This is a genomic window from Lysobacter claricitrinus, assembly GCF_045866565.1.
Classification (GTDB): domain Bacteria; phylum Pseudomonadota; class Gammaproteobacteria; order Xanthomonadales; family Xanthomonadaceae; genus Cognatilysobacter; species Cognatilysobacter claricitrinus.
Genome location: NZ_BAAFZV010000001.1, coordinates 513,712 through 571,382 on the forward strand (window position 1 = coordinate 513,712; position 57,671 = coordinate 571,382).

General features: G+C 68.6%; 45 protein-coding genes and 1 pseudogene (2 of these 46 only partly in view). 25 read left to right on the forward strand and 21 right to left on the reverse strand.

The annotated features are described in order from the left end of the window. From ACKTTN_RS02260 to ACKTTN_RS02290, 7 genes are all read left to right on the forward strand, one after another. On the forward strand, nt 1-394 hold the 3' portion of the coding sequence (locus ACKTTN_RS02260; RefSeq protein WP_407908247.1) for a GYF domain-containing protein. Its footprint begins 371 nt before the window's first position; only the last 394 of its 765 coding nucleotides appear in the window; its start codon lies beyond the left edge, outside the window; it ends in the stop codon at nt 392-394. Further along, a complete protein-coding gene (locus ACKTTN_RS02265) occupies nt 391-1,335 on the forward strand; it encodes an RDD family protein (RefSeq protein ID WP_407908248.1) in 945 nt (314 codons plus the stop codon). The genes ACKTTN_RS02260 and ACKTTN_RS02265 overlap by 4 nt, the downstream gene beginning before the upstream one ends. A 189-nt stretch (nt 1,336-1,524) precedes the next feature. Beyond that, a complete protein-coding gene (locus tag ACKTTN_RS02270; protein ID WP_407908249.1) occupies nt 1,525-4,071 on the forward strand; it encodes a DNA topoisomerase I in 2,547 nt (848 codons plus the stop codon). 28 nt (nt 4,072-4,099) lie between these two features. Further along, on the forward strand, nt 4,100-4,549 hold the full coding sequence (locus ACKTTN_RS02275) for a hypothetical protein (RefSeq protein WP_407908250.1): 450 nt from the start codon (nt 4,100-4,102) through the stop codon (nt 4,547-4,549). Next, a complete protein-coding gene (locus ACKTTN_RS02280; RefSeq protein WP_407908251.1) occupies nt 4,546-5,112 on the forward strand; it encodes a Sua5/YciO/YrdC/YwlC family protein in 567 nt (188 codons plus the stop codon). Before ACKTTN_RS02275 ends, ACKTTN_RS02280 begins: the two co-directional genes overlap by 4 nt. 87 nt (nt 5,113-5,199) lie before the next feature. Then, entirely contained in the window at nt 5,200-5,910 is a 711-nt protein-coding gene (locus ACKTTN_RS02285; protein ID WP_407908252.1) for a DUF4124 domain-containing protein, read from the forward strand. Further along, nucleotides 5,907-6,533, forward strand: a complete 627-nt coding sequence (locus tag ACKTTN_RS02290) for a hypothetical protein (protein ID WP_407908253.1) — start codon at nt 5,907-5,909, stop codon at nt 6,531-6,533. The genes ACKTTN_RS02285 and ACKTTN_RS02290 overlap by 4 nt, the downstream gene beginning before the upstream one ends. Before the next feature lie 65 nt (nt 6,534-6,598). Here ACKTTN_RS02290 and ACKTTN_RS02295 read toward each other — a convergent pair whose 3' ends face one another. After that, on the reverse strand, nt 6,599-8,557 hold the full coding sequence (locus tag ACKTTN_RS02295; RefSeq protein WP_407908254.1) for a transglycosylase domain-containing protein: 1,959 nt from the start codon (nt 8,555-8,557) through the stop codon (nt 6,599-6,601). A gap of 368 nt (nt 8,558-8,925) precedes the next feature. Here ACKTTN_RS02295 and ACKTTN_RS02300 point away from each other — a divergent pair. Then, nucleotides 8,926-9,102: pseudogene (locus tag ACKTTN_RS02300) on the forward strand (KGG domain-containing protein); the annotation flags it as partial. 218 nt (nt 9,103-9,320) lie between these two features. Here ACKTTN_RS02300 and ACKTTN_RS02305 read toward each other — a convergent pair. After that, nucleotides 9,321-10,100 (reverse strand): SDR family oxidoreductase, encoded by a 780-nt coding sequence (locus ACKTTN_RS02305; protein ID WP_407908255.1) that lies wholly within the window; start codon nt 10,098-10,100, stop codon nt 9,321-9,323. A gap of 67 nt (nt 10,101-10,167) precedes the next feature. Here ACKTTN_RS02305 and ACKTTN_RS02310 point away from each other — a divergent pair, with 67 nt between their 5' ends. Beyond that, complete coding sequence (locus tag ACKTTN_RS02310) at nt 10,168-10,398, forward strand: hypothetical protein (protein WP_407908256.1); 231 nt, start codon at nt 10,168-10,170, stop codon at nt 10,396-10,398. A 9-nt stretch (nt 10,399-10,407) separates the two neighbouring features. Here ACKTTN_RS02310 and ACKTTN_RS02315 read toward each other — a convergent pair whose 3' ends face one another. The 4 genes from ACKTTN_RS02315 to ACKTTN_RS02330 form a co-directional block, all read right to left on the reverse strand. Beyond that, a complete protein-coding gene (locus tag ACKTTN_RS02315; protein WP_407908257.1) occupies nt 10,408-10,818 on the reverse strand; it encodes a response regulator in 411 nt (136 codons plus the stop codon). A gap of 137 nt (nt 10,819-10,955) precedes the next feature. Continuing rightward, on the reverse strand, nt 10,956-13,949 hold the full coding sequence (locus ACKTTN_RS02320) for an ATP-binding protein (protein WP_407908258.1): 2,994 nt from the start codon (nt 13,947-13,949) through the stop codon (nt 10,956-10,958). Between the two features lie 127 nt (nt 13,950-14,076). After that, the gene (sppA, locus tag ACKTTN_RS02325; RefSeq protein ID WP_407908259.1) at nt 14,077-15,966 is read right to left on the reverse strand and encodes a signal peptide peptidase SppA; all 1,890 of its coding nucleotides are present in this window, start codon (nt 15,964-15,966) and stop codon (nt 14,077-14,079) included. A gap of 70 nt (nt 15,967-16,036) precedes the next feature. Continuing rightward, nucleotides 16,037-17,422, reverse strand: a complete 1,386-nt coding sequence (locus tag ACKTTN_RS02330) for an MATE family efflux transporter (protein ID WP_407908260.1) — start codon at nt 17,420-17,422, stop codon at nt 16,037-16,039. A gap of 137 nt (nt 17,423-17,559) precedes the next feature. Between ACKTTN_RS02330 and ACKTTN_RS02335 the strand changes: the two genes are divergently transcribed. Together ACKTTN_RS02335 and ACKTTN_RS02340 are read left to right on the forward strand one after the other, a co-directional pair. After that, entirely contained in the window at nt 17,560-18,849 is a 1,290-nt protein-coding gene (locus ACKTTN_RS02335; protein ID WP_407908261.1) for a DUF3667 domain-containing protein, read from the forward strand. A 1-nt stretch (nt 18,850) separates the two neighbouring features. Next, nucleotides 18,851-19,162: a DUF4286 family protein gene (locus tag ACKTTN_RS02340; protein ID WP_407908262.1), complete on the forward strand. Its 312-nt coding sequence runs from the start codon at nt 18,851-18,853 to the stop codon at nt 19,160-19,162. Between the two features lie 7 nt (nt 19,163-19,169). Here ACKTTN_RS02340 and ACKTTN_RS02345 read toward each other — a convergent pair whose 3' ends face one another. Together ACKTTN_RS02345 and ACKTTN_RS02350 are read right to left on the reverse strand one after the other, a co-directional pair. Beyond that, complete coding sequence (locus ACKTTN_RS02345; RefSeq protein WP_407908263.1) at nt 19,170-19,802, reverse strand: DUF3106 domain-containing protein; 633 nt, start codon at nt 19,800-19,802, stop codon at nt 19,170-19,172. Further along, complete coding sequence (locus ACKTTN_RS02350; RefSeq protein ID WP_407908264.1) at nt 19,792-20,691, reverse strand: hypothetical protein; 900 nt, start codon at nt 20,689-20,691, stop codon at nt 19,792-19,794. Before ACKTTN_RS02350 ends, ACKTTN_RS02345 begins: the two co-directional genes overlap by 11 nt. A 444-nt stretch (nt 20,692-21,135) precedes the next feature. Here ACKTTN_RS02350 and ACKTTN_RS02355 point away from each other — a divergent pair, with 444 nt between their 5' ends. The 4 genes from ACKTTN_RS02355 (at nt 21,136) to ACKTTN_RS02370 (ending at nt 26,476) form a co-directional block, all read left to right on the forward strand. Then, nucleotides 21,136-23,343 carry a primosomal protein N' gene (locus tag ACKTTN_RS02355; protein ID WP_407908265.1) on the forward strand — a complete coding sequence of 736 codons (2,208 nt, stop codon included), beginning with the start codon at nt 21,136-21,138 and terminating at the stop codon, nt 23,341-23,343. A gap of 70 nt (nt 23,344-23,413) precedes the next feature. Beyond that, on the forward strand, nt 23,414-24,364 hold the full coding sequence (tal, locus tag ACKTTN_RS02360) for a transaldolase (protein ID WP_407908266.1): 951 nt from the start codon (nt 23,414-23,416) through the stop codon (nt 24,362-24,364). A gap of 239 nt (nt 24,365-24,603) precedes the next feature. Further along, a complete protein-coding gene (locus ACKTTN_RS02365) occupies nt 24,604-25,116 on the forward strand; it encodes a hypothetical protein (protein ID WP_407908267.1) in 513 nt (170 codons plus the stop codon). Between the two features lie 226 nt (nt 25,117-25,342). Then, complete coding sequence (locus ACKTTN_RS02370; protein ID WP_407908268.1) at nt 25,343-26,476, forward strand: XVIPCD domain-containing protein; 1,134 nt, start codon at nt 25,343-25,345, stop codon at nt 26,474-26,476. A 72-nt stretch (nt 26,477-26,548) separates the two neighbouring features. Here ACKTTN_RS02370 and rpoH read toward each other — a convergent pair whose 3' ends face one another. Continuing rightward, nucleotides 26,549-27,433, reverse strand: a complete 885-nt coding sequence (rpoH, locus tag ACKTTN_RS02375) for an RNA polymerase sigma factor RpoH (RefSeq protein ID WP_407908269.1) — start codon at nt 27,431-27,433, stop codon at nt 26,549-26,551. Nucleotides 27,434-27,668: 235 nt separating this feature from the next. On the opposite strand from rpoH, the gene ACKTTN_RS02380 reads away from it, so the two are divergent. Next, nucleotides 27,669-28,703, forward strand: coding sequence for a LacI family DNA-binding transcriptional regulator (locus tag ACKTTN_RS02380; RefSeq protein ID WP_407908270.1), 1,035 nt, complete (start codon nt 27,669-27,671; stop codon nt 28,701-28,703). A 12-nt stretch (nt 28,704-28,715) separates the two neighbouring features. On the opposite strand, the gene ACKTTN_RS02385 is transcribed toward ACKTTN_RS02380, so the two are convergent. Continuing rightward, nucleotides 28,716-30,404 (reverse strand): alpha-amylase family glycosyl hydrolase, encoded by a 1,689-nt coding sequence (locus ACKTTN_RS02385; protein WP_407908271.1) that lies wholly within the window; start codon nt 30,402-30,404, stop codon nt 28,716-28,718. Further along, on the reverse strand, nt 30,401-31,906 hold the full coding sequence (locus ACKTTN_RS02390) for an MFS transporter (protein ID WP_407908272.1): 1,506 nt from the start codon (nt 31,904-31,906) through the stop codon (nt 30,401-30,403). Before ACKTTN_RS02390 ends, ACKTTN_RS02385 begins: the two co-directional genes overlap by 4 nt. A gap of 304 nt (nt 31,907-32,210) precedes the next feature. Here ACKTTN_RS02390 and ACKTTN_RS02395 point away from each other — a divergent pair, with 304 nt between their 5' ends. The 7 genes from ACKTTN_RS02395 to ACKTTN_RS02425 all read left to right on the forward strand — a co-directional run bounded on the left by ACKTTN_RS02395 (nt 32,211) and on the right by ACKTTN_RS02425 (nt 44,481). Next, nucleotides 32,211-33,824, forward strand: coding sequence for an alpha-glucosidase family protein (locus ACKTTN_RS02395; RefSeq protein WP_407908273.1), 1,614 nt, complete (start codon nt 32,211-32,213; stop codon nt 33,822-33,824). A 106-nt stretch (nt 33,825-33,930) separates the two neighbouring features. After that, nucleotides 33,931-36,627, forward strand: coding sequence for an alpha-1,6-glucosidase domain-containing protein (locus ACKTTN_RS02400; protein ID WP_407908274.1), 2,697 nt, complete (start codon nt 33,931-33,933; stop codon nt 36,625-36,627). A 4-nt stretch (nt 36,628-36,631) separates the two neighbouring features. Beyond that, nucleotides 36,632-38,668, forward strand: a complete 2,037-nt coding sequence (locus ACKTTN_RS02405) for a glycoside hydrolase family 97 protein (protein WP_407908275.1) — start codon at nt 36,632-36,634, stop codon at nt 38,666-38,668. Beyond that, entirely contained in the window at nt 38,665-39,642 is a 978-nt protein-coding gene (locus ACKTTN_RS02410) for an alpha/beta hydrolase (RefSeq protein WP_407908276.1), read from the forward strand. The genes ACKTTN_RS02405 and ACKTTN_RS02410 overlap by 4 nt, the downstream gene beginning before the upstream one ends. A 281-nt stretch (nt 39,643-39,923) precedes the next feature. Then, nucleotides 39,924-42,704 carry a TonB-dependent receptor gene (locus ACKTTN_RS02415; protein ID WP_407908277.1) on the forward strand — a complete coding sequence of 927 codons (2,781 nt, stop codon included), beginning with the start codon at nt 39,924-39,926 and terminating at the stop codon, nt 42,702-42,704. 99 nt (nt 42,705-42,803) lie between these two features. Beyond that, nucleotides 42,804-44,255: a solute:sodium symporter family transporter gene (locus ACKTTN_RS02420; protein ID WP_407908278.1), complete on the forward strand. Its 1,452-nt coding sequence runs from the start codon at nt 42,804-42,806 to the stop codon at nt 44,253-44,255. 97 nt (nt 44,256-44,352) lie between these two features. Further along, the gene (locus ACKTTN_RS02425) at nt 44,353-44,481 is read left to right on the forward strand and encodes a hypothetical protein (RefSeq protein ID WP_407908279.1); all 129 of its coding nucleotides are present in this window, start codon (nt 44,353-44,355) and stop codon (nt 44,479-44,481) included. A 10-nt stretch (nt 44,482-44,491) separates the two neighbouring features. On the opposite strand, the gene eda is transcribed toward ACKTTN_RS02425, so the two are convergent. From eda to rhlB, 10 genes are all read right to left on the reverse strand, one after another. Continuing rightward, on the reverse strand, nt 44,492-45,142 hold the full coding sequence (eda, locus tag ACKTTN_RS02430; RefSeq protein WP_407908280.1) for a bifunctional 4-hydroxy-2-oxoglutarate aldolase/2-dehydro-3-deoxy-phosphogluconate aldolase: 651 nt from the start codon (nt 45,140-45,142) through the stop codon (nt 44,492-44,494). Beyond that, nucleotides 45,139-46,122, reverse strand: coding sequence for a glucokinase (gene glk, locus ACKTTN_RS02435; protein ID WP_407908281.1), 984 nt, complete (start codon nt 46,120-46,122; stop codon nt 45,139-45,141). The genes eda and glk overlap by 4 nt, the downstream gene beginning before the upstream one ends. Then, nucleotides 46,119-47,957: a phosphogluconate dehydratase gene (gene edd, locus ACKTTN_RS02440; RefSeq protein WP_407908282.1), complete on the reverse strand. Its 1,839-nt coding sequence runs from the start codon at nt 47,955-47,957 to the stop codon at nt 46,119-46,121. The genes glk and edd overlap by 4 nt, the downstream gene beginning before the upstream one ends. Continuing rightward, nucleotides 47,957-48,667 (reverse strand): 6-phosphogluconolactonase, encoded by a 711-nt coding sequence (gene pgl, locus ACKTTN_RS02445; protein WP_407908283.1) that lies wholly within the window; start codon nt 48,665-48,667, stop codon nt 47,957-47,959. The genes edd and pgl overlap by 1 nt, the downstream gene beginning before the upstream one ends. Continuing rightward, nucleotides 48,667-50,127, reverse strand: a complete 1,461-nt coding sequence (gene zwf, locus ACKTTN_RS02450) for a glucose-6-phosphate dehydrogenase (protein WP_407908284.1) — start codon at nt 50,125-50,127, stop codon at nt 48,667-48,669. The genes pgl and zwf overlap by 1 nt, the downstream gene beginning before the upstream one ends. 124 nt (nt 50,128-50,251) lie before the next feature. Next, nucleotides 50,252-50,980, reverse strand: coding sequence for a uracil-DNA glycosylase (gene ung / locus ACKTTN_RS02455; protein ID WP_407908285.1), 729 nt, complete (start codon nt 50,978-50,980; stop codon nt 50,252-50,254). A 46-nt stretch (nt 50,981-51,026) separates the two neighbouring features. Beyond that, nucleotides 51,027-51,815 (reverse strand): response regulator, encoded by a 789-nt coding sequence (locus ACKTTN_RS02460; protein WP_407908701.1) that lies wholly within the window; start codon nt 51,813-51,815, stop codon nt 51,027-51,029. A gap of 58 nt (nt 51,816-51,873) precedes the next feature. Next, complete coding sequence (ftsX, locus tag ACKTTN_RS02465; protein ID WP_407908286.1) at nt 51,874-52,833, reverse strand: permease-like cell division protein FtsX; 960 nt, start codon at nt 52,831-52,833, stop codon at nt 51,874-51,876. After that, complete coding sequence (ftsE, locus tag ACKTTN_RS02470; RefSeq protein WP_407908287.1) at nt 52,830-53,516, reverse strand: cell division ATP-binding protein FtsE; 687 nt, start codon at nt 53,514-53,516, stop codon at nt 52,830-52,832. The genes ftsX and ftsE overlap by 4 nt, the downstream gene beginning before the upstream one ends. 118 nt (nt 53,517-53,634) lie before the next feature. Next, nucleotides 53,635-55,380: an ATP-dependent RNA helicase RhlB gene (gene rhlB / locus ACKTTN_RS02475; RefSeq protein WP_407908288.1), complete on the reverse strand. Its 1,746-nt coding sequence runs from the start codon at nt 55,378-55,380 to the stop codon at nt 53,635-53,637. A gap of 239 nt (nt 55,381-55,619) precedes the next feature. Between rhlB and trxA the strand changes: the two genes are divergently transcribed. Beyond that, the gene (gene trxA / locus ACKTTN_RS02480; RefSeq protein WP_407908289.1) at nt 55,620-55,946 is read left to right on the forward strand and encodes a thioredoxin; all 327 of its coding nucleotides are present in this window, start codon (nt 55,620-55,622) and stop codon (nt 55,944-55,946) included. Nucleotides 55,947-56,258: 312 nt separating this feature from the next. Continuing rightward, on the forward strand, nt 56,259-57,671 hold the 5' portion of the coding sequence (rho, locus tag ACKTTN_RS02485; protein ID WP_407908290.1) for a transcription termination factor Rho. It continues 300 nt past the right edge of the window; only the first 1,413 of its 1,713 coding nucleotides appear in the window; it begins with the start codon at nt 56,259-56,261; the stop codon falls past the right edge of the window.

A 57,671-nucleotide genomic window follows, 5' to 3' on the forward strand; every position in this document is an offset into this window, starting at 1 on the left:
GCTGGCTGTCCCGATGCTCGGCATCATCGCCGCCATCGCGATCCCGCAGTACAACAACTACGTGGTCCGCGCGAAGGTCGCGGCGCAAGTGGATGCACGCGCAACGGAGATCGAGGCACGCGTTGCGGAAGCGCATCAACGACTCGGCCGTTGCCCGAACGACGCGCAGGAAGCCCGGGTCGAACAGATAGCCAACGTGCACTTCGGACACATGCCGGACGGCCGCTGCGGATTCGTGATCGCCTTCCGTGACCCCAAGCCGCAGCTGGACGGCAAGACCATCGTGTTCGCCGAGCCCGTTCCGCCGGCGACGCAGTGGGACTGCAGCGGCGGGGACCTGCCCGCACGCTACCGGCGCGCAGCCTGCAGGCCCGCGACGGACCCCGCGCCATGAGCAGGTGGTACTACAGCGACCCCCAGCGCAACCGCCTTGGCCCGGTCAGCGACGATGACCTCTCCCAGCTCCACGCGCACGGGCAGTTGCCGCCCGGCACGCTGGTATGGCGCGAGGGCATGTCCGATTGGCGGGCTTGGAGCGACGTGATGCACGAGGTCGTCGGTATCGCGCCGACGCCCCAGCCGGTCCGCTTCGCCACGCCGGCGATGGAGCCCGCGCTGGCTGCACAGGCCGGTTACAACCCCTATGAGGTCGTCGAACGACCTCTCGCCTCGCCCTACTCGCCGCCCGCCGCCGCAGTAACGGCTTACGCACGGGCTGTGCACGAAGGCGACGTCGTGTACGCGCGTTTTCTCAAGCGCGTCGCCAGCAACGCCGTCGACGGTCTGCTCGCGCTGCTGATGGTCTACGCGCTGCTGATTCCGCTGCTGCTGGCCATGGGTGCCGGGCTGAGCAGCGTGACCCGCGGTGCCGGGGCCATGGCTGCGGGACTTGGCGTGGGAGTGATCGTCCTGGTCTACGCCATCCAGTTCTGCATCCCGGCGACCTACCAGGGCGCGATGCTGTCGTCGGGTTGGCGGGCCACGCTGGGCAAGCGCCTGACGGGTACCAAGGTCGTGCGCTCGGACGGGTCGCCGATCGGCTTCTGGCGCGGCTTTCTTCGCAACGTCTTCTTCGCCGTGACGAGCGCCATGTGCGGCCTGGGTGCGATCGCGTCGGCCATCATGACCGTGGCACTCGACCGACGTCAGGGGCTCCATGACCTGGTGTGCGACACGGTGGTCGTGGACGAGCATGCCTTTACCGGCCGCCCCGAGCTGCAGGACGAAAGCCTGAATACGGCGACGAAAATCGTCCTGGGCATCTACCTGTTGCTGATCATCGGCGTGCTCACGGCGTTCTTCATGATGGGTGTGTTCGCCGCCCGCGGCAGCTGACCGCCGCCGACGGAGCTTGACAGCCCCGGCCGGTGCGTGATGACACTAGATATAGAGAATCAGCACGCCCGCGGACCTTCCGCGGGCGTCGCCGCTTCCACGCCCCGGTTTTTTACGCAGTACTCTCGCGGCCGCGCGGACCCTCGCGCGACGGGAGCCCCGGGCCGCCCGCCCCCACGGAGCGCCGCCATGGCCAAGAACCTCCTCATCGTCGAGTCGCCTGCCAAGGCCAAGACGATCAACAAATACCTCGGCAAGGACTTCACCGTCCTGGCCTCCTACGGCCATGTCCGCGACCTGGTGCCCAAGGAAGGCGCGGTCGATCCCGACCATGGCTTCGCGATGCGCTACGAGCTGATCGACAAGAACGAGAAGCACGTCGACGCGATCGCCAAGGCCGCGAAGTCCGCCGAGCACCTGTTCCTCGCGACCGACCCGGACCGCGAGGGCGAGGCGATCAGCTGGCACATCGCGGAGATCCTGAAAGAGCGTGGCCTGATCGGGAACCGCTCGCTCGAACGCGTGGTGTTCACCGAAATCACGCCGCGCGCGATCAAGGAAGCAATGACCCGGCCGCGCGCGATCGCCGCGCCGCTGGTCGACGCGCAGCAGGCGCGTCGCGCGCTGGACTACCTCGTCGGCTTCAACCTGTCGCCGGTGTTGTGGCGCAAGGTGCAGCGCGGGTTGTCCGCGGGCCGCGTGCAGTCGCCCGCGCTGCGCATGATCGTCGAGCGCGAGGAGGAGATCGAAGCCTTCATCGCGCGCGAGTACTGGTCGATCGAAGCCGAGGCGACGCATCCATCGCAGCCGTTCGTTGCCAAGCTGACCAAGCTGGATGGCAAGAAGGTCGAGCAGTTCACGCTGACCAACGAGGCCGACGCGCACGGCGCCCGTGACCGCATTTCGCGCGATGCGCAGGGGATGCTGCAGGTCACCGACGTCACCAGCAAGGAGCGCAAGCGTCGTCCGGCTCCGCCGTTCATCACCTCGACGCTGCAGCAGGAAGCCGCGCGCAAGCTCGGGTTCTCCACGCGCCGCACCATGCAGGTCGCGCAGAAGCTGTACGAAGGCATGGCGATCGGTGACGAAGGCACGGTCGGCCTGATCACCTACATGCGTACCGACTCGGTGACGCTGTCGCAGGACGCGATCGTCGAGATCCGCGACGTGATCGCACGCGATTTCGGCACGCGGGCCGTTCCGGACAAGCCGAACGTCTACACGACCAAGTCGAAGAACGCGCAGGAAGCGCACGAAGCGATCCGACCGAGCTCCGCGCTGCGCACGCCGGCGTCGGTCGCGAAGTATCTGGAAGACGATGCGCGTCGCCTGTACGAGCTGATCTGGAAGCGCGCGGTGGCGTCGCAGATGGTGCCGGCGACGTTGAACACGGTGAGCGTCGATCTGGCTGCAGGCAGCGAGCACAGCTTCCGCGTGTCGGGGACGACGGTGGTCGATCCGGGCTTTCTCGCCGTCTACGAGGAAGGCAAGGACGTCAAGACCAGCGAGGACGACGAGGAAGGCCGCAAGTTGCCGGCGATGAAGACCGGCGACCGCATTCCGCTCGCCGCCGTCAACGCCGACCAGCACTTCACCGAGCCGCCGCCGCGCTTCTCCGAAGCGTCGCTGGTGAAAGCGCTCGAGGAATACGGCATCGGCCGGCCGTCGACGTACGCGTCGATCATCGGCACGTTGCTGGCGCGCAAGTACGTCGAGCTCGACAACCGCCGTTTCCGCCCGACCGACGTCGGCCGCGCGGTGAGCAAGTTCCTGTCCGCGCACTTCACGCGTTACGTCGATTACGACTTCACCGCCAAACTCGAAGACGAACTCGATGCGGTGAGCCGCGGCGAGGAAGACTGGGTGCCGCTGATGGAGCGGTTCTGGAAGTCGTTCAAGGAACTGGTCGACGACAAGCGCGAGAACATCGATCGCACAGACGCGGGCTCCGTGCGCGTGCTCGGCTCCGATCCCAAGACCGGTCGCCAGGTCAGCGCGCGCATCGGTAAGTTCGGCCCGCTGGTGCAGATCGGCACCAGCGAGGAAGACGAGAAGCCGCAGTTCGCGTCGCTCAAGCCCGGCCAGAGCATCTACTCGATCTCGCTCGAGCACGCGCTCGAGCTGTTCGGCCTGCCGCGCGACCTGGGCGAGAGCAACGGCGAGAAGGTCAGTGTCGGCATCGGCCGCTTCGGCGCGTTCGCCAAGCGCGGTAGCACGTATGCGTCGCTGGCGAAGGAAGACGATCCGTACGTGATCACGTTCGAACGCGCGGTGGAACTCATCGAGCAGAAGGAAGAGATCGCGCGCAACCGCATCATCAAGCAGTGGGACGGCTACGACGTGCAGGTGCTCAACGGGCGCTTCGGTCCCTACCTGTCGGATGGCAAGTTGAATGGGCGCATCCCGAAGGATCGTGAGCCTGCGTCGCTGAGCCTGGTCGAAGCGCAGCAGATGCTCGAAGCCACCGGCAAGCCGATGCGCGCGCGCTTCGCGAAAAAGGCGACGAAGAAGGTCGCGGCGAAGAAGGCGGCGAAGACGGCGAGCGCGGATGCGCCGGCGAAGAAGGCGACGACGAAGAAGACCGCGACCAAGAAGGCGGCCGGCAAGAAGTCGGCGACCAAGAAGGTCGCGAAGAAGGCGGCGACCAAGAAGACCGCGGCCAAGAAGACCGCGGCCAAGAAGATCGTCAAGAAGGCCGCGGCGCTGGACGGCGGCGCGGACGACGCGCCGTTCTGATGGCATGCGCGGTGATGCTCGCCCGTTGATGCACGACGTGGCGGCCTCGGACGAGGTCGCCGCGATCGATGCGGTGGCCGCCGCGTTCTATGCGCTGTTCGACAATCGCGACGGCCTGTCGGCGTTGCTCGATGCGCCAGACCATATTTTCCTGCGCGACGCGACCATTGCGCGTCGCGACCAGGACGCGACGTCGCTGATGTCGCTCGATGCATTCCTCGCACCGCGTCGCGCCTGGCTCGCCGACGGCACGCTCGTGGATTTCCACGAATGGGAAACGCAGTCGCGCACGTTCATCGCCGGTGACATCGCGACGCGACTGTCGGGTTATCGCAAGAGTGGGTGGCGCAGTGGCGTCGCGATCGATGGCGTCGGCATGAAATCGCTGCAGTTCGTGCGCACGCCGGCCGGCTGGCGCATCGCGTCGGTGCTTTGGCAGGACGGCGGCGACATCGCGTGGCACGAGGCGTCGCGATGAGCGCGCACGACCTCAACATCGCGAGCGCCATCGCCGTGCTGATCCGCGGTGGCGTCATCGCGTATCCCACCGAAGGCGTGTGGGGGCTGGGCTGCATTCCGTTCGATGGCGAAGCGGTGCATCGCCTGCTCGCGATCAAGCGCCGGCCAGTGGACAAAGGATTGATCGTGGTCGGCGCCGACGCCGCGCAGTTCGATGCGCTGGTCGACTGGACGGCGCTCGACGCCGATTCGCGTGACCGTGCGCTGGCAAGCTGGCCGGGGCCGCACACGTGGGTGGTGCCGGCCTCGACCGCGGCGCCCGCGTGGATCACCGGCGGGCGCGACTCGATCGCGGTGCGCGCGAGCGCGCATCCGGTTGTGGTCGAGTTGTGCACTCGGCTTGGGGGGCCTCTGGTGTCGACCAGCGCCAACCTCACCGGCGAGCCGCCCGCGCGCGATCGCGCCGGGCTGTCCGGCGCCCTGCTCGCGCTGCTCGACGGCGTCTGCTCCGGCGAGACCGGCGGACGCAACGCACCCACGCCGATCCGCGACGCTCGCACCGGCGAGGCGATCCGCGAGTGACCGCCGCGCCGCGCCGGGCTGAATCGGCGCGAACGCAGTCCGTCGGGCGGCGAGCGGCCCTCACGCCGGCGGGTGCAAGATTCGCGCATGTCGCGACCGGCCGCGCTCGTGCTGTTGATGATCGTCACCACCGCGAACGCGGCGCCGCCGGCCGCGTCCGGCGCGGTCACGATCTATCGCTGCACCGATGCACGCGGCCAGCTCGCGTTGCGTGATTCGCCCTGCCATGCAGGCGAACGCCAGCAGGTGCGGACGATGGCGCGCCCGACCGATCCGCCGCCGCGCGTGAGCGTCGCCACCGTGCATCCGCCGGCCGCGCCCGCGTACGCCGCACCGCGTGACGTCGTCTACCGCACCGAGCCGCGCCCGCTGTACGAATGCACGACGCCGGACGGCGAGACCTACACCAGCGAAAACCCGGAAGGAAATCCGCGCTGGGTGCCGTTGTGGACGCTGGGCTATCCGATCGTGGTCGGCGTCCCCGTGTTTCCGCGGCCGACGCCACACGGCGGGGGCGGCGGCATGGTCGTGCAGCGGCCCGGCAGCACCATGATCGGTACCGGCGTCGGCAGCGGCATCCGCCATCGCCCGCCGCCGGTCGAACTCGCGACCGTGCCCGGCGGCAGCTGGATCCGCGACGTCTGCTATTCGCTGCCGGCGTCCGAAGTGTGTTCGCAGATGCGCGACCGCCGCGAGGCGCTCGATCGTCGCTGGTTCAGCGCGTTGCAGGGCGATCGCGACGCGATCGAACGCGAGCAGCGCAGTCTCGACGCCCGTCTCGTGGAGGAATGCGGATGAAGTCGCTTCTAGCGCTCGCCCTTGCATCGCTGGTCGGCAGCGCCGTTGGCGCGCCGACGGTGGTGATCTATCGCTGCGTCGGCGCCGACGGGCAGGTGACGATCCAGAACGGCGCGAAGTGCCCGAAAGGCAGCCACGAGCAGAAGCGCGTTGTGGAGACGCCGACATCGACGCCCGCGCGCGCCGTCGTCGCACCGCCGCCGGCGCCGGTGACACCCGTGGTGCCGGTGGCGCCGCAACCGGTGGTGGACGCCACCAACGCCACCGTCGCGTCGTCGACCCCGCCGGCCGCAGCGCCGGCCGCGGCACTGCCCGCACCGGCGATCTACGTCTGCCTCACCCCCGACGCCCAGCGCTACTACAGCGAGGCGGAGGCGAGTTCGCGGTGCGCACCGCTCAACACGGTCGGGCTGGACGGCTACAGCGCGACCAATGCCGACTCCTGCGAGATGGTCGAGGACCACTGCGAGGCGGTGCCCGACGCGGGCCGCTGCGCCGCATGGGCGGAGCGCCGACAGCGCGCGGTGCAGGCGCTGACCTTCTCGCCCGAGGAGATCGACCAGGCGCGCGCCGAACTCGCGCACGTCGACGCGATGATCGCGAAGACGACCTGCGCGCAGTGATCGCGTCGCACGGCACGCGGCACCGACACGCGACCTCGCCTATCGACGCCGAGTAAGCCGCACGACTACTGCCCGTTGTCGTCGGTCGGCGGAGGCGGTGGCGGTTCCGGGGCGGGCGCCGGCTCGGTCGCGTCCGCCGGCGGTTCGGTCGCGGGCACGGGCTCCGGCGCGGGCTCGTCGGCGGGCGGCGCTTCCGGGGCGGTGACGTCCTCGGGCGCGTCCTCGTCCACCGGTTCGGGCAGCACCTCGCCCTCGCCGCCGTACATGGTCTCGTCATCTGGCTCGGCCACCTGCACGACCGGCGGCAGCGCGACCGCCGGACGCTGCAGCGCCGCGCCGCCGGGCGCCAGCCGCACCGCGCTGGTCATGAAGTCGCGCCACATGCGCGCCGGAAGTGCGCCGCCGGTGACGCCACGCATGGGCGTGCCGTCGTCGTTGCCGACCCAGACGCCGACCACCAGGTCGCCGGCCATGCCGACGAACAGGGCGTCGCGGTGCTCCTGGGTGGTGCCGGTCTTGCCGAAGGTCGGGATGCCCAAACGCGCGGCGCGGCCGGTGCCGCGGTCGACCACCTGCCACAGCATGTCCAGCATTTCAGTCCGCAATACCGGATCGATGGACGACGATGGCGGCAGGTTGGCGTCCGGAAGCCCATGCGGCGTGACCGGCGCGGCGCCCTGCGCGAACGCGGCGTAGGCGGCGGTCAGCTCGAGCAGCGTGACTTCGTAGGTGCCCAGCGCGATCGACGGATCGGTACCGAGCGGGCTGGCGACGCCGAGGTCGCGCGCGGCCTGCACCACCGCGCCGGGGCCGACCCGCTGGACCAGCCGCACCGCGGCGACGTTGCTCGATTTCGCCAGCGCGTCGCGCAGCGGGATCGGCCCGGAGTAGTGCCCGTCGTAGTTCGAGGGTGACCACTTGCCGAGCGTGATCGGTGCATCGTCGACCAGCGTGTCCGGCGTCGCCCCGCTGCGCAGCGCGGCGTAATAGGTGAACAGCTTGAACGCCGAGCCGGGCTGGCGACGCGCCTGCGTGGCGCGGTCGAACTGGCTCTGCGTGTAGTCGCGGCCGCCGACCAGCGCCATCACCTCGCCGTTCGGCCGCATCGCGACCAGGGCCGCCTGCGTCGCGCCCACGCGCCGGCCCTCGCCGGCCAGCCAGTGCTGCACCACGCGCTGGGCGAGCTTCTGCATGCGCGCATCCAGCGTCGTCTGCACGCGGATCTCGCCGTAGTCGGCATCGAACGCCTCGCGCGCCTGCGACGCCACCCAGTCGGCGAACCAGGTGCCGCCGGTGAGCCGTTCGGTCGACGGCAGAACGCGTGGATCGCGCACCGCGCGGGCCTGCGCCTTGGTGATGACGCCGGCGTCGACCATCGCCTGCAGCACCACGCGCATGCGCTTCAGCGCGGCCTTGCGGTCGTGGGTGGGCGACAGCGCGCTCGGCGCCTTCACCAACCCGGCCAGCATCGCGGCCTCGCCGATCGAGAGGTTTTCCGGCTCCTTGCCGAAATAGTGGTGCGCCGCGCCGCGCAGGCCGTAGACGCCGTCGCCGAAATAGATCGAGCTCAGATAGCGCGACAGGATCTCCGGCTTGGAGAGCCGCGCCTCCAGGTAGACCGCGATCAGCGCCTCGCGCACCTTGCGGCGGATCGTGCGGTCGGGCTCGAGGAACGCGGTCTTGGCCAGCTGCTGGGTGATCGTGCTGCCACCCTGGCGCACGCCGCCCGCATGCCAGTTGCTGAGCAGCGCACGCGCGATGCCGCGCGGATCGATGCCGAAGTGGTGATAGAAGCGCCGGTCCTCGATCGCGATCACCGCCCCGGTCACGTGCGCGGGCAGCGTGCGCGCGTCGACCGGAGGCTCCTTCACCGCACCGCGGCGCGCGAACGCCACGCCATTGCGGTCGACGAGCACGAGCGTGGGATCGGGGAGCGGTTGCAGCGCGCGATCGAGCGGGAGCCGCCACGCCACCCATGCGAACACGAGCACGACCACCGCGGTCGCGATCAATCCCGCACGCACGAGGCGTCGCTGCAGGAGCGGGATGGGGGTCCGGGGCGCGGGAGGTGTCGCGGATTCGGGGGCCGGCGCGTCGCCGGCTCCGTCGTAAGGCGTCTTCAGCATGTCGACGGTTTACCACCGCGCACGTGAGTACGACAGGTCGACAAAGCGCGCGCCATGCGTCTTCACATCGAACTGGAACGGAGCGCGCGAACACTGAAACAGCTGAATCGCGTTAGCTGCGCTTTCACCATGCCAAAGCCGCCTGCTAACGGCCGTGTGCCTAGGATCGGGCCCGGGTCGACGCCGTGGACTGCGACGACACCGACCCGGAGACGAAGACCCTTTATCCCCCACGCGACCCAGATCGCAGACAAGGAGCTTTGGACATGGCGAATAACGACGGCAACACCACAGGCCGCAGCAACCGAGGTTTCGCGGCGATGGACCCGCGCGAACAGCGCGAGATCGCCCGCAAGGGTGGCGAGGCGGTGAGCCAGGACCGCGAGCACATGGCGGCGATCGGTCGCAAGGGCGGCGAGGCGTCGGGCGGTGGCAACCGTCGCGCCAATCCGAATGCATCGCGCAACGAGGACCAGGGCCTGTCGGCGGGCAATGCGTCGCGCGACAACCAGGGCCAGTTCACGCCGAACCGTGGCGCTCCCTCGCGCGACATGAGCGGTGGCATGAATGCCGGCGGCCGCGACGTGCGCTGACCGCACGCGACGATGAAGACGAAAAGCGCCCTTCGAGGGCGCTTTTCATTGCGTCATCGCCAACGAGATCAGAACCCGTAACGCAGGAAGCCGCCGTCCACCGCGATGCATTCGCCGGTGATGTATCCGGCGGCGGGCAGGCACAGGAACGCAACCGCCGCAGCGACTTCCTCCGGTTCGCCGACGCGGCCGAGCGGCGTGCGCACCAGCACGTCGTCGAGGTAGTCGGGGTCGGACAGCTTGCTCGACGTGCGCCGCGTGCGGATGTACCAAGGCGCGACGGAATTGACGCGCACGCCGTCGTCGGCCCATTCGATCGCGAGGTTGCGCGTCATCTGGTGCAGCGCGGCCTTGGCCATGCCGTAGGGCGCGCCGGTGCGGACGTGGGTCAGGCCGGACACGCTGCCGACGTTGACGATGCTCGAACTCGCATGCCGCGTGAGCAACGGGTGCGCATAGCGCGACAGCTCGAATGCGGAAAAGAGGTTGACCTCGAACACCTGCCGCCATTCGTCGTCGGCGTAGTCCGTGGCCGGCTTGCTGAGGTTGCCGCCGGCGTTGTTGACCAGGATGTCGAGCTGGCCTTCGGCCTGGTCTTCGACCCAGTCGAGCAGTTCGCGGCGTTGTTCGTCCACACCGACGTCGGCGGTGAACGCCATGACCAGCCGATCCGGGAAGTCGTCCGCGAGTTCGAGCCGCGCGGTTTCAAGCGCATCGCCGTCGCGCGCGGCGAGCATCACGTCGGCGCCGAAGCCGAGCAGTTCGCGGGCGATGGCGCGGCCGATGCCCGCGCTTCCGCCGGTGATCAGTGCGAGTCGGCCGTCGAGTCTCCAGCGTCGATCGTCCATGCGTCCTCCGGCGGGCTGGCGCGTAGGATAGCCGTCGACGGACGCGCCCTGTCCGCTGGAGACCGACATGACCCGAGCGTTCGCTGCCGTCGCCGCACTCGCCCTGCTCGCCGCATGCTCCAAGCCGGCGATGCCCGACAAGGACAAGCCGGTCGAACCGCAGTCCGCGGCGAGCCACGACGATCTCCGGCGCGCGATCGACGACCCGATCAACAAGGCCAAGGCGACGCAGTCGGCGGCCGATGCATCGGCGAAGTCGCAGGACGACGCGATCGAAGCCGCGACGTCGGGCAACTAGCCGCGCGAATCAGTGCAGCGTCGGGCCCGGCCTGGCCTCGCGGCAGCTGCGCACGACGCCGAGCAACGCATCCACCGACGCCGGCTTGCGCAATACGCGGCATCCGTAGCGGGTGCGCAGGTCCCGCGAGACGTTGGCGTCGACATTCGCGCTGAGCACCGCGACCGGAATCTCCGACCCGTGTTCGCGCGCGCGCAGCACGTCGAGGAACTGCCAGCCGTCCATCACCGGCATCGACAGGTCGAGCAGGATCATGCACGGCGACTCTTCACTGCGATCCAGGCGCGCGAGCGCGTCCTCGCCGTTGACGGCGAGCTGCACGTCGAAACCCTCCAGCTCGAAGAGCGTGCGGAAGGTGTCGCGGATGTCGGGATTGTCCTCGACGATGAGGATTGCCCCGCCGGTGCTGCTCGTATCCATGATCGAAGTGCGTGCGGCCCTCATGGCCGGTTCGCCGCCACTGTCCCGTGCACCGGCACTAGCAGGCGTGAAACGCGGCACTTCGCGCGATGCGTGTTCAGCGCCGGAACAGCCTCGTGCCCGCGGCGTTCAGGCACTCATGCAAGCAATGCGAGCAGCGCGGCCGGGTCGACGGGCTTGGTCAGGTGCGCGTGGAAACCCGCTTCGCGCGTGCGGTCGCGGTCCTCGCTGCGGCCCCAGCCGGTCAGCGCGACCAGTCGCGTCGCCGCCATGCGTGCATCCGCGCGCAGGTGGCCTGCGAGTTCGTAGCCGCTCATGCCCGGCATGCCGAGATCGAGGAAGGCGATGTCGGGCACGAACTGTTCGATGACGTCGAGCGCCGCCGCACCGCTCGCCGCGCTGCGCACGTCGTGGCCGTCGAGTTCGAGGAAGGCGGTGAGCGTGAGGGCGGCGTCGGTGTTGTCGTCGACCACCAGCACGCGACGCACCTCACGCGTATCCGCCGGCAGCGAGGCCAGGGACGTAGCACGCGCGGCCGCAGCCACCGGAAGTTCGAGCACGAAACGACTGCCCAGGCCCGGCCCGTCGCTCTCCGCATGCAGATGGCCGCCGTGTAGTTCGGCGAGGCGGCGCGCGAGGGTGAGACCGATGCCGAGTCCGCCCTGCTCTTCCGAACCGTCCCCACGCGCGAACATGTCGAAGATGCGCTCGAGCTGCGCCGGCGCCAGGCCGATGCCGGTGTCCGCCACCTCGACGCGCACGCGCCCGCCAGTGCGCCGTGCGCGCACGGCGACGCGACCGCCGGCCGGCGTGAACTTCGCGGCGTTGTTGAGCAGGTTGGTCAGCACCTGCGCCAGCCGCGTGTCGTCGGCGTCGAGCGGCGTGGCCGGATCGTCGACATCGACCTCGAGCGTGAGCTGCGCCGCATCGAGCAACGGGCCGCTCGTTTCCAGCGCGATATCGAGCACGTCGCCGAGTTCGACGATGCGGCGCTGCAGTTCGATCGCGCCGCGCGTCACCCGCGACAGGTCGAGCAGGTCGTCGATCAACCGCACCATGTGGCCGAGCTGGCGCCCCATGACTTCGCGCGCGCGCGATGCCACGGCGGGATCGTCGGTCATCTGCATGAGCGCGAGGCCGGTGCGCAACGGCGCCAGCGGATTGCGCAGCTCGTGCGCGAGCGTGGCGAGGAATTCGTCCTTGCGGCGGTGTTCGTCCTGCAGCTGCAGGTGCAGGCGCGCGTTGTCGACGGCGGTGGCGGCGCGACGCGCGAGGTCGAGCGCGAAGGCGACGTCGGCTTCGGTGTAGCGGCGCCCGCTTTCGGCATGCACCAGGGTGAGCACGCCGATCACCGAATCGCGCGCGATCAGCGGCACGATGATGAACGAACGCAGCTTCAGGCCGAGCAACAGGCGCGCATGATCGGCGTCGATCGCGTTGTCGCGGATGAGCTGCTCGGGAAGATCCGCCATCCATTCGGGCTGGCGCGTTTCGATCACCTTCCAGCTGCCGCCATGCCCGCGACGCGGTGGATAGCGCCGGAAGAATTCCTTGGCGATGTCGATGCGCGCCGGATCGGGGTGGTAGACCGCGACGCGTTGCAGTTCGCCGTCGTCATCGAGCAGGTCAACAGCGAACCAGTCGGCCACCTGCGGCACCACGATGCGCGCGAGGTTGTCGAGCGTGGTCGTGTAGTCGAGCGATGCACCCAGCGCTTCGCCGGCGTCCGCCAGCAGGCGCGCGGCCGCCTCGGCGCGATGGCGTTCGGTCACGTCGACGGTGATGCCGAGCATGCGCGCGGGATTGCCGTCGTGGTCGAACTCGACCTGCCCGCGCGTCTGCACCCAGCGCTCGACGCCGGCCGTGGCGCGCAGCCGGTACTCGAGCATGTCGAACACGCCGGTGCGCATGGCCTCGAGCGCCACGACTTCCAGCCGGGGCAGATCCTCCGGATGGATCGTGCGCATGAACTCGTCGCGCTGGCCGACGTCGACGCTGAAGAACTCGCGCGCGTTGGTCGAGCACTGCACGTGGCCGCTGGCGATGTCCCAGTCCCACGTCACCAGCCCGCCCGCGACGAGCACGCGATTGAGGCGTTCCTCGCTGCGCAGCAGGCGCGCCTCGGCGCGGCGCGCGTCGGTGACGTCGTCGTGCACCAGTACGACTTCGTTGATCGCACCGTTGTCGTCGCGCACCGGATAGGCGTAGGCGCTGACCCAGCGCGTGGCGTCGTCGTGCGTGCTGGCCGACGGCAGCGTTTCGTGCGGGTCGTAGGCGATGGTCGGCAGCAGCGTCGGCGTGCCGGCGAACGCGCGGCGGAGCAGCGGCGCGATACCCTTGCTCTCCAGTTGCGGATCGGTGAGCACGCTGTAGTCGCCGAGCGATTCGAGCGTGAGACCCCAGAGTTTTTCCCATGCGGCGTTGACGCCGATGGTGCGGCCGTCCGGCGCGAGCCGCTGCGTCGACAGCGGCGACTGCTCCATGATCGCGCGGAAGCGATGCTCGGACAGGCGAAGCTCGGACTCCGCGCGTTCGCGTCGCTGCAGCTCACCCTGCACGGCGCCGTACAGGCGCGCGTTCTCGACCGCGAGCGCGGCACGTCGCGCGAGTTCCTCGGCCAGCAACTGGTCGTCCGCGTCGTAGCGGCGATCGGATTCGGTGATGCCCAGCGACATGACGCCGACCACCATGCCGTGCGCGATCATCGGCACCGCAAGGCTGGACCGGATGTCGATGTCGCGCGCCAGTTGCAGGTGCTCGGGGCTGCGCGTGTGGCTTGCAAGCGCTTCGGGAGTGAGGGCCTCGATGCGCTCGGTCATGCCGCTGGCGAGCACGCGGCCGGCGGGCGCGGGCGAATGCGCCGGGTCGGGATTGGCCTGGGCCAGCGCCTGCACCAGCGCCTGCTTGTCCGCCCGCACGTGTTCGGCCGCGACGCGGCGCAGACCGTCGCCTTCGACCACGTCAACCACGCAGAAGTCGCCCAGCTCGGGAATCGCCAGTCGCGCGACGCCGCGCAGCGTGGTCGCATAGTCGAGCGACGACGCGAGCTGCTCGCCGGCGCACGCGAGGAACGCGAGCCGGTGCAGTGCACGGGCTCCGGCGTCGGCGGGCGGGCGGGACGGCTCGGACATTCGGCAGCGACCGGACGGAGGCGGGCCACTATATCCGCGCCCCGTGCAGCTGCCGTCGTGGCCGCTCTTCAGGCCCGTAAACGACGAAGGCGGCCGAAGCCGCCCCCGTTTCAACGCTTCTGCGGACTCAGAGCCCGCAGAAGCAGTAGGCGACCGCCTTGACCGGCGCGCCGCGGCGATCGTTCGCCGAGGCTTCGAGGAACTTGAGGTCGCGCGCGGCCTGCGGCGCCGTCTTCACCAGCAGCGCGCGCGCCATGTCGGACTCGCGCATCAGGCCCATGCCGATGCGGCTTTCGGCGATGCCGCTGAAGAACTTCTCGAACGGCGTCGCCGTCTTTTCGATGTAGCGCACGTCGTAGTCGCCGCGCTTGCCGAGCTTGGCACGCTGCGCCGCGTCGTCGAGCGCGTCCTGCAGCCCGCCCATCGCGTCGACGATGCCGCGCTCCTTGCCCTGCGCGCCGCTCCACACACGGCCCTGCGCGATCGAATCGATCTGCTCGACGGTGCGACCGCGCGCCTTGGCGACGCGACCGGTGAAGTCGCGGTAGCCCTTCTCGATCACGGTCTGGATGACCGTGCCGACCTGCGGGTCGAGCGGACGCGTCAGGTCGAACGCGCCGGCATACGGCGAGGTGCCGACGCCGTCGGTGTGCACGCCGATCTTCTCCAGCGCGCGCGAGAAGGTCGGGATCACGCCGAAGATGCCGATCGAGCCGGTAATGGTCGACGGATCGGCGTAGATGCGATCGGCGTTCATGCTGATCCAGTAGCCGCCCGACGCCGCGACGTCGCCCATCGACACGACGACCGGCTTGCCGGCGTCCTTCAGGCGCACGACTTCGCGGCGGATCTGCTCGGAGGCGAACACTTCGCCGCCGGGCGAATTCACGCGCAGCACCACCGCGGCGACGTTGTCGTCGTCGTGCGCCTGGCGCAGCAGTTCGCTGGTGGAATCGCCGCCGACCTTGCCCGGGGGCGCATCGCCGCCGGTGATCTCGCCCTCGGCCACCACCACGGCGACGTGCTTCTCCGGCACCACGCCTTCGATGCCCTTGTCGAGGTGCGCGATGTAGTCGTCAAGCTCGATGCGACGGAAGCCGCCGGTCGCGTCGTCGTCGGCCACGCCGCGCTTGCGCAGCAGGTCCCACACTTCCTGTCGCGTCTTCAGGCCATCGACCAGGTGTTCGTTGAGTGCGAGCTGCGCGAGGTCGCCCTGCACGGACGCAACGCCTTGGGGCAGCGTGTTGACGTCGTTGGTGAGCGTGGCGACATCGAGCTTGCGCGCCTTGGCGATGTCGCCGAGGTAGCGCTGCCACACGTCGTTCATCCAGAACAGGTCGGCTTCCTTCGACGCCGGCGACGCGGCATCGAGCACGTAGGGCTCGGCGGCCGACTTGTACGTGCCGACCTTGAACAGGTGCACGTCGACGCCGAGCTTGTCCTGCAGGCCTTCGCGGAAGTACTGGCGATAGCGCGCAAGGCCTTCCAGCGTCACCTGGCCCATCGGGTCAAGGTAGACCTCGTTGGACTGCGCGGCGAGCAGGTACTGCTTCTGGTCCATCTGTTCGGAGAACGCGACCACCTGCTTGCCACTGGCGCGAACGCGCGCGATCGCGGCCGCGACCTCGCGCAGCGAGGCCATGCCGCCGCCCTGCAGGTCGTCGACATGCAGGAACACGCGTTCGATGTTCTTGTCGCGCTGCGCGGCGTCGAGCGCGCGCAGCACGTCGCGCAGCTGCAGCTCTTCGCTGCGCCCGCCGAGGCTCTTGTTGAACGCGCGGCTGACCGGGTCGCTGGTGAACTGCTCGACCAGCGTCGCCTGTGGCGCGATGACCAGCGTGGTGCGCGGCAGCAGCGGATGCGCGTTGCCGCCCGCGAGCGAGGCGATGAACAGCAGCGCGAACAGCAGCAGCAGGCCGAAGAAGACGATGTTGACGATCAGCCGGCGCGTGAAATTCATCACGTCCCACAGGCCGACGAAAACGCTCGCGATGGGGCCGCGACGGGTGGAGTTCATCGGGGATTTGTCTCGGAAAGATTGCAGTGACAGGGTACCGGGCCGGGCCGCGGCGGTCATGCCCCAGAGGTCACCGGGCCGTTTCGCCCGTGGCCAGCCGGGCCACCCGCTCCGGCCGGCTGGAGCGCGAGAAGCGGCTGCAGAGCAGCACCGCGGCGACGGTCAGTCCGGCGATCAGCCCGGTCCACATCCCGCGCGGACCCCATGGCGCGTTGCCGAGCAGGCCGAGGCCCAGCGTCGCTCCCAGCGGCATGCCGACGCCCCAGTACGCGAACGCCGCCAGGCCCATCGGCACGCGGGTGTCCTTGAGCCCCCGCAACGCGCCGGCCGACAGCACCTGCACGCCGTCCGGGAACTGGAACGCGGCGGCGTAGAGCAATAGCGAGGCGGCCAGCGTCGCGACCTGCGCGTCGTGCGTGTACAGCCGCACCACCGCGTGGTTGCCGGCGAGCAGCAAGCTGGCCGAGATGAACTGCGTCGTCAGCACGATGACGTAGCCGGCGAGCGCTGCGCGACGCAGGCCGGCGGCGTCGCCGCGCCCCAGCGCATGGCCGACGCGCACGGTGGTCGCCTCCGCCACCGCGAGCGGCACCATGAAGCACAGGCTGGCGACGTTGATCGCGATCTGGTGCGCGGCCGCGGGCGTCGGCCCGAGCCGCGCGACCAGCAACGCGGTCGCGATGAACAGCCCGCCCTCCATCAGCACCGTCACGCCGATCGGCAGGCCGGTGGCGAGCAGCTCGCGGATGGTCGACCAGCGCGGCGGATCGAAACGACCGAACACGCAGATGTCGCGCATGCGCGGCGCCTTCGCGTGCACGGCGGCGAAGGCCAGCGCCTGCAGCCACATCATCACCGACGACGCGATGCCCAGCCCGCCCGCGCCGAGTTCGGGTAGGCCGAACGCACCGAACGTCAGCACGTAGCCCAGTGGCACCAGCACGACGAGGCCGCCGCCACCGAGCACCATGGTTGGCAGCGTCCAGTGCAGGCCTTCGGCGAGGTAGCGCATCGCGAGGTAGCAGGTCAGCGCGGGCACGCCCCAGCGGATGCCGTGCATGAAGGCGGTCGCGCCCGGAACGATGTCGGGCGCGATGCCGAACGGTGCGAGCGCGCGCGGCGCCAGCGTCAGGAACACGAACATCAGCAGGCCGAGGCCGAACGCCAGCCACAGCGATTGACGGAACAGCGCACCGATCTCGTCGCGACGCCCCGCGCCATCCAGATGCGAGACCGACGGTGGCATCGCCATCAGCGTGCCCATCGGCACCATCATCGGCAGCCAGAACAACGCGGTGCCCACCGCGACCGAGGCGAGCGTCGACGTGCCGTGCTGGCCGGCGATGGTGCTGTCGACGAAACCGATCAGGCCGGTCGAGACATGCCCGGCGACCAGCGGCGCGGCGAGCGTCGCGGTGCGGCGGATCTCGTGGGGGAAGCGTGCAGGCGCGGACACGACGGGCTCGGACGCGGCGGGCCATCGTAGGCCCGGGCGCTGCCCACCGCCAGCGCGCGATGCGATGGCGGCGACGCGGTGGTCGCGCAAACGCCGCGCGCGTGCTGCAATGCGCGCCGAGCCGCGAGGGGACCGCGATGCACGCCGATACACCGATCGCCTGCGACAACTGCGGCACCATGCTGCAGGGTCATTACTGCCATGCCTGCGGACAGAACGCGCACAACCCGCTGAGCAGCTTCACCCACGCGCTGGAAGAAGTGTTCGAGTCGTTCTGGCACCTCGACGGGCGCGCATTCCGCACGTTCCGCGACCTCTTCGTGCCCGGCCGCGTCGCCTGCAACTACCTGCGCGGCCACCGCGTGCGCTACATCCCGCCGCTGCGCCTGTTCCTGGTGCTGGTGGTCATCACGTTCTTCGTCGGCCGGCTGACCGTCAGCGACGACGATGGCGTCGAAGCGCCGAGCAAGACGCACATCAACGTGGTCGACACCGGAAAGGGCGACTCCTCGTTCGACGCGGCGAAGACCGAAGCCGAGGTGCAGAAGAAGCTGACGGAGACGATCGAAGGCATCAATACGGGGCGCGAGAAGGTCAAGAACGTGCCGTTCATGGCGCGTGCGCTGGATACCGCCGAGGCGGAAGCGCGCGCCAAGGCCGCCGCGCGCATCGCCGAGTTGCGCACGCACGCGCCGCCCGCCGCCACGGCTGTCGCGACGCCGCCGGCGAAGCCGAACGGTGTTTCGCTGAGCGTGACGCCCACCGACGAGTCGGACAAGGAGTCGACGAAAGCCGGCCGCGGCGGGAAGCACCGTGACGAAGCGGACGACGACTCCGACGACACGCGCGCGTCGATGGACAAGATGATGCGCGGCATCCGCGGCGCGAAGCTGCGCGATCCCAAGCTCCCGTGGGATGCGAAGACGAACCCGGCCGACCTTCCGTGGCTGCCCGACTTCGGCGACCGCTGGTTCAACCATCGCATCGCGAACTTCGCCGACAACGTCGACCGCATGAAGGACAACGGCACCTTCGTGTTCCAGCTGATGCTGGCGGCGGTGCCGTCGGCACTGTTCCTCATGCTCCCGCTGTTCGCGCTGATGCTGAAGGTGCTCTACCTCGGCAGCGGGCGCACGTACCTGGAACACCTCGTCGTTGCGCTGTACAGCCACGCCTTCCTGCTGTTCACGCTCTTCGCGAGTTTCGTGCTCGCCCTGTCGCCGTTGTCGGCCGCCGTCACCGTGCCGGTGACGCTGCTGCTGTGGCTTTGGGCAGGCATCTATCTGTTGCTGATGCAGCATCGCGTGTACGGCCAGCACTGGGCGATCACGATCGGCAAGTACCTCGTCGTCGCGTTCCTCTACCAGTTCCTGATCATCGGCGCGTCGGTCTACACCGCGTTCGCCGGCCTCACCAGTGCGCACTGACATGCTGACCTACGAAGTCACCGCCGATGTGGATGCCGCGCTGCGTACGCAGTATCTGGACTGGCTCGAGGCGCACGTCGCCGAGATCCTCACGCTGCCAGGCTTCACCGGCGCCGACGTCGACGAAGTGCTCGATCCCGACGATCCGGATCGCATGCGGCTGTGCATGCGCTACCGCGTTGTCGATGCGGACGCGCTCGATGCCTACCTGCGCGAGCACGCGCCGCGTCTGCGCGCGGAAGGCCTGGAACGTTTCGGCGACAGCGTGCGCACGCAGCGCCGGGTGATGCGGCCGCTCGACCGCTTCGACTGAGCGCGCCTCAGCGCTCGAGCCGCAGCGTCAGCCACGCCGCGCGGTTCGCATCCGAAGTCGACACCAGTTCGCGGCGCAACGCCTCCCGCGCCTGCGGCGGCGTGCGCTGCACGAGCACCGCGAGCTGGCCGCGCTGATCGGGTGTCATCGCGCGCAGCGTGCGCAGCAGGTCGCGGCGATCCTCGGGCGGCACCTGGGCGAGCAACGGCTGCAGGCGCGGATAGTCGACGCCGAGCGTCGGGCCGAGCCGCCAGCCGCGACGCTCGCTCGCGTCGAGCTGGTCGAACTGGACGTGCAACGCCTGGCGCGTCGGCGCGTCGAGCGCGGCGTACTGCGCGGCCGCCGCGCGCACGCGTGCCTGCTCGTCCTGCGGCAATTGCCGCCACGCCTGCCAGTCCGCGCGGCCTTCGCCGCGTTCGCCGACCGGCAAGCGATCCCAGGCCGCCGCGCGCTGCGCGAACGCAGCGCGCTCGCCGTCGGTCCAAGTCGACCAGATGCGCGCATGCGCCTGCAGCGCCGCGCGCTGCAACGGTTGCAGCAACGCCGCGACGTCCTGCAGGTCGTCGGGCAGCGCCTGCGCACCCGCCCAGCCGACAACGCACAGGCACGCGAGCACGATGAGTCGCGGCTTACGGCGCATCGGTCACCTCGCTGGTTTCCGGCTCGCCCGGCACATCACCCGCGGCGGGCGCGAGCTCGGCCGGCGGCGCGACATGCCCGACCATCCAGCTGAGGAACGCGGCGTCGTGCGAAAGCCGCGCGCCGTCGGGGTCGGCCAGCAGTTCGAAATCGGGATGCGCGATGAGGCCCGACTCGCGCGCATAGCGGCTCGCGGGCTCGCCCGCGGGCGGCAACGGCGCGATGCGCACCACGCCGTCGCGCGCTGCGCCATACCAGCGCGTGGCGGCCAACGCGACGACGACGAGTGCCGCCGATGCGGCGACCCATCGGAGCCGGCGATCCGGGCGCTTCGGGAAGAACCGTTCGGTCGGCCCGGCCAGCGCCCCTTCGCGGATACGCGCCAGCTGCAGGCTGCGGTCGGCGGGCAGGTCACGGATGCGTTGCTGCACGTCGCGCTGCAGGCGTGTCCAGGCCGCGGCGTCGGGGCCGCCGTCGGCGAGGGTCGGCAGCGCGCGGATCACCGCCTCGCGCAGCGCTTCGGGCCGCACGCCGAGCACGTCCGCCGCGGTCGCCTCGTCGAGCCCGGCCGCCACCCGCAGCAACAGCGCCACGCGTACCGCCGGCGACGAGGCCGGCAGCCCGTCGATGCGCGCCTCGCGGGCGTTACGAAGCGCTGGCTGGCGCAGCAGCAGCGTCCAGAACAGGCGCGGCCAGTCGGCCATCGGCGTTTCGACCGCGGCTTCGCGGAAGATCGCCATCGCCCGGGTCAGGGCGGCGTCGCCCACCGACGGCACGCCGGTCTGCAGCTCGGCGAAGACGGCGGCGCGGCGGTCGATGCCGCGAAGGAATGCGGCCAGCGCGGCGGGCTGTGCAAGCGCCGGGGCCGGCGCCGAAGCGGAAAACGACATGCGCCGGATGATAGCCGTCGCGTTCGTCGGCACTCGCCAATTTCACCTCACGCACACCTTGACAGCGGCGGTCGTCGCGGCTCCAGCCTTGTGTGACGCGGTTCCACGGCCAAAAGCGTTGTGCACAGCCGTCACGCGGCGGTCATTCGCAGCATTTGCGACGTTCCAAGGCCAGCATGACAGTCGTGTTTCACGCCCAACCTATTGATCCGGCAGGGAATATCCGGCTTGGTGATTTTTTCGCCAACCCACGGCCGCTGCCCGTGTTTACGGGGTTGCGCATGTCGGCCGACATTCGATTCACAGACTTATCCACACTCGATGTGGATAAGGGCCGATCTTCAATACGGACGCGGACTTACGTCCGATTCGTCACCCGGGCGGGAGCAATACGCGCCAACCTCGGGCCGCGCCGACACCGCCGCCGCCCCTAGACTCCACCCCATGCCCGACTCGCCCGACCTTCGCCCTACAGCCGCTTCCAGCGCGGTGTGGAAGGTCGCGATCGGCGGCCTTCCGCTGGCGCGCCTGTTCGACTACCAGCCGCTGGACGGCGACGCCGGCGACGTCGTCGGCTGCCGGGTGCGCGTGCCGTTCGGGACGCGCGAGCGGGTGGGCGTCATCGCCGCGGTCGGGCCCGCCGACGAGGGCGCGGAGCTGAAGCCGGCGCTCGAACGCCTCGACGCCGAACCGCTGCTCGCCGGCGAGCTGTGGGACTCGCTGCGCTGGCTGGCCCGCTACACCCACGAGCCGTTCGGCGAGGTGGTCGCGACCGCGCTGCCCACGCTCCTGCGCCACGGCGACCCGCTGCCGGCCACCGACCGCATCGGCTGGCGCCTGACCGCCGCCGGCGTCGACGCCCTGCCGCGCCTGCGCGCCGGCCGCCCGCGCCGCGTCGCGGAGTCGCTGGCCAATGGTCCGATCGCCGAGGACGAACTCGACAGCCTGTTCGACGACTGGCGCGCCGCCCTGCGCAACCTGGAAGGCCGCGGCCTGGTCGAGCCCGTGGCGATGCCGCCGGCGAGCACGCCCGCGCGTCCCGGCCCCGAACCGAACGACGAACAGCGCATCGCGATCGACGCGATCCTCGACTCGCGCGATGCGTTCAACGCGTTCCTGCTGGACGGCATCACCGGCAGCGGCAAGACCGAGGTCTACCTGCACGCCATCGCCGACTGCATCGCGCGCGGCAAGCAAGCGCTCGTGCTGGTGCCCGAAATCGGCCTGACGCCGCAGACGCTCGCCCGCTTTCGCGCGCGCCTGGGCGTGCCGGTGTACGCGCTGCATTCGGGCCTGTCCGATGGCGAGCGCGCGCGCACCTGGGCGGCATGCCTGCGCGGACAGGCGCGCGTCGTCGTCGGAACGCGCAGTGCAGTGTTCCTGCCGCTCCCGGACGCCGGCCTCATCGTCGTCGACGAGGAACACGACGGCAGCTACAAGCAACTCGACGGCATCCGCTACCACGCACGCGACTTCGCGCTGTATCGCGGCCACGCGCTCGGCGTGCCCGTCGTGCTGGGTAGCGCCACGCCGTCGATGGAGTCGCTGCGCAACGCCCGCACGGGCCGCTACACGCACCTGCAGCTTCGACATCGCGCCGGTGCGGCGAAGCCGCCGAGCGTTCGCGTCATCGACGTCCGCAAGCGCGCGCTCGACGCCGGGCTGTCGAACGAACTGATCGACACGCTCGCTCGCACGCTCGATGGCGGCGGCCAGGCGCTGGTGTTCAAGAACCGGCGCGGCTATGCGCCCGTACTGCTCTGCCACGACTGCGGCTGGTCCGCCGAATGCCCGCGCTGCGATGCGTCGATGACCGTGCACGCGAAGGGCCGTCGCCTGCAGTGCCATCACTGCGGAACGGCACGACGCTCGCCCGATGCATGCCCGGACTGCGGCGGCCTCGCGTTGCAACCGCAGGGCGCTGGCACCGAGAAGCTCGAGGAGACACTGGCCGCACGTTTCCCCGATGTCCCCGTCGTGCGCATCGACAAAGGCACCACGCGCAATCGTGACGCGCTCGCCGGCCATCTCGATGCACTCGGCGATGCGCCCGGCATCCTCGTCGGCACGCAGATGCTCGCGAAAGGCCACGACCTGCCGGGCCTCACGCTGGTCGCCGTCGTCGGCATCGACGAAGGGCTGTTCTCCGCGGACTTCCGCGCGCCGGAAAAACTCGCGCAACTGCTCGTGCAGGTCGCAGGTCGCGCAGGTCGCGCCGACAAGGCCGGCGAAGTGCTGCTGCAGACGCACCACCCCGACCACCCGCTGCTGCACACCTTGCTCACCGGCGGCTACACGCGATTCGCCGACGAGGAACTCGCGTTGCGCGAGAACGCCGGGTTCCCGCCGTTCGCGCACATGGCGATGTTCCGCGCGGAAGCGCGGGAGATGGACGTCGCCAATTCATTCCTCGCGCAGGTGCGCGGCCATCTCGAAGCCTCGTCGCCCGGCAGCGTGCTCAGCGCGCACGGTCCGCTGCCCGCGCCGATGCCACGTCGCGCCGGCTACCAGCGCGCGCAACTCGTCGTCTCGTCCAACGCGCGCCCCGCGCTGCATGCCGCACTCGACGCCGCGCTGCCCGCGATCCGCGAATTGCCGGAAGCACGCAAGGTGCGATGGTCGCTCGACGTCGATCCGGTCGATCTCTACTGACACCCGCACCGCATCGATGGCACGCCCACGCCGCGGCATGCACAATCCGCGATCGTCCAGGGAGTCACCCATGCCGTCTTTGCTCGACCAGCTGCGCGAAATGTCCGCCGTCGTCGCCGACACCGGCGACATCGATGCGATCGCACGCTTCCGTCCGCTCGACGCGACCACCAATCCGTCGCTTCTGCTGAAAGCGGCCGCGCTGCCGGCGTATGCCTCGCTGGTCGAAAGCGCATTCGCCGCCGCGCAGGGCATCGACCACGACGCACGCGTCGCCGATGCATCGGACCGCCTGGCCGTCGCGATCGGTGGCGAAATCCTCAAGCTCATCCCGGGCCGCGTCTCCACCGAAGTCGACGCGCGCCTTAGCTTCGATACGGATGCGACGATCGCGAAGGCGCATCGCCTCGTCGAGCTTTACGACGCCGCCGGCATCGGCCGCGACCGCCTGCTCATCAAGATCGCATCGACGTGGGAAGGCATCCGCGCCGCCGAGCGCCTCGAACGCGAAGGCATCCACTGCAACCTCACGCTGCTGTTCTCGTTCGCGCAGGCGGTCGCATGCGCCGAAGCCGGCGTGTTCCTGATCTCGCCATTCGTGGGCCGCATCTACGACTGGCACATCGCCAACGGCGCCGCGAAACCGACGACCCCGCAGGACGATCCCGGCGTGCAGTCCGTCACCCGCATCTGGCAGTGGTACAAGCGCCACGGCTACGACACCGTCGTGATGGGCGCGAGCTTCCGCAACATCGGCCAGATCACCGCGCTGGCGGGCTGCGACCGCCTCACGATCTCGCCGGAGTTGCTCGCCGAACTGCAGTCCAGCGACACCACGCTCGATCGCGCACTCATCGACGACGGCAGTCGCACGAACGCACCGGCGTATCTCGACGAAGCGCACTTCCGCTGGCAGCACAACGAAGACGCCATGGCGACCGAGAAGCTCGCCGACGGAATCCGCAAGTTCGCGCAGGACCAGGTGAAGCTGGAAACGTTGCTGGGGTCGCGGGTAGGCTAGGTCACCACGATTCGACGCTCCCAAGGATGGGCATATGTCATCGCCGCACAGGTGTCTCCGCCGCGACGCCGGCGCATTGCGACCTGCATCCACATTCTCAGCCTCCGCGACGCTGCGCGTTCGCCATGCATATGCAATGCATGGCTGGAAGCCCTCGCGATCGTGACCTCGCCCATCCAAGCACCGTCCTTTGGCTGACTCGCCCGAGGCGGCATTTTTCGTGTTCAAGGAGGAGCTCCATGCACCGCTTCGCGCTAGTCGCCACTTCCATCGCATTGTCATTGACGGCATGCAGTCGGCCGCCCGCATCGACGGCGGCAGCTCACGCCGAGGCGACAGTCGCCCACCCCGCACAAAGCTCACCCAATGCCGCGCCTGCTTCGGAGGCCACGCCGCATTCCACGGAGGCAGTGAGCGGCGTTTCACCCGGCATGGCATACGCACGCTTTCGAGCGAAGGCCATGGAGCAAGGCTGGCAACCGAAACCCGATGCCGACTGCCTTGCCAACGTCGTTGGCGCCAACTTCAAGGAGATCTGCGACGCCGATGCCTCGCGTTGCCGGGTGTGCACGGAGATGCCGGAATTGAGTGCGTACAGCGGCGATGGGCAGCTTCTCACCCGCTTCGAGAACAGCGCTGACCATCGCGTTCTCGAGGTTGGCGGTTCTGGCGACATCGAATCTTGGAATCAGCCGGGGCGCGAAGGCGACCTGCAGGTCGCGTCCTGGACGGTCACCAACCCTTCGAAGTAGCCAGCTGCGCGATGGCATGGCTACACCACATTGACGACAGGAGGTTGCAATGAATGTCAATCCACTACAGGAACTTATGCGACGTGGAGAGTCCGGCGCGGCCGGATACAACGCGTACAACCGCGGCACGTATACGGACTCCGACGGCCACCACCACGTTCGCGGGCCCGATCGTCCGATCGATCTGAGCACTATGACACTTGGGCAGGTCTAGGCACTGCAGCACTTGCCCGGCTCGCATCCAGACCGCCTATTCGCGGTTGGCAAGTATCAAATGATTCCCGCCACCCTCGCGGATGCCGCCGTTGCAATGCATCTGAATCCAGATGCGCGCTTCACGCCGCACCTCCAAGACAGGATCCTGTTCGACTACTTGATCGGGCAGCGACGCCCCGCGGTTCACGACTACATCGCAGGCAAGCCGGGGGCGACCCTGACCGACGCGCAGCACGCCATGGCCTGCGAATGGGCAAGTTTTGGCGATCCCGCCAAAGGCGGCCAAAGCCACTATCCCCCCCCGAACCACGCGAGCATCACGCTTGAGCAATCGGGCGCGGCGCTTACGTCCATGCGCAACGACTATCGTGCGGCCATCGAAAGGGGGCTCACGCCGGCCGATGCGTGGACAGCTGCAACGGGATCGTCGCCGACGCACGACCAAGCTGCCCCGAACACGCTGGCGGCTCACGCGCCAAGCACGCATCGATCCGAAAGGCCGGCAGCGATGACCGACGGCGCGCTTACGTCCGGCGAGAGCGGTCCTGAGGTCGCGACACTACAACGCGCGCTCGACCGCCTCGGCTACAAGGACGCGCACGGCCACCACATCGCGGCCGACGGCCATTTTGGGCAACACACCCGCGAAGCGCTGCAAGCCTTCCAGCGCGATCACCATCTCGACGCCCATGGCAGCTTCGGCCCGAAGACACAAACGGCGCTACACGCCGCGGAAGCGTCGCTCGTGACCTCGCGAACCAATCCTCACCACGCGCTCTATGAACGCACGCTCGAAAAGGTGCGCGAAGCCGAACACGCGCGCGGTGTCGCATCCGGTCCGCACAGCGAACGCATGGCCGCCGCGCTGACGACAGAACTCGTGCGCGACGGCATCACGCGCGTCGACCGCGTCGAGTTCAATTCTGCTGGCACCCTTGTGCGCGCCGTGCAGATCGGCGCGATGCGCGACGAGCCCGGGCTCAATCACTCGACCGGCGCAATCAGCACGCGCCAGGCATCCACGCAATCGGTCGCCGAAAGCAGCCGCCAGCTGCACGAGGTCGCGGTGAACGTGCAGGCGCAGCGGCAGGATCCGCAGTTCACCCAGACGCCGACGCGTGCCGCGCCGTCGCCGGCGCACTGAGCAGGGCGCGAGCACGGAAATGCAAACGGCCCGGTTTCCCGGGCCGTTTTGCGTCGCAGATGTACGCAACAGTTACGCCGCGAACAACGCCCGCATCTTCTTGAGCGCGTTCGCCTCGATCTGGCGGATGCGTTCGGCGGACACGCCGTATTCGTCGGCGAGTTCCTGCAGCGTCACCTTGTCCTCGTCCAGCCACCGGCGACGGATGATGTCGCGCGAACGTGCGTCGAGTTCCGACAGGCCGTCGCGCAGCACGTCGAGCTGGCTCGTTTCCTCGTCCTGGCGCTCGTAGAGCTGCGACGGATCCTCGCCCTGCGCACGCAGGTACGCCACCGGCGAGGGCGGACCGTCCTCGTCGCCATCGTCCGGCGCGTCGAAGCCGATGTCGCGGCCGGACAGGCGCGACTCCATCTCAAGCACTTCGCGCTCGGAGACATTGAGGTCGGCGGCGACGGCGCGGACTTCCTCGGCATTCATCCAGCCCAGGCGCGTCTTGCTCTTGCGCAGGTTGAAGAACAGCTTGCGCTGCGCCTTGGTCGTGGCGACCTTGACGATGCGCCAGTTCTTCAGGATGAACTCGTGCATCTCCGCACGGATCCAGTGCACCGCGAAGCTGACGAGGCGCACGCCCTGGTCCGGGTCGAAGCGCTTCACCGCCTTCATCAGGCCGATGTTGCCTTCCTGGATGAGGTCACCGATGCCGAGGCCGTAGCCGTTGTAGCCACGCGCGACATGCACGACGAAGCGCAGGTGCGAATGCACCAGTTCGCGGGCGGCGTCGAGATCCTCGCTGTCGCGGAACTGGCGCGCGAGGCGCTGTTCGTCGTCCACGGTGAGGACCGGGATGCGGTTGACCGCGCCGATGTAGGCCTCGAGCGAGCCGAGCGGGCTCAGCCCGACCGCCGAAACGGCCGGCAGGCTGTTGGGAACGAGAGCGGTGGAGGCTGTCTGGGTCATAGGCTCGTAGGTTAGCAGTCGGGCTGTTGGACTGCTAAAGGGTCCAGGAGTTCCGGACCGTTGCATGTGTGGGACGACGAAGGCGGAATGCTGCCGATCGGCCCGTTCAAGTCGCGTAAAACCGGCGGTATGGGACTGAGTCCCAGGCATGCGGGCGCTACGGCCGCTTTTCCAGCCCTGACCGATGGCAGGGTGCGGCGGTGCCGCGCCCGGCGGCGGCTACACTCCCGCCGGCATGACCAAACGAACCAGGCCGACCTCCTTCGACATCGCCTTCCGGGCGGGTGTATCGCAAGCGACCGTGTCCCGCGTGCTCCGCGGCAGCCCACTGGTGAACGAGGAGACCCGAAAGCGGGTCGAGTCCGTCGCCCGCGAGCTCAACTACAAGGTCGACCGCCGCGCCTCGAGCCTGCGCACCCAGAAGTCCGGCACCCTCGCCCTGCTGCTGTTCGAGGACCCGACGCCGGACGAGTCGCACATCAACCCGTTCTTCCTGTCGATGCTGGGCTCGATCACCCGCGCCTGCGCCCGCCACGGGCAGGACCTGCTGGTCTCGTTCCAGCAGCTCTCGGACGACTGGCATTCGGACTACGAGGACTCGATGAAGGCCGACGGGCTGATCCTGCTCGGCTACGGCGACTACGAGCTCTACCGCGACAAGCTCTCCGCGCTGGTCGAGCGCGGCACGCACTTCGTGCGCTGGGGCGCGGTCGACGCCGACCAGCCCGGCGTGTCGATCGGCTGCGACAACGTCCACGGCGGACGCCTAGCGGGGGAGCACCTGCTTGCATGCGGACGTCGGACGGTCGCGTTCGTCGGCCACGCCTCGTCGCACTACCCCGAATTCCTCGACCGCTACCGCGGCTGCGCGTCCGCGCTCGAGGCCGCCGGGCTGAAGATGGATCCCGCATTGCAGGTCGATGCCGAGACCAGCGAGGAAGCCGGCTACATCGCGACGCGGCAGCTGCTCGCGCGCGGGCGCCCGTTCGACGCGATCTTCGGCGCCAGCGACCTCATCGCGATCGGCGCGATGCGCGCGTTGCACGAGGCGGGCATCCGCATTCCGCACGACGTCTCGGTCGTCGGCTTCGACGACATCCCGATGGCGCGCTTCACCACGCCGCCGCTGACGACGGTGATGCAGGACACGACCAAGGCCGGCCAGCTGCTGGTCGCGACGCTGATGCAGCTCGTGCGCGACGAACACGCCGAGAGCGCGATGCTCCCGGCGTCGCTGGTGGTGCGCAAATCCTCGTTCACGCTCGGCTGAACGCGTAACGCCTTATTGGCGCGACTTGCGACGCTCCGCGTCTTGCAGTGCCGTGCGCAGGTCGTCATTCGACACGGCGCCATCGAGCACGTACACCTCGACGCCGTGTGCCGGCACGGTCGCCGACAACGCGCCGCCGTTCGCGACCTGCACGTTCGTTCCCGCGATCCGCGCGCGCCACGTGCCCGCCTGCATCCAACGGTCGACGTGGAAGTCCGCCGGCTTGTCGCCCTTGTTGAGCAGCACCAGCGCCGTCTGGGCGACGTCGCCGCTCTGCACCACCCGGTAGAACGCCGCGCGATCGTCCTTGAACTCGATGTTCAGCTGCAGGCCGCGTTGCAACGCCGGCGTTTGCGCGCGCACGTGCGCGATGCGACTGAGCGCCGCGTGGATCGGATTGCGCCTGGCTTCGTCGATGCGTTGCTGGCCGAAGTAGTTGCGATTGCCGGTGTGCTCGACAGCGCCGCGTTCGAAACCGATCTCCGAACCGTAATAGATCACCGGAATACCGCGCGCTGTGAACAGGAAGTTGTTCGCGTTGATGAAGCCGGCGTCGGTGGCGTCGAGCCGCGCCATGTCGTGGTTGTCGTAGAACGTCATCAGCTCGTACGGATTGGCGTACGGGCCATCGGTGAGATACAGGCGTTCGGCGATCCGCTCGTAACCCTTCTGCTGGCGGCCGAACACCTCGACCAGCCGATCCTTCAACGGGAAGTCGAGCACGCTGACGTCGGCATTGCGCGGCAACGTATGCGCGGCGATCGTCGCGGCGTCGGTGTCGAAGGCTTCGCCGAACATGAAGAAGCCCGGATGCTTCGCCCGGATGCGCGTGGTGAACGCATGCCAGAACGAATTCGGCATCCAGCCGATGGTGTCGATGCGGAACGCGTCCGCGCCCTGGTCGATCCACTGCGAGTACGCGCCGACGAAATAGTCGAGCACCGCCGGCTCGTTCTCGTTGAGGTCCGACAGCTGCGCGATGCCGCCGCCGGTGTTGTACCAGCGGTGCAGCGGGTTGTTCTTCGGATCGAGCTTCGACGGCGGCAGGTTCTGGTGATCGGCCAGCAGCTCGCCATGCGGGCCGTAGATCTTTCCGTACTTCGGCTGGTCCTTCGGCATCGTGAACGCCGGCGAGCCGTGGTTGCAGACGATGTCGAGCACGGTCTTCAGGCCATGCTGCTTCAAACCGGTTGTGAGCCCGCGGAAATCTAGGTTTGCGCTCGGCAGGTGCTCGTCGAGTACATAGAAGTTGTCGCCCCAGTAGCCGTGGTAACCGGTCTTGCCGCGATCGGTCCAGAAGCCGCCCCACTTCACCGGATCGCCGCCGGTGAAGGCTTCGTCGGGCTGGTCGACGATGGGCGTGATCCACACCGCGCCGAAACCCATGTCGCGGATGTAGTCGGCGTTGTCGAGCACGCCTTTGAAATCGCCACCCATGTAGCCGACGTTGTCGCTGTGGCCTTTGGGTGCGCCGGGTGTCGGGCGATCGAAGGTGTGCAGCGTCTTGCCGCCCTGGTCGCGATGGTCGTTCGACGGATCGCCGTTGACGAAGCGGTCGGTCATCACGAAGTAGATCGCGTCGCTCGCGAACGGCTCGGTGGTGCCGACGAACTGCCGCGCGTCGACCCGCGCGTCGCGGCCCTGCGCCGCGATCGGCAACGCCAACGCGACGGCGGCGCTGAGCGCCAGCACGCGCGTCACGGCGTCACCGCCAGCCGAGCCGCACGCGCCTGCGGTTCGCGCACGCGCAACACGCACAGCCCGGCGACCACCATCGAGATGCCGCCGATCACCAGCGCATAGATCGGATGCCCGCCGAACATCGCCTTCAACAGGAAGCCGAGCAGGCTGGCCGCGACCAGCTGCGGGATCACGATGAAGAAATTGAAGATGCCCATGTACACGCCCATCTTCTTCGCCGGCACGCTGTCCGACAGCAGCGCATACGGCAGCGACAGGATCGACGCCCACGCGAAGCCGACGCCGACCATCGACAGCAGCAGCCAGTGCGGGTCGCGAATGAACATGATCGACACCAGTCCGATGCCGCCCAGCACCGCGTTGATCAGATGGCTGGTGCGCAGGCCCCAACGCGCCACCATCTTCGGAATGACGACGGCGGCGATCGCGGCGAAGCCGTTGTAGGCGGCGAACAGCACGCCGACCCAGTTCGCGCCCTCGTTGTACGCGGCGGACGTGGTGTCGGTGCTGTGGAAGTGCAGGTCGGCGACGGCGGGCGTGGTGTAGATCCACATCGCGAACAGCGCGAACCACGAGAAGAACTGCACGACGGCCAGTTGCGCCATCGACGTCGGCATGTCCCTCATGTCGTCGAGCACGTCGGTGAAGAAATTCTGGCCGCGCATGAAGCTGCGCAGGAGGAAGGCGGCACCGAACACGATGAAGAGGCCGGCGAAGATGATCAGCGACTTGTCCAAGCCGTTCACGAGAATCGCAGCGAGGCCGCATGCGCCAAGCACCATGGCGAGCGTCGCCACCAGCCGCGTGGTCGACGTGTTGCCGCCCCGGCGTCGCAGGGGAACAGCCTCGTCCCACTGCTGCAGCGTTTCGGGCGGATATTCCGGCGTTCGCAGGATGGTCCACCCGATCGCGGCGACCAGCACCACGCCGCCCGCATAGAACGACCAGCGCACGGTATCCGGCACCAGCCCCGCATCGGCGGTGTTGGCGACACCGAAGTGCGCGAGCACGTACGGCAGCACGCTCGCCACCACCGAGCCGACGCCGATGAAGAAGCTCTGCATCGAGTAGCCGGTCGCACGCTGGTTCACCGGCAACTGGTCGCCGACGAATGCACGGAACGGCTCCATCGAGATATTGATCGACGCATCGAGCATCCACAGCAGCCCGGCGGCGATCCACAGCGTCGGCGAGTTCGGCATCGCGAGCAGCGCGACGGTCGCCAGCAATGCGCCGACCAGGAAATACGGGCGACGTCGGCCCAGCTTCGTCCAGGTGCGATCGGAGAAGTGGCCGACGATGGGTTGCACGATGAGGCCGGTGAGCGGTGCCGCGATCCACAGCATCGGCAGTGCGTCCATGTCCGCGCCGAGCGTCTGGAAGATGCGGCTGACGTTGGCGTTCTGCAGTGCGAAACCGAACTGGATGCCAAGGAAGCCGAAGCACATGTTCCAGATCTGCCAGAACGAGAGTCGTGGCTTGGACTGCGTAGTGGGATTCATGAACCGCCCTGAGGTGAGGAAGGCACGCCGCGCGCCGTGTCGTGCGGCGAGTGTGACGCGTCGTTCGCGAGAAACCGGTGTGCGCTGCAACATCGACATCGCGACGCGAAGCACACGAACGTGATGTGCGCGGCATGGTAGACAGCGCTCCGCCTGCACAATTTCCGCTGCAAACGTATTCAGCGCGGAGCCGCGCCGACGTGCCGTCATCCTCCACCGCCCGCGTGGAATCCTCCCGCGGCACGCGCGGAACGACGCGCAGCGACCGGGACGGTCGTTCACGCAACGGGTTGTTGAGGTCTCGATGGCGAAGAAGACCTGGTGGCGAGGCGCGGTGATCTACCAGATCTACCCGCGCAGCTTCCTCGATACCAATGGCGACGGCATCGGCGACCTGCCCGGCATCGTCGAGAAGCTCGACTACGTCGCCAGCCTCGGCGTCGACGCGATCTGGATCTCGCCCTTCTTCAAGTCGCCGATGGCCGATTTCGGCTACGACATCGCGGATTACCGCGAAGTCGATCCGATGTTCGGCACGCTCGAGGACTTCGACCGCCTGCTCGCGAAATCACATTCGCTCGGGCTGAAGGTGATGATCGACCAGGTGCTCAGCCACACCTCCGCCGAACATGAATGGTTCAAGCAGAGCCGGCAGAGCCGCGACAACGCGAAGGCCGACTGGTACGTGTGGGCCGACGCCAAACCCGATGGCACGCCGCCCAACAACTGGATGTCGCTGTTCGGTGGCGTGGCGTGGCAGTGGGAGTCGCGTCGCGGCCAGTACTACCTGCACAACTTCCTGACCGAACAACCCGACCTCAACTTCCACAATCCGGCCGTGCAGCGTGCGCAGCTGGACAACGTGAAGTTCTGGCTCGATCGCGGCGTCGACGGCTTCCGCCTCGACGCGATCAACTTCTGCTTCCACGACGCGCGCCTGCGCGACAACCCGGCGAAGCCCGAACACCTGCGCACCGGCCGCGGTTTCTCGCCCGACAACCCGTACGCGTTCCAGTACCACCACTACAACAACACGCAGCCCGAGAACGTCGCCCTCCTCGAGGACGTGCGCGCATTGATGGATCGCTATCCCGACGTCGCCGCGCTGGGCGAAATCTCGTCGGAAGATTCGCTGGCGACGATGGCGGAGTACGTACGCCCCGGCCGGCTGCACATGGGCTACAGCTTCGAGCTGCTCACCAACGATTTCACCGCCGCCTACATCCGCGGCACCGTCGAGCGTCTCGAAGCGAGCATGGTCGACGGTTGGCCATGCTGGGCGATCTCCAACCACGACGTCGAACGCGCGGTCACGCGGTGGGGCGACGGGCAGGCGAACGACGTGCTCGCGCGCCAGCTGGTCGCACTGGTGTGCTCGCTGCGCGGCTCCGTGTGCCTGTACCAGGGCGAAGAGCTCGGCCTGCCCGAAGCCGACGTGCCGTACGAGCTGCTGCAGGATCCCTACGGCATCACGTTCTGGCCGACCTTCAAGGGGCGCGACGGCTGCCGCACGCCGATGCCGTGGAACGGCGGCGCGTCCGCCGGATTCACCGACGGCACGCCGTGGCTTCCGGTTGCACCGACTCACGGTCCACGCAGCGTCGCCCGGCAGGAGGCAGATCCGGCGTCGGTGTTGAACGCCGTGCGCGCGTTCCTGCGCTGGCGCCGTTCGCAGGACACGCTCGTCGAAGGATCGATCCGCTTCCTCGACACGCCCGAGCCGGTGCTCGCGTTCGTGCGCGAACACGACGGCGAGCGCCTGCTGCTCGCGTTCAACGTGTCGGGCGCAGCGGTCGAATGCACGCTGGGCGTTGGCGCGACGACGTCGATGGACGCGCCGGGCATCGCGACCGGTCGCATCGATGGCGATCGCCTGCAGCTGCCGGCGCATGGCGCGCTGTTCGCGCGGCTTGGTTGAACCGTTGCGCGCGTCGGATGATCGCGACGTGCCTACGGTCCTCGATGCGTCGGGCTCGCACTTGATCGAGCGCGCGAGCGCTCGCCGACCGGATCCGCTACACCGCATGGCCAGGTTGTCGCTCGGCGTAGGGCTACTGGCCGCGAGCAGCATCGCCTTCGCGCGCGCACCGTCCGCGGCCGACTGCAACGCGAGCGCGACGTGGTCGACGCTGACGGCCGCCGCCGACGCCCGCACCGATGCACGCGCGTACTGGCTGGACGCGGCGACATTGCGTTGGCCAGGAAAGCCCGGCGACGCACGCTATCGCCTGGTTGCATCGAACAGGGCGGCGCTGCGCGTCGACGCGAACCGACATCTCCGCGATGCCGATGTGTCGCTCGCGCTGACCGGCACCAGTACGCCGCTCGCCGCCGCGACCGCGGCAACCTTCGCCTTCGTACCGTCGGGCGCGCAGTTCGTGCTCGACGACGCCGCCGCACGCGGCGTACGTCGCAGCATCGCCGCGCAATGGTGGCTGGTGCAGGAGGACGCGAGCGGCGCGGTGGTCGACGCGACGTCCGTCCAGTCGCCCGGACTGCTCGATGCGGCATTCAACGCCGACGGCGCGGCGCTCGGTCCACGGGTTACGCGCGACTCGACAACCTTCGACGTGTGGGCACCAACGGCGCGCGGGGTCGCATTGTGCGTGTATCCAGCGCACGGCAATAGCGCGACGACGGCTGTGCCGATGCACCGCGACGACACGACCGGCACGTGGAGCGTGCACGCTCCCGGCGATCTGCGCGGTCGCGCCTACACCTTCCTGGTCGATGTCGTCGTCCCCGGCGTCGGCATCGTGCGCAATCGCGTCACCGATCCGTACTCGGTCACGCTGACTGCAGATTCCCGGCGCAGCGTCGTCGAAGATCCAGCCGACGCCGCCGACCCGCGACTCGCACCCGCCGGCTGGGCAACACACGCGCGCCCCGCACCCGCCGCAAGCAACGTCGACATGACGGTGTACGAGCTGCATGTGCGCGACTTCTCGGTTGCGGACGCGACCGTGCCGGCTGACCACCGCGGCCGCTATCTCGCGTTCACCGACGTCGCATCCAACGGCATGAAACATCTCGCCGCGTTGCGCGAGGCCGGCCTGACCGACGTGCACCTGCTGCCGGTGTTCGACATCGCGACGATTCCCGAGCGGCGCTGCGTCACGCCCGACATCGTGCGCGGCGCGCCCGACAGCCCCGCGCCGCAGGCCGCGATCGCGGCCGTCGCCAAAACCGACTGCTACAACTGGGGTTACGACCCGCAGCATTTCGGCGCGCCCGAAGGCAGCTATGCGACCGATGCCGCCGACGGCGCGGTGCGCATCCGCGAGTTCCGCGCGATGGTGCAGTCGCTGCACGCGCTGGGCCTGCGCGTCGGCATGGACGTGGTCTACAACCACACCACGACCTCAGGACAGGCCGATACCTCCGTGCTCGATCGCATCGTGCCCGGCTATTACTACCGGCTCGATGCGAACGGCGCGGTCGCGCACTCGACCTGCTGCGAGAACACCGCCACCGAGCACCGCATGATGTCGCGCCTGATGGCCGACACGCTGGTGCGCTGGGCGCGCGACTACGGCATCGACTCGTTCCGCTTCGACCTGATGGGGCACCAGCCACGCGCCGCCATGGAGCGCGCGCAACGTGCGCTGCGTGAAGCAACGGGGCACGACGTGCCGCTGATCGGCGAAGGCTGGAACTTCGGCGAAGTCGCGAGCGGCGCGCGCTTCGTGCAGGCGGCGCAGGGTCGATTGGATGACACCGGCATCGCGACGTTCAGCGACCGCGCGCGCGACGCGCTGCGCGGCGGTGGCTGCTGCGACAGCGGTGCGGACCTGCTGCAACACCGTGGCTGGCTCAATGGTCTGGTCGAGGCGCCGGCTTCGCGGGCCGATGCACTGCGCGCTGCCGGCCTCGTGCGTGTCGGCCTCGCCGGCACGCTGCGCGACTACACGACGACGTTCGCCGACGGTCGCACCGCGCCTTTGTCCGCCATCGACTACAGCGGCCAACCGGCCGGCTATACGAGCGAGCCGACGGAAGTCGTCAACTACGTCGAGAACCACGACAACCTGACCCTGTTCGACATCGATGCATTGCGTCTTCCGGCCGGCACGAACGCGGCGGAACGTGCGCGCGTGCAGGCGCTCGGCATCGCCGTGGTCGCGCTCAGCCAGGGCGTCGCCTACTACCACGCCGGCATCGACGTCCTGCGCAGCAAGTCGCTGGACCGCAACAGCTTCGAGTCGGGCGACGCGTTCAACCGACTCGACTGGACCTATACCGACAACGGCTTCGGCGTGGGCCTGCCACGTGAAGTCGACAACGGTCGCGACTGGCCGCTGCTCGCGCCGGTGTTGCGTGACGCGTCGATCAAACCAGCGCCCGCCGACATCGCATGGACACGCGACGTGTTCCGCGACTGGCTGCGCGTGCGCGCGTCGACACCGCTGCTGCGCCTGCGCACGGCCGCCGAGGTGCAGCGTCGATTGACGTTCGGGAACACCGGGCCGTCGCAGAATCCCGCGGTGATCGTGGGCCACCTCGACGGCACGGGCATGCCCGGCGCGCGCCAGCTGCTCTACCTCGTCAACACCTCGCCGCGCACGCAGACGCTCGACCTGCCCACGGAAGCGGACAAGGCCTATGTCCTGCATCCCGTGCTGCAGGCCGGCCGCGATGCCCGCGTGCGCGACTCCCGTTACGACCCGCGTGGCCGCGTCACCGTGCCCGGCCGCACCGCCGCTGTTTTCGTCATCGAGTAAGACCATGACTTCCACGCCCGCACGCTTGATCGCGCCGATGCTGTTCCTGCTTATGGCGACGCCCGCTGTCGCCAAGACGGTGGCCAGTGTCGATTCACCGGATCACAGGCTGCACGTCGAACTCGACGTCGACGACGGCCGCATCGGCTATCGCGTGTTCCGTAACGGCGCGCCGCTGATCGGGACGTCGCGGCTGGGCTTCCTGTTCCAGAACGCCGAACAGATCCAGCGCAACCTCGCCTTCACCGCGCAGGCCACGCGCAGTTTTGACGAGACCTGGGAGCAGCCCTGGGGCGAGCGCCGGCTCACGCGCAACCACTACAACGAACTGCGCACACGCTTCACCGAAACCATCAACGGCAAGCGCGCGATCGACGTGACGTTCCGTGTGTTCGACGACGGCATCGGCTTCCGCTACGAATTCCCCGACCAGCCGTCGATGAAGGACGTGCGCATCACCGAGGAACTCACCGAGTTCGACGTCGTGCCCAACGCGACCGCGTGGTGGATTCCGGCCGGCGAATGGAACCGCTACGAATACCTGTACAACCGCACGCCGCTGCGCGAAGTCAGCCAGGCGCACACGCCGATCACACTGAAGACCGACGACGGTGTCTACCTGTCGTTCCACGAAGCCGCGCTGATCGACTATTCGAGCATGTGGCTGCGTCGTGTCGAAGGCCAGCGCCTGAAGGCACAGCTCTCGCCGGGCAGCGAAGGCTGGAAGGTGCGACGCACCGCGCCGTTCACCACGCCGTGGCGCACGATCACGATCAGCGACCGCGCGGGCGGTCTGGTCGAGTCCAGCCTGATCCTCAACCTCAACGAGCCCAACAAGCTCGGCGACGTGAGCTGGTTCAAGCCGGCGAAGTACGTCGGTGTGTGGTGGTCGCTGCATCTCGATGAAAAGACCTGGGCGACCGGCGCCAAGCATGGCGCGACGACGGAAGAGACCAAGCGCTACATCGATTTCGCCGCGCAGCATGGCTTCCGCGGCGTGCTGGTCGAAGGCTGGAATCCCGGCTGGGACGGCAACTGGTTCGCCAACGGCTGGGATTTCGACTTCACGAAGGCGACGCCCGATTTCGACATCGAAGCACTGTCGAAATACGCGGCCGCCAAGGGCGTGCACCTGATCGGCCATCACGAGACCGGCTGCGCGGTGAGCCACTACGAACGCCAGCTGCCCGCCGCGCTCGATCTCGACGCGCGCCTGGGCATCGACGTGGTCAAGACCGGTTACGTCTGCGATGCCGGACAGATCGAGCGCCAGGATGTCGACGGCGGCCCGGTGCTGCGGGAATGGCACGACGGCCAGTGGCGTGCGAACCATCAGCTGCGCGTCGTGCAGGAAGCCGCGAAGCGCCACATCGCCATCGTCGACCACGAACCGATCAAGGACACCGGCCTGCGCCGCACGTATCCCAACTGGATCGCACGCGAAGGTGCGCGCGGCATGGAATACAACGCCTGGGGCAATCCGCCGAACCCACCGGAACACGAAGCCAACCTCGTGTTCACCCGCATGCTGGGCGGGCCGTTCGACTTCACGCCCGGCGTGCTGAGCCTGAAGGGCCGCAACGGCCAGCAGATCCAGAGCACGCTCGCCAAGCAGCTCGCCAACTACGTGGTGATCTATTCGCCGGTGCAGATGGCGGCCGACCTGCCGGAGCATTACGCGCAGCACATGGACGCGTTCCGCTTCATCGAAGACGTGCCGACCGACTGGGAGGACACGAGGGTGATCAACGGCGAGCCGGGCGACTTCGTGACCATCGCCCGCAAGCAACGCGGGGCGAACGACTGGTTCGTGGGATCCGTCACTGACGAGACTGCGCGCACGCTCACCCTGCCGCTCGACTTCCTCGACTCCGGCCGCGCGTACGAAGCGCAGATCTATCGCGACGGCGACGGCGCCGACTGGAAGAGCAATCCGTTCGCGTTCGTGGTGGAAACACGCATGGTCAAGCGTGGCGATGTGCTGACGCTCAAGCTCGCCGCCGGCGGTGGCGAGGCGATCCGGTTGAAGGCGGTCAAATGAAGTCGGCGACGGCCCTTCGTGTGTCGGCGCTTGCCGCGCTGCTCGCGCTCGCGCTGCCGGCGCTGGCGGCGTCGCCACAGCAGCAGCCGCGCGCGGACGACTACCGCATCATGGCGCCCGGCGTGTCACCGACACCGCTGCACGTGCGCGTGCTGGTGCCGGCGACGTGTCGTATCGGCACCCTGCCGGGCTGTAACGCGCTGTACATCGACGACGGCCAGGATGCCGACCCCGTACACCTCGTCGACACCGTGACGTCGCTCGCCGCGTCCGGTGCGATCAGCGCACCGGTAGTCATCGCCATCGACATGCCGCCCGACCGCATGGGCGCCTACGGCTTTTCCGATCGCGCGGCGGGCAGGGCCATCGTCGCGCCGACCAAGTACGGCGATGTCGGCGCGCGCGCGCATGCCTACTCGGAATGGCTGGTGCACACGCTGGTGCCGTTCGTGGAATCGCGCTATGCGGTGCGGCCTTCGCCGGATGCGCGCGCGATCCTCGGCTGGTCGCTGGGCGGCGCACACGCGTTCAACGTCGGCTGGCAGTATCCCGAGGTGTTCGCGCGGGTCGGCGCGTTCTCGCCGTCGTTCTGGCTGGCGACCGATCGCACCGACGCGACCACGTTGCAGCGCACGCGCATCGCGCAGTCCATGGTCGCCACCATGCCACCGCGCACCGGCGCACGCTTCTTCGTGGCGATCGGCACCGACGAGGAAACCAGCGACCGCGACGGCGACGGCATCAACGACGCGGTCGACGACGTGCGCGATCTCGTCGACGGCTGGAACGTCGATGCGGGCGGGGTCAACGGGCTGAGGCAGGCGGGTTACAGAATCAATGACGACGCCGCGCATCGCACCGACGACAGCGACGTTGCGCTGTACGTGCTCGATGGCGGCCACCACCAGCAGGCGAGCTGGGCGCGGATGTTGCCGGTGTTCCTGCGTTGGGCGTATCCAGCGCACGCGCCCTGACGGGCGTGTCGCTTCAGCGCGCAGGTCGATCCCGCGGCTGACGATGGTCACCGTGCCTGTTCATCTCGCCCACTCCGACACCTGTTGGTCGCGCGTGTCCGTTCGCGGCGCCGTGCGCTGTCACGGTGCTGCCATGAATACGTTTGCAGGGAAATTTGTGCGGGCAGGCCGGCCTCTACCATCGCCGCAGCTCGGTAGTCGGTCGCCGCAGCAGCCCGGCCATGCGACGTCGATCGCAGCCATCCGATTTTAGAACCTCATAGTTCGGGGAGTACCAGGGGATGTTGAAGCTGAAACGCAACCTGCTCAGTGTCGCGCTCGCCACGTCGGCGATGATGCTGGCTTCGGCCGCGCAGGCGCAGACCGCCACGCCGGCCGACCCGGCCGCCAAGGACGACGCCAAGCAACTCGACAGCGTGGTGGTGCGCGGCATCCGTCGCGGCATCGAGCGCTCGATCGACGTCAAGAAGAACTCCACGTCGATCGTCGAAGCCGTGTCGGCCGAAGACATCGGCAAGCTGCCCGACGTGAGCATCGCGGAGTCGATCGCGCGCTTGCCGGGCCTGGCGGCGCAGCGCGTCGCCGGTCGTGCGCAGGTGATCAGCGTGCGCGGCCTCTCCCCGGACTTCTCGACCACGCTGCTCAACGGTCGCGAGATGGTCAGCACCGGCGACAACCGCAGCGTCGAGTTCGACCAGTACCCGTCCGAACTGCTCAGCGGCGTGACCGTGTACAAGACGCCGGACGCGGGCCTGGTCGGCCAGGGCCTGTCGGGCACCATCGACATGCAGACGGTGCGCCCGCTCAACTTCCAGGACCGCGTCATTGCGGTCAGCGCGCGCGGCCAGCACAACTCGCTGGGCGCCGCCGCGAACCAGGACGCGTTCGGCAATCGATTCAACGCGACCTACATCGACCAGTTCGCGAACCGTACGTGGGGCATCGCGCTCGGCTACTCGCATTCGGACACGCCGATCCAGGAGAACCAGGTCGGCCTGTACGAGCCGTGGGAGCAGATCGGCCCGACGTGGCGTCCCGGCGTGCCTTCGGGCGCCAATTGCCCGAGCCCGACCGCCACCGACTGCACGTACTTCTCCGAAGGCATCAAGGCGCTGCGCCGTACCGGTTACCAGAAGCGCGACGCGCTGATGGGCACGCTCGAGTTCCGCCCGAACGAGTCGTGGACGAGCGTGCTCGACGTGTTCCACACCGAGGCCCACCAGGAAGACACCGCGAACCAGTTCGAGGTGAACCTGGGTAACTATCCGGCCACGATCGCGGTCACCGGCGCGCAGATCAACGACAACCACACGTTCACCGGCGGCACCGTCGCGAACCTGTATCCGCTCGTGCGCGGCATGTACAACGACCGCAAGGACAAGATCGACGCGTTCGGCTGGAACAACCGCTTCAACATCGGCGCGGTGAAGCTCGACGCCGACGTCAGCTGGTCGCGCGCCAAGCGCAACGAGCTGAGCCTGGAGAACAACACGCAGCTGGCGAGCCCGGCGCTCGACACGCTGAACCTGCAGTACCACAGCGACGACTTCTCGCAGCTCGATCCGACCCGCGACTACAGCGACCCGACCAAGCTCTTCGTTACGAACACGATCTACGGCTCGGGCTACGGCAAGGTGCCGCGCGTCGTCGACGAGCTCAAGAGCTATCGCCTTACCGCCAATATCCCCGGTCCGCAGTCGTGGGCGTGGATCAAGGACTTCGACGTCGGCATCAACTACGCCGACCGCGAGAAGGAAAAGCACCAGCCCGAGGCCAACATCAACCTCGGCCCGCAGGGCCCGGTCACGATCCCGGCCGACCTGCAGTACGGGCTCGTCGACCTCGGCTTCGCCGGCGTCGGCCTGATCCCGTCGTGGAACGTGCCGGGCGTGGTCAGCCGCTTCATGACGTTCGACCCGAGCGAAACGGCAGCGGGCTATCTCGTCGCCAAGGCGTGGACGGTGGACGAGAAGATCACCACCACGTTCGCGAAGGCCAACATCGATACGCAGTGGGGCAACGTGCCCGTGCGCGGCAATGTCGGCGTGCAGGTGCAGCATGTGGATCAGTCGTCGACCGGTAACGTGTTCGACGGCAGCCGCCCCGCGGGCCAGCAGATCGTGCCGTATACGCGCGGCAAGACGTACACCGACGTGCTGCCGAGCCTGAACCTCGCGTTCTCGCTGCCGGACGACCAGACGGTGCGCGTCGCGCTCGCCAAGCAGGTTGCGCGTCCGCGTATCGACGAGCTGCGTGCGTCGCGTGACTTCGGCGTCGACCAGTCCAAGGTTCCGGCCGTGCCGGGCGCAAGCGGCGGCAACCCCGAGCTCGATCCGTGGAAGGCGAACGCGTTCGACATCTCCTACGAGAAGTACTTCGGCACCAAGGCCTACGTGGCGGCGGCGTACTTCTACAAGGACCTGACGACGTACATCTATTCGCAGAAGGTCGACGGCTACGACTTCTCCGACCTGCTGCAGGGTTACGTCGTCCCGCCGGGCGGCACCACGCCGCAGTCGACGGGTACGTTCACCGCGCCGTTCAACGGCAAGGGCGGCAAGATGCAGGGCCTCGAGCTCACCGCGTCGCTGCCGCTCAATCTGTTCACCCCGGTGCTCGACGGTTTCGGCATCGTCGCCAGCGCGACGTTCAACGACAGCAACATCACGATCCCGCCGGACGACTCGAACGTCAGCAGCGTCGGCAGTGCGCCGATCGCCCTGCCGGGCCTGTCCAAGCGCGTCTACAACTTCACCGCGTACTACGAGAAGAGCGGCTTCGAGGCGCGTATCAACCAGCGTCGTCGTTCCGACTTCATCGGCGAGATCGGCAACTTCAACGGCAACCGCACGCTGCGCTACGTGGTCGGCGAGAACATCACCGATGCGCAGGTCAGCTACACGTTCGGCGATGAGAGCTCGCTCAAGGGCATGACCCTGCTGCTGCAGGCCAACAACCTGACGAACGAGTCCTATCGCACGTACGCAGGCACGAAGGACCGCCCGCTCGAGAACATCGAATGGGGCCGCACCTACCTGGTCGGCGTGAGCTACAAGTTCTGATTCCGCACATCGCGTAACCCCCGGGCCCCTGCCGGTTCTCTCCGTCGGCAGGGGCTTTCTTTTTTTTTGGTACACCTTCGATAGCCGATGGAGTTGCCGATGTCCTCCAATGCCGTGCAGGTCGTGGTCTTCCTGGCGTTGACCGCGCTCGTGGCCCTCGCGACATGGTGGCGCTGCCGCCGCGAACGCCACGCCACCGATCGCGGGCGCGACTACTTCCTCGCCGGCGGTTCGCTGACGTGGCCGTTCATCGCCGGCTCGCTGCTGCTCACCAACATCTCCGCCGAACAGATCGTCGGCATGAACGGCGCGCAGACCATGCTGATGGCGTGGTGGGAATTCGGCGCCGCCGCCGGCCTTCTCGTGCTCGCGCACGTGCTGGTGCCGATGTACTACCGCTACAAGTGCACGACCACCACTGAGCTTCTGGAACGTCGACTCGGCGATCCCGGCCTGCGTCGCGCGGTATCGGTGATGTTCCTGCTCGGTTATCTCTTCATCCTGCTGCCGATGGTGCTGTACACCGGCTCGAAGTTCATGGCGTCGATGTTCCACCCCGACCTGCCGATCACCGTCATCGCCGTCCTGTTCGCGATCGGCGGCCTCGCCTATGCGGCGTTCGGCGGCCTGCGCGCGATCGCGATCTCCGACACCTACATGGGCGTCGTGCTGCTGGTAATGGGCATCCTCGTCACCGTGTTCGCGCTCAATGCGATCCACTGGGATCTGTCGGATGTCCCGGTCACCCGCCTCACCCTGGTCGGCTCGGCCGATTCGGACATCCCGTGGCAGACGCTGTTCACCGGCATGCTGTTCGCGCACCTGTTCTACTGGGGCACGAACATGGTGATCGCGCAGCGCGCGCTCGCTGCGCCCACGGTGCGTGAAGCGCAGAAGGGCATCTACGCCGCGGCGTTCTTCAAGTTGCTCACGCCGCTGATCGTGGTGCTGCCCGGCATCATCGCGTTCAAGCTGTTCGGCGACGTGGACGACGACGCCTACGGTCGACTGGTGGGTGCGGTGCTGCCGTCGTGGTTGTCGGGCGCCTTCGCCGCGGCGATCACCGGCGCGGTGCTGTCGAGCTACAGCGCGGCGCTCAACTCGGCGGCCGCGCTGTACACGGTCGACGTGCACCTCGCGAAGATCAATCCGAATGCCGACGCGAAGAAGCTCGGCCGCGTGGTGACGATCCTGTTCACCGTTGTCTCGCTGGCGATCGTGCCGCTGTACACGCATTCCAAGAGCATCATCGGCACGCTGCAGCAGCTCAACGGCCTGTATTCGATGCCAGTGCTCGCCGCGTTCATCGTCGCGATCTTCTTCAACGGCGTGAACGCGAAGGCGGTGCGCTGGTCGCTGGTGTTCGGCACCGCGCTGTATGCGTTCTTCACCTTCGGCTGGCCGGCGTTGACGGCCCGCGGCCTGCTGTCCCCGCCGCCGCATTACCTGCACCTGATGTTCGTGACCCTGTTGTCGACCATTGCGTTCGCGCTGGTCGGCAGTCGCGTGATGGGCACGGCGCGCCGGCAGGCGGTGCCCGACGCGGCCTGAACGGTTGATGCGACGACGGGCCGCCTCCGGGCGGCCCGTTCGTTTTTGCGGACGGCGTTCAGCGCCCGGTCGAGGCCGGCGGGCGTAAGCTCCGCGCATGATCCTCGACTTCATGCTCGGCGACAGCCCGCTGATCCTGGTCACGCTCACCGCGTTCGCGGTGGTCGCCTGCGCGATCGCGTACGCGGTGCGGCTCGGCCGACGTCGCGACCAGCGCCATCGCTAGACGGGCGCGATCACGCGCGCAAGCCCGCCGCTTCGCGTGCGAGGCGGCCGACGCGTTCCCAGTCGCCGGCCAGTAATGCATCCGCCGGCACCATCCACGAGCCGCCGACCGTCGCCACGTTCTTCAGGGCGAAATAGTTGGGCGCCTTGGCCGCGTCGATGCCGCCCGTTGGGCAGAAGTGGACGTCGGCGAACGGACCGCCGAATGCCTTGAGTGCGATCACGCCGCCTGCGCCCTCGGCCGGGAAGAACTTGAAGCGTCGGTACCCGCGCTCCATGCCGGTCATCAATTCGCTCGCGGTGGCGACCGCCGGAAGGAATGCGAGCGCGCTGAGTTCCGCAGCGTCGTACAGCAACGGCGTGGCGCCCGGCGCGATGCCGAACACGGCGCCGGTCGCTTCCACAGCACGGAAATCCCCGGCACGCAGCATCGTGCCTGCACCGACGACCGCACCGGGCACCTCCGTCACGATCGCGCGCATCGCGTCCAGCGCGCACGGCGTGCGCAGCGTGACTTCCAGCACCGGCAAGCCGGCATCGACCAGCGCACGCGCAAGCGGCACGGCATCTTCGAGACGATCGATCGCGAGCACGGGCAGCACCGGCGCCTGCGACAGGATGGCATCGACGCGCGCGGCGCGGGTTTCGGGTGTCCAGTTCATCGGTCGTGCTCCGTCGACGCCCGCAGCGCGACAGCGGCGCCGAGCAGGCCGGGTTGCGGATGGGTGATCACGTCGATCGCGACGTTCTCGAGATAGGCGGCGAAGCGTCCCTTCGCAAGGAAGCGCTCGCGGAACGCGCTCGAGCGCAGGAACGGCACGAAGCGCGGCACGATGCCGCCGGCGATCATCACGCTGCGCGCGCCGTGCACCAGCGCGACGTCGCCGCAGACGCTGCCCAAGATCGCGCAGAAGCGTGCGAGCGCGCGACGCGCGGTGACGTCGTGGCCTTCGAGTGCAAGCCGCACCACGTCGGCGGGGTCGCGCAGCGTCGGCTGCGTACCGGCGGGGCGCTCGGGATCGCGCAACACCGCATCGACCTGCGCGAGGCCGGTGCCGCAGAGCACGCGCTCGGTCGACGTGCGCCCGTGCAGCGAATCGAGCCAGCGCGCGATCACGCGCTCCTCGTCACCGACGGGTGCGAACGTGCCATGCCCGCCTTCGGTTTCGATCACGCGCCAGCCGCTCGCGTCGTCGCCGATCAGCAGGGCGACGCCGAGACCGGTGCCGGGGCCGATCACCGTCACCGGCGAACGCGGCGGGCGCTGCGACGGCCCGTAGAGATGCAGCGCGTCGTCGCCGGACAGCGCGGGCACCGCCCACGCAACGGCGCCGAAATCGTTGAGCATCAGCAGGCGTTCGAGACCGAGCGCCTGTTCGAGCTCGCGACGACTGAACGACCACGCGCGATTGGTCAGCCGGATCTCGTCGGCGTTCACCGGCGACGCCACCGCGATCGCCGCGCGTGTCGGTTGCGCGCCGACGCCCTGCAGGTAGTGCTCGCAGGCATGCTGCAGCGACGCGAAGTCCCCACAGCTCAGCGGTCGGATGTCGCGCAGCGACGGCGTCGGCGCGTCGAGGTCCGTGAGCGCGAAGCGCGCGTTGGTGCCACCGATGTCGGCGATCAGGCCGAGATTGCTCATGCGGAGAGTTCCCGGTCGCTGGCGTCGAGCAGCGCGCATGCGCCCTCTTCCGCGCTGCCGACTTCGCGGCGCATCAGTGCGAACAGTTCGCGGCCGATGCCGGTGTGGTTCGCGGAAAGATCGGGAAGGCGCGGCGCGCGCGCGGCCCACTCGGCGGCGTCGACGAGCGCGTCGATCGTGCCTGCGTCGGAATCGATGCGCACGACATCGCCGGCTTCGAGTTTCGCGATCGCACCGGCGTTCGCAGCTTCCGGCGTCAGGTGGATCGCGGCGAGCACCTTGCCCGAGGCGCCCGACATGCGGCCGTCGGTCAGCAGCGCGACCTTCTGCCCGCGATCCTGCAGCACCGACAACGTCGGCGTGAGCTTGTGCAGCTCCGGCATGCCGTTCGCCTTCGGCCCCTGCCCGCGCACCACCGCGACGAAGTCGCCATCGAGCAGGCCGGCGCGGAATGCGTCGAGCAACGCATCCTGCGCTTCGAAGATGCGCACCGGCGCTTCGATGACGCGATGTTCGGGCGCGACCGCCGACACCTTGACGACCGCGCGGCCGAGATTGCCCTGCAGTCGGCGCAGGCCGCCTTCACTGTCGAACGGCTCGGCGAACGGGCGGACCACGGTGGGGTCGCGCGACGCCACTGGCGCATCCGCCCACCGCAACGTCGTCCCGTCCAGACACGGTTGCTTGGCCTGGTCGCGCAGGTCGCCACCGTGCACGCATCGCACGTCGCCGTGCAGCAACCCGCCGTCGATCAGTTCGCGGATCACGAAGCCGACGCCGCCCGCGGCCTCGAAGTGGTTCACGTCGGCACTCCCGTTCGGATACACGCGGGCGAGCAGCGGCGTGATGCGCGAAAGTTCGTCGAGATCGTCCCAGTCGATGCGCACGCCGGCGGCGCGCGCGATGGCGACGAGGTGGATCGCGTGGTTGGTCGAGCCGCCGGTGGCCGCGAGTCCCACCATGGCGTTGACGATCGAGCGCTCGTCGACGATGTCGCACAGCGGCGTGTAGTCATCGCCCAGCGCGGTGATCTGCAGCACGCGTTCGGTGGCGGCGACGGTGAGCGCATCCCGCAGCGACGTGCCCGGATTGACGAAGGCGGTACCCGGCATGTGCAGGCCCATCACCTCCATCAGCATCTGGTTGGAGTTCGCAGTGCCGTAGAACGTGCAGGTGCCGGGGGAGTGGTACGAGGCGGCTTCGGCGTCCAGCAATTCGTCGTAGCCGACCTTGCCTTCCGCATGCAGTTGGCGGATGCGTGCTTTTTCCTTGTTGGGAATGCCCGACGGCATCGGCCCGGCGGGGATCAGGATGCACGGCAGGTGGCCCCAGCTCAGCGCGCCGATCAGCAGGCCCGGCACGATCTTGTCGCAGATGCCGAGCAGCAGCATGCCGTCGAACATGTCATGCGACAACGCGATCGCGGTCGACATCGCGATCGTGTCGCGCGAGAACAGCGAAAGCTCCATTCCGTAGCGGCCCTGCGTCACACCGTCGCACATCGCGGGCACGCCGCCGGCCACCTGCGCGCTGCCGCCATTCGCGCGCGCGATGGCGCGGATCAGCGTCGGATACGTTTCGAATGGCTGGTGCGCCGACAGCATGTCGTTGTAGCTGGTGACGATGCCGATGTTCGCGCCGGCCTTGCCGCGCAGCAGCGGCTTGTCGACACCCGACGCCGCGAAGCCGTGCGCGAGGTTGCCGCAGCCAAGCGATCCGCGCGCGGGGCCGTCGTGGCGCATCGACGCCATGCGCGCGAGATAGGCGGCGCGCGACGTCGCACTGCGTTCGCGGATGCGCGCGGTCACGCGCTCGACGGTGGGATGCAGGGACATCAGGGACTCCAGTGGACGTGCACCGTGCGACCCGGTGCGTGCAGCAGCGCGGCGACCGGTCGCTTCGATGCATCGGCATCGGCGTACACGGCGTCGAGTACCTCACGCTTGGCGGCGCCGGTCACGACCAGGTGCACGGCACGTGCGCGCAGCAGGCGCGCGGCGGTAAGCGAGATACGCGGAAATGGTGCTTCGACCGGCAACGGATCGGGATCGACGCGCAGCGCTTCGAGTGTCGACGCGAGATCGAGCCCCGCGGCAAGTTGCGAAGCGTTCGGAAACAGCGAGGCCGTATGCGCGTCCGCCCCCATGCCGACCACCACCGCATCGAAGTCGCCCGGATGATCCGCCAGCATCGCGCGCGCGTAGCGTTCGGAACGATCGGGATCGCCGTTGGCGGTGGTCAGTGATTCGATGCGCGCGGGCGTCGCCTCGAAGATCGTGCGCAGTTCGGCGACGTTGGAATTGGGATGGTCGTGTGGCACGCAGCGGTCGTCGGTCGGCATCAGCACGATGTGCGCGGCGCGACCGACATTGCGCCAGCGTGACGCGAGTGCGCGATAGGCCGGTAACGGCGTGCGACCGCCGGCGAGCGCGAGCAGCGCCTCGCCGCGCGCGTCGAGTGCGGCGTCGACCGCGTCACCGAGCACGTGCGCGAGCGCCGTCGCGAGCGTTTCGCCGTCGTCGTAGCGATGCTCGACCCAAGCCATCACTCGCGCCAGCTGTGGCCGTTGCGGTCGATCAGCGTCACCGCCGCGCTCGGCCCCCACGTGCCCGCGGGATACGGCTTCGGTGCGACACCGGTCGAACGCCAGCCGTCGTAGATCGCATCGACCCACTGCCATGCGGCTTCGGTCTCGTCGCGTCGCACGAACAGCGTGCCATTGCCTTCGATGGCGTCGAGATACAGGCGCTCGTAGGCGAGGCGTCGACGCACGCTGGCGAACTCCTCGTGCATGTCGAGATCGAGCGCAACAGGCGACAGCTGCACGCCGCCGCGGTCGAGGCCGGGCGTCTTGCTCATCAGCTGCAGCTCGATGCGCTCTTCGGGCTGCAGGCGGATCACCAGCGCGTTGGGCTGCATGCTGGTCGCGCCGAAGATCGAATGCGGCACCTGGCGCAGCTGCAGGTAGATCTCTGTCGAACGGCTCGGCATGCGCTTGCCGGTGCGCAGGTAGAACGGCACGCCGGCCCAGCGCCAGTTGTCGACCTGCGCGCGAATGGCGACAAAGGTTTCGGTGCGGCTCGCGCGGCCGAGTTCCTCCAGATAACCCGGTACCGCGTGACCATCGATCGCGCCGGCGGTGTACTGGCCGGACACGGTTTCCATCGCGACGTCGCTGCGCCCGATGGGCCGCAACGAACGCAGCACCTTAATCTTCTCGTTGCGCACTGCCGACGGGTCGAAGTGCGACGGCGGCTCCATCGCGGTGAGGCAGAGCAACTGCAGCAGATGGTTCTGCAGCATGTCGCGCATGGCGCCGTAGTCGTCGTAATAGTCGCCGCGACCTTCGACGCCGACGGTTTCGGCAACAGTAATCTGCACCTGCTGGATGTGGCGTGCGTTCCACAGCGGCTCGAACATGGCGTTGCCGAAGCGCAGCGCCAGCAGGTTCTGCACGCCTTCCTTGCCGAGATAATGGTCGACCCGAAAGACGCGCGACTCGTTGAATACCGCAGCGACGCTGTCGTTGATCGCGTTCGCGCTGGCAAGGTCGTGGCCGATCGGCTTTTCCAGCATCACGCGCGTGCCGGCATCGGCGAGATCCATGGCGCCTAGCGCGCGACAGATGTCGCCGTAAAAACGCGGCGCGGTGCTGAGGTGGTAGACGACATCGGCCCCGGCGCGCAGCTCGCGAACGCGCGCGCCGAGCGCGGCGAACGACGCGTCGTCACCGAGCGTGGCGGGCACGTAATGGATGCGCTCGAGCAGTTCGCGGACGACCGCGTCGTCGCGCTCGGACGCCGGTACGAAACGTTCGATCGATTGCGCGACGCTTGCGCGGAAGCCGTCGTCGTCGAAGTCGCTGCGTGCCGTGCCGAGGATGCGGAGCGACGGCGGCAGCAGGCGGTCGCGGTGCAGGCCGTACAGCGACGGCAGCAGCATGCGCTGCGCAAGGTCGCCGGAGGCGCCGAAGATCGTGAGCAGCGAAGCAGGCGTTGGGCTCATGGGCACGGGCATCGACAGGACTCGCAAGCGTACGGCGCGCGCAATGAAGGGTGCGGTGCAAACGATTACAGCCGCTCAGCCCAAGAGTACCGCGAATGGCAGCGCTGTCATGCTGCACTGGACCCTACGCCGGCGTCGGGTCCAGCCTCGCCTCAAGCGTCGCGGCGGACGGCAGCGACCAGTCGATGACCGCATTGCCGCGACGTGCGAGGTATTCGTTCGTCGACGAAAAATGCCCGCAGCCGATGAAGCCGCGATGCGCGGACAGCGGCGACGGATGCGGCGCCTTCAGCACGCGATGCCTGCTCGTATCGATCCGCTTGCCCTTGGCCTGCGCGTAGCTGCCCCACAGCAGGAACACGAGCCCTTTGCGCTCGGCGTTGAGCACGTCGACCACGTGGTCGGTGAAACCTTCCCAGCCCTTGCCCTGGTGCGCACCGGCGCGGCCGGACTCCACCGTCAGCACGGCATTGAGCAGCAACACGCCCTGCCACGCCCACGGCAGCAGGCACCCGTGATCGGGCCGCGCGATGCCGAGGTCGCGCTGCAGTTCGACGAAGATGTTGTGCAGCGACGGCGGCACCGGCACGCCGGGCAATACCGAGAACGCGAGGCCGTGCGCCTGCCCCGGGCCGTGGTACGGGTCCTGCCCGAGCACGACGACGCGCGTGCGTTCGAACGGCGTGGCGTCGAATGCGGCGAAGATCTCGTGGCCGGGCGGGTACACCTGCGCGCCTGCGCGCTTGCGCTCGCGCAGGAAAGCGGCGAGATGCTGCATGTCGTCGCGCAGCAGGTAATCGCCCACCTGCGCTTTCCAGCCGGGTTCGAGTCGGATGTTGTCGACGGCGGTCATCGCCGTATCGTCGGGAATCGACGCGGCAGGCGCAATGCGCGCGATTTCAGGCCGCCGCGGCGTGCTCGAGTCGCGACAGGCGCAACTGGAACAGCGTCTTGGTCACCAGCAGGCGTTCTTCGATCGGCTTGAGCACGAGGTCGTTCGCGCCGGCACGAAGCAGTTCACTCTGGTTTTCGGGGTTCGCGTCGCCGGTCATCACCAGGATCGGCAGGCGGCGCTTGCCGTAGCCGAACTGCACGCGCAGGCGGCCGAGCAGGTCGTGCCCGCTGAGTTCGCCCTTCAGGTAGACGTCGGTGAGCACGAGGTCGGCACCGACATCGGTCTGGCCGCGGTACGTTTCGAAATGCGCGAGCGCTTCCTCGACGCCGATGAAGTGCATCACCTTCAGCCCGTGGCGTTCGAGCATGCGCTTGGTCGCGACCGCGACCACCTTGCTGTCCTCGACGTACAGCACGCGCGCGCCGGGAATCGGCTCCGGGTGCACGTAGCCGCGGATGAACGCCGCCAGCGCCACGTGCCCGAGCGCCTTGTCGAAGTAGTCGGTGACGTCCTCGGTGAAGGTGCGCGATTCGAGGTGCGACTGCGCCTCGCCGGAGACGACGATGATCGGCACGTACTTCTGCCCCGCCGCCTCGCGGACGATGCGCGCGAGCGCGATGCCGTCGCCGTCGGGCAGTGCGATCGCGGTGGTGACCAGGTCGACCGGCCCGTTCGCGAGCGCTTCGCGCGCCTGCGCCACGCTGTCGCAACAGACGACCTCGATGCCCGGCACTTCCTTCACCAGCACGTCGGCGATGAGCTTGCGCACCAGCTTCGACCCGTCGACCACCATCACGCGTGCCGACGTGGTGGTCGGCAGGTGGCGAAGGTCGTGCTGCTCCGTGCTCACATCAGTCGCCGGTCGAGCGGGTCTGTCGGAGATAGTGACCCGTCACCAGCCCCGCGCCAAGCCAGCCGATCAGCCCGGCGCCCAGAACTGCGACGGCGGCCCGGATCGGGTCGAAGCCCTGCAGCCGGAATGCGGAACCGTACGTTTGCGCCAGCCCGGCGATCGGCTCGCGCAACGCGAGTTCGGCGCCGGTGAGCAGCGCCAGCGCGATCGCGCCGGACAGCAGGCCGTAGCAGGCGCCGAGGTACAGGAACGGACGGCGCACGAAGCCGCCGGTCGCGCCGAGCAGCTGCAATACCTCGATTTCGTCGCGCCGCGACTGGATGTCCAGCCGCACGGTGTTGCCGACCACCAGCAGCGCGCCGAGCCCGAGCAGCGTCGCCAGCACCCAGGCGATGCGCTCGCCAAGGGTGAGCCAGCGATCGAGACGCGTGCGCCACGCGGCGTCCTGCTGGACCACGTCGACATCGTTGAGCGATTGCAGCGACGCCGCGAGCACGGCGTCGTCGCCGCGCGGGGTGATGCGCAGCAGGTGCGGCAGCGGGTTCTCGCCGAGCGCGTCGGCCGCCTGCGCCAGGCCGCCCTGCTCGCGAAGTTCCTTCAGGCCGTCGTCGGCGCTGCGCACGGTCACGTTGACCACGTCGGGCCGCGTGCGCACCTGCTCGGCGAGCGCATTGGCGCGCTCGAGCGTCGTGCCCGGCTTCAGGTACAGGCTGACCTGCCGCGACTGCTGCACGTCGCCGGTGAACTGCGACAGGTTCGACAGCACCGCCCACAGGCCGAGCGGCAAGGCGATCGCGATCGCCATGACGCCGACGGTGAGCCCGGTCGCCCACGGCTTGCGCAGCATGCGGCCTAGGCTGGCGACCAGGCTGTAGACGTGGTGGTCGAACCACGCGCCGATGCGCGACCGCGTGCGTACGCCTTCGACGCGTTTCGCCTTCTTCGCCTTCGTGCTCATGCCGCGAGCTCGCCGGGCGGGATGTCGTCGACCAGCCGGCCGTGGTCGAGCACGATCACCCGCTTGCGGATGCGGCGCACCAGCGCGAGGTCGTGGCTTGCCACCATCACCGACGTGCCGCGCTCGGACAGCGATTCGAGCAGCGCCATGATCTCGGTCGACAGCGCGGGATCGAGGTTGCCAGTCGGCTCGTCGGCGAGGAGAAGCTTCGGTTCCGCGACGATCGCACGCGCGATGCCCACGCGCTGCTGCTCGCCGGCGCTGAGCTGGCGGGGCAACGCCTTCTGGCGATCGCCGAGGCCGACCTTGTCGAGCGTCGAGCGCACGCGCTTGGCGATCTCCGCGCGATGCATGCCGCGCAACAGCAGCGGCAGCGCGACGTTGTCGCCGACGCTGCGGTCGGCGAGCAGGCGGTGGTCCTGGAACACCACGCCGACTTCGCGACGATGCATCGCCATGCGACGTCCGCGCAGCTTGCCGATGTTGCGATCGGCAAAGATCACCGCACCGCGCGAGGCGCGTTCGGTCAGATGGATAAGGCGCAGCAGCGTGCTCTTGCCGGCACCGGAATGCCCGGTGACGAACAGCATCTCGCCCGGCGCCACCTCGAAGCTCACGTCCGCGAGCGCCTCGCGCCCGGAGGCGTAGCGCTTGCCGACATTGTCGAAACGCAGAAGGGTCATGCGCCGAGTATCGCAGATGCCCCGCGACGTCCGTCGACATCGCGCCTTGCGCGCGTGCCAACGAAAACGGGCGACCGCATGCGATCGCCCGTTCGTGTCGCGACGTGGAACGCGCGCGTCAGTGCTGGTTGCGTGGCGCCCGCGTGATCAGCGACTTGAGTCCGCGCGCGACGCGGCCGAGCAGGCCCGGCTTCGCATCGGACGTGACCGCGGCCGGCGCCGGCGCATCGCTGCCCTGCGCACGACCGCCGCGCGGTTCGTGACGCGGCGGGCGCGGCATGCGCTCCGGACGCGGCGTTGCCGCTCCGTTGTTCGAACCCGATTCCGCCGCGACCGCACCGTCGACCGGCTTGCCACGACGACGGCGACGACGCTTGCGCGGTGCGAGTTCTTCGCCGGTGACGGGGTCGATGCGCGGTGCGCGCGGCGGCTTGGCGACGTCGGTGGCTGCATCGCCAGGCGTGGCCACGACCGCTTCAGGCTTCCGCGCGCTCGGCGAGCGCTCGGGCTTCGGCCCGCGCGGCGGACGGCGCTCGCCATCACGCGAACCACCGCTGCGGCCGCCCGAACGCGGCTTGATGCCACGACGTGCGTCGTCCTCGGCCTTCTGCTCGCGCGCTTCGCGGAAGATCGCGCTCACGCTTTCCTCTTCCTCGCCATCCACCTTCGCGCGCGGCGCGCGCGGCAACGCGACCAGCATGTCGGCGGTGACCTGTTCAGTCGGCAGCTTCTGTTCGATGTACGCCTCGATGTCCGGCAGGCTCATCGCGTAGCGCTCGCAGGCGAAGCTGATCGCGTCACCTTCGGCGCCGAGGCGCGCGGTGCGGCCGATGCGGTGGACGTAATCCTCGGCGTCGAACGGCAGGTCGTAGTTGTAGACGTGCGACACGCCGTCGATGTGCAGGCCGCGCGCAGCGACGTCGGTCGCCACGAGGATCTCGAGCTGGCCGGCCTGGAACTTCTTGAGCAGCGACTCGCGCTTCTTCTGCGGCACGTCGCCCGACAGCACTCCGACGCGGTAGCCCGCCCGTTCCAGCGCGCGCGCCACACGCTCGACGAACGCCTTGGTGTTGACGAACACCATGGTGCGCGCGCCTTCGCTGCGCGACAGCAGCGCGATCAGCAGCGGGATCTTCTCCTCGTCCGACGGGTAGTACACCTTCTGGCGCACCTTCGCCGCGGTGATGTACTCGCTCTCGACGACGAGCTTCTCCGGCTCGTTCATGTGCTCGTACGCGAGCTCGAGCACGCGGTGGCTGAGCGTCGCCGAGAACAGCAGCGTCTGCCGCGTGGTGCGCTCGGGCATGCGGCGCAGCAGGAAGCGGATGTCCTTGATGAAGCCGAGGTCGAACATGCGGTCGGCTTCGTCCAGCACGCACATCTCGCAGGCGTGCAGCGACACGACCTTGTGCTGCTTGACGTAGTCGATCAGGCGGCCGGGCGTGGCGATGATGACGTCGGCGCCCTGCTGCAGGATCTGGCGCTGCTTGTCGTAGTCGACGCCGCCGTAGATCAGCGCGAACTTGATGCCGAGTTCGGAACCGAACTTCACGGCGTCCTTGTGGATCTGGATCGCCAGTTCGCGGGTCGGCGCGAGGATCAGCGCGCGCGGGTCCTCGGGCTTGCGGTCGGCGAGCGCCGGGCGCGTCAGCAACCGGTTCACGACGGCGACGAGGAAGGCGAGCGTCTTGCCGGTGCCGGTCTGCGCCTGGCCGGCGACGTCGCGGCCGGCGAGCGCCAGCGGGAGGGTGAGGGCCTGGATCGGCGTGCAGCGCGTGAAGCCGGCGGTTTCGAGGCCGGCGAGCAATGCGGGATGCAGGTCGAACGAGTTGAAGGAGACGTCGGTTAGGGGCTTGTCGCTCATCGGGATCCGGCGCGCCGGTCGGCGCTTGCGTGGGAGGCGGCGGCCGGAAGACGGCGGCCGGCCTGGAGAGTCCGGGCGCGCGTGGGGCGGCGACGGTGGCATGCGCGGAACGCTGCGGATGCGGCCGGACGGTGCGCGGGGCTTGTGCCGCCGCGTAAGGTCCCCAAGTGTAGCGCATGGCCACACGCACCCCGTGCGACCATGGCCACCGCATCCGCAGCCCCGAGGAGACCCGATCAGTGAGCGAGAAGATCAAGCATGTCGGCGACGCCGATTTCGACCGCGAAGTCCTGCAGTCGTCCGAGCCGGTCCTGGTCGATTTCTGGGCGCCCTGGTGCGGCCCCTGCAAGATGATCGCGCCCGCGCTCGACGAGCTCGCCGGCACCTACGAGGGCCGCGCCAAGATCGTGAAGGTCAATGTCGACGACGAGCGCCAGACCGCGATGAAGTACCACGTGCGCTCGATCCCCATGCTGCTCGTCTTCAAGAACGGCCAGGTGCAGGGCACGCAGATCGGCGCGGTGGGCAAGGCCCAGCTTGCGCAGCTGATCGACAAGGCGCTCTGACGCCTGCGCGGGTCGCGCCGAGGGCGTGACCCGCCGATGAACCGGTGGGCCCGGCGCCACGTCGCGCGGCCCGCCCTCGGGTAAGGTGGCCGCATCCCGTCGTCCACGACACCGGCCTTCACGCGGCGCCGCCGCGCTCCACGGTCGAATGACTGCCGCTTCGAGTGCTTGCACGCGTTGACGCGGCGGTGCTAGTTTCCTGCTGGCCCGGCGCGTTCGCGCTCGCCGCACCCCTCTGATTCAACCGAATCGATCCGATCCCGACATCGCCCACGCACCGTGGGCGCTCGCCGCATTAGCGAGGATTCCCGCTTGTCCGACCACACCAACGACGCCGGCGAAGTCGCCGAAAAGCGCGTGCGCAAGACGCGCGTCGCCAAGGCCGACGCTCCCGACACCACGACCGTCGTCGCCGAACCCCAGCGCAGCGAGGCCCCGGCGCCTGCCGCGCCTGCTGCACCTGTCGAATCCGCACCGCGCCAGGACGCACCGGCAGCGCCGGCCGCGCCTGTCGCCGGCGCAACCGAACCGTCCGCGTCCGGCGAGTCCGCACCGGGTGACACCGCGTCCCAGCAGGGCGGTGGCGACAACGCAGCGCGCGAGCAGGGCGAAGGCGGCCAGCGCATGACGCGCCGCGAACGCTTCAAGAACCGCCGCGAACGCCAGCGCGAACGCCGCGACCAGATGATGGGCGACGAAGGCGGCGGCAACGGCGAAGGGTTCGTGCCGCGCCCGCATCCAGCCGTGCCGGAAGGCTTCCCGCAGTACTCGCTGGGCGACCTCAAGCGCATGCCCGCCGCGAAGCTGCTGGAGATCGCCGAGCAGCTCAACATCCACGAAGGCGTCGCCCGCGCCCGCAAGCAGGACGTGATCTTCGCGCTGCTGAAGGTGCTGACCCGCCACGGTGAAGGCGTCGCCGCCGACGGCGTGCTGGAAATCCTGCCCGACGGCTTCGGCTTCCTGCGCGCGGCCGAGGCGAGCTACCTCGCCGGCCCGGACGACACCTACATTTCCCCGTCGCAGATCCGCCGCTTCAACCTGCGCACCGGCGACCACATCTCCGGCCGCATCCGCTGGCCGAAGGACGGCGAGCGCTACTTCGCGCTCAACATCGTCGACACCATCAACGGCGAGCCGATCGAGGCGTCGAAGAACAAGGCGCTGTTCGAGAACCTCACCGCGCTGTTCCCGCGCCGCAAGTTCCGCCTCGAGCGCGGCGACGGTTCGACGGAAGACGTCACAGGCCGAATCCTCGACCTGATGGCGCCGCAGGGCAAAGGCCAGCGCGCGCTGATCGTCTCGCCGCCGAAGGCCGGTAAGACCATGCTGATGCAGCAGGTCGCGACCGCGATCACCTACAACCATCCGGACGTGCACCTCATCGTGCTGCTCATCGACGAGCGCCCGGAAGAAGTCACCGACATGCAGCGCACCGTGCGCGGCGAAGTCATCAGCTCGACGTTCGACGAGCCGGCCGCGCGCCACGTGCAGGTCGCCGAGATGGTGATCGAGCGCGCCAAGCGCTTGGTCGAGCACAAGAAAGACGTGGTGATCCTGCTCGACTCGATCACCCGCCTCGCCCGTGCGTACAACAACGTCGTGCCGTCGTCCGGCAAGATCCTGTCCGGTGGTGTCGACGCGAACGCGCTGCATCGCCCGAAGCGCTTCTTCGGCGCCGCGCGAAACGTCGAGGAAGGCGGCTCGCTGACGATCATCGCCACCGCG

What these genes read in the sequence shown, in the direction of transcription:
- pgl (WP_407908283.1), bottom strand. Translation starts at nt 48,667, where the DNA reads ATGGCTTGGGTCGAGCATCGCTACGACGACGGCGAAACGCTCGCGACG.
- sppA (WP_407908259.1), bottom strand. Translation starts at nt 15,966, where the DNA reads ATGAACTCCACCCGTCGCGGCCCCATCGCGAGCGTTTTCGTCGGCCTG.
- zwf (WP_407908284.1), bottom strand. Translation starts at nt 50,127, where the DNA reads ATGAGCCCAACGCCTGCTTCGCTGCTCACGATCTTCGGCGCCTCCGGC.
- glk (WP_407908281.1), bottom strand. Translation starts at nt 46,122, where the DNA reads ATGAGCAATCTCGGCCTGATCGCCGACATCGGTGGCACCAACGCGCGC.
- ACKTTN_RS02350 (WP_407908264.1), bottom strand. Translation starts at nt 20,691, where the DNA reads ATGTCGTTTTCCGCTTCGGCGCCGGCCCCGGCGCTTGCACAGCCCGCC.
- edd (WP_407908282.1), bottom strand. Translation starts at nt 47,957, where the DNA reads ATGTCCCTGCATCCCACCGTCGAGCGCGTGACCGCGCGCATCCGCGAA.
- ACKTTN_RS02355 (WP_407908265.1), top strand. Translation starts at nt 21,136, where the DNA reads ATGCCCGACTCGCCCGACCTTCGCCCTACAGCCGCTTCCAGCGCGGTG.
- ACKTTN_RS02315 (WP_407908257.1), bottom strand. Translation starts at nt 10,818, where the DNA reads ATGGATACGAGCAGCACCGGCGGGGCAATCCTCATCGTCGAGGACAAT.
- ACKTTN_RS02335 (WP_407908261.1), top strand. Translation starts at nt 17,560, where the DNA reads ATGCACGCCGATACACCGATCGCCTGCGACAACTGCGGCACCATGCTG.
- ACKTTN_RS02400 (WP_407908274.1), top strand. Translation starts at nt 33,931, where the DNA reads ATGGCCAGGTTGTCGCTCGGCGTAGGGCTACTGGCCGCGAGCAGCATC.
- ACKTTN_RS02275 (WP_407908250.1), top strand. Translation starts at nt 4,100, where the DNA reads ATGCACGACGTGGCGGCCTCGGACGAGGTCGCCGCGATCGATGCGGTG.
- ung (WP_407908285.1), bottom strand. Translation starts at nt 50,980, where the DNA reads ATGACCGCCGTCGACAACATCCGACTCGAACCCGGCTGGAAAGCGCAG.
- ACKTTN_RS02265 (WP_407908248.1), top strand. Translation starts at nt 391, where the DNA reads ATGAGCAGGTGGTACTACAGCGACCCCCAGCGCAACCGCCTTGGCCCG.
- ACKTTN_RS02290 (WP_407908253.1), top strand. Translation starts at nt 5,907, where the DNA reads ATGAAGTCGCTTCTAGCGCTCGCCCTTGCATCGCTGGTCGGCAGCGCC.
- ACKTTN_RS02405 (WP_407908275.1), top strand. Translation starts at nt 36,632, where the DNA reads ATGACTTCCACGCCCGCACGCTTGATCGCGCCGATGCTGTTCCTGCTT.
- ACKTTN_RS02425 (WP_407908279.1), top strand. Translation starts at nt 44,353, where the DNA reads ATGATCCTCGACTTCATGCTCGGCGACAGCCCGCTGATCCTGGTCACG.
- ACKTTN_RS02270 (WP_407908249.1), top strand. Translation starts at nt 1,525, where the DNA reads ATGGCCAAGAACCTCCTCATCGTCGAGTCGCCTGCCAAGGCCAAGACG.
- ftsE (WP_407908287.1), bottom strand. Translation starts at nt 53,516, where the DNA reads ATGACCCTTCTGCGTTTCGACAATGTCGGCAAGCGCTACGCCTCCGGG.
- ACKTTN_RS02460 (WP_407908701.1), bottom strand. Translation starts at nt 51,815, where the DNA reads ATGGTGGTCGACGGGTCGAAGCTGGTGCGCAAGCTCATCGCCGACGTG.
- ACKTTN_RS02390 (WP_407908272.1), bottom strand. Translation starts at nt 31,906, where the DNA reads ATGAATCCCACTACGCAGTCCAAGCCACGACTCTCGTTCTGGCAGATC.
- ftsX (WP_407908286.1), bottom strand. Translation starts at nt 52,833, where the DNA reads ATGAGCACGAAGGCGAAGAAGGCGAAACGCGTCGAAGGCGTACGCACG.
- ACKTTN_RS02340 (WP_407908262.1), top strand. Translation starts at nt 18,851, where the DNA reads ATGCTGACCTACGAAGTCACCGCCGATGTGGATGCCGCGCTGCGTACG.
- ACKTTN_RS02410 (WP_407908276.1), top strand. Translation starts at nt 38,665, where the DNA reads ATGAAGTCGGCGACGGCCCTTCGTGTGTCGGCGCTTGCCGCGCTGCTC.
- ACKTTN_RS02415 (WP_407908277.1), top strand. Translation starts at nt 39,924, where the DNA reads ATGTTGAAGCTGAAACGCAACCTGCTCAGTGTCGCGCTCGCCACGTCG.
- ACKTTN_RS02395 (WP_407908273.1), top strand. Translation starts at nt 32,211, where the DNA reads ATGGCGAAGAAGACCTGGTGGCGAGGCGCGGTGATCTACCAGATCTAC.
- ACKTTN_RS02345 (WP_407908263.1), bottom strand. Translation starts at nt 19,802, where the DNA reads ATGCGCCGTAAGCCGCGACTCATCGTGCTCGCGTGCCTGTGCGTTGTC.
- ACKTTN_RS02320 (WP_407908258.1), bottom strand. Translation starts at nt 13,949, where the DNA reads ATGTCCGAGCCGTCCCGCCCGCCCGCCGACGCCGGAGCCCGTGCACTG.
- ACKTTN_RS02285 (WP_407908252.1), top strand. Translation starts at nt 5,200, where the DNA reads ATGTCGCGACCGGCCGCGCTCGTGCTGTTGATGATCGTCACCACCGCG.
- rhlB (WP_407908288.1), bottom strand. Translation starts at nt 55,380, where the DNA reads ATGAGCGACAAGCCCCTAACCGACGTCTCCTTCAACTCGTTCGACCTG.
- ACKTTN_RS02310 (WP_407908256.1), top strand. Translation starts at nt 10,168, where the DNA reads ATGACCCGAGCGTTCGCTGCCGTCGCCGCACTCGCCCTGCTCGCCGCA.
- rpoH (WP_407908269.1), bottom strand. Translation starts at nt 27,433, where the DNA reads ATGACCCAGACAGCCTCCACCGCTCTCGTTCCCAACAGCCTGCCGGCC.
- ACKTTN_RS02305 (WP_407908255.1), bottom strand. Translation starts at nt 10,100, where the DNA reads ATGGACGATCGACGCTGGAGACTCGACGGCCGACTCGCACTGATCACC.
- eda (WP_407908280.1), bottom strand. Translation starts at nt 45,142, where the DNA reads ATGAACTGGACACCCGAAACCCGCGCCGCGCGCGTCGATGCCATCCTG.
- ACKTTN_RS02365 (WP_407908267.1), top strand. Translation starts at nt 24,604, where the DNA reads ATGCACCGCTTCGCGCTAGTCGCCACTTCCATCGCATTGTCATTGACG.
- ACKTTN_RS02280 (WP_407908251.1), top strand. Translation starts at nt 4,546, where the DNA reads ATGAGCGCGCACGACCTCAACATCGCGAGCGCCATCGCCGTGCTGATC.
- ACKTTN_RS02420 (WP_407908278.1), top strand. Translation starts at nt 42,804, where the DNA reads ATGTCCTCCAATGCCGTGCAGGTCGTGGTCTTCCTGGCGTTGACCGCG.
- tal (WP_407908266.1), top strand. Translation starts at nt 23,414, where the DNA reads ATGCCGTCTTTGCTCGACCAGCTGCGCGAAATGTCCGCCGTCGTCGCC.
- ACKTTN_RS02380 (WP_407908270.1), top strand. Translation starts at nt 27,669, where the DNA reads ATGACCAAACGAACCAGGCCGACCTCCTTCGACATCGCCTTCCGGGCG.